The organism is Lunatimonas salinarum, assembly GCF_017811155.1.
Taxonomy (GTDB): Bacteria; Bacteroidota; Bacteroidia; order Cytophagales; family Cyclobacteriaceae; genus Lunatimonas; species Lunatimonas salinarum.
Window position 1 is genome coordinate 288,358 of the sequence record NZ_JACVCV010000005.1, and the last position, 44,096, is coordinate 332,453.

General features: G+C 43.0%; 40 protein-coding genes and 1 tRNA gene (1 of these 41 running past the window's edge). 8 read left to right on the plus strand and 33 right to left on the minus strand.

Features of this window, described 5'->3' with window-relative positions; translation table 11 throughout:
* The 11 genes from IAQ59_RS08195 to IAQ59_RS08245 form a co-directional block, all read right to left on the minus strand.
* On the minus strand, positions 1-483 hold the 5' portion of the coding sequence (locus IAQ59_RS08195) for a glycosyltransferase family 2 protein (RefSeq protein WP_209330308.1). The gene continues 309 nt to the left of window position 1, outside the view; the window shows 483 of its 792 coding nt (coding positions 1-483); its start codon is at positions 481-483; its stop codon lies beyond the left edge, outside the window.
* Complete coding sequence (locus tag IAQ59_RS08200) at positions 480-1,709, minus strand: EpsG family protein (RefSeq protein WP_209330309.1); 1,230 nt, start codon at positions 1,707-1,709, stop codon at positions 480-482. The genes IAQ59_RS08195 and IAQ59_RS08200 overlap by 4 nt, the downstream gene beginning before the upstream one ends.
* Entirely contained in the window at positions 1,706-2,965 is a 1,260-nt protein-coding gene (locus IAQ59_RS22615) for a glycosyltransferase (protein ID WP_209330310.1), read from the minus strand. The genes IAQ59_RS08200 and IAQ59_RS22615 overlap by 4 nt, the downstream gene beginning before the upstream one ends.
* Positions 2,966-3,011: 46 nt before the next feature.
* A complete protein-coding gene (locus IAQ59_RS08210; RefSeq protein ID WP_209330311.1) occupies positions 3,012-3,980 on the minus strand; it encodes a hypothetical protein in 969 nt (322 codons plus the stop codon).
* Positions 3,973-4,935 carry a hypothetical protein gene (locus IAQ59_RS08215; protein WP_209330312.1) on the minus strand — a complete coding sequence of 321 codons (963 nt, stop codon included), beginning with the start codon at positions 4,933-4,935 and terminating at the stop codon, positions 3,973-3,975. The genes IAQ59_RS08210 and IAQ59_RS08215 overlap by 8 nt, the downstream gene beginning before the upstream one ends.
* Positions 4,932-6,299 (minus strand): lipopolysaccharide biosynthesis protein, encoded by a 1,368-nt coding sequence (locus IAQ59_RS08220; protein WP_209330313.1) that lies wholly within the window; start codon positions 6,297-6,299, stop codon positions 4,932-4,934. The genes IAQ59_RS08215 and IAQ59_RS08220 overlap by 4 nt, the downstream gene beginning before the upstream one ends.
* A gap of 69 nt (positions 6,300-6,368) precedes the next feature.
* Positions 6,369-7,484 carry a Wzz/FepE/Etk N-terminal domain-containing protein gene (locus IAQ59_RS08225; protein ID WP_209330314.1) on the minus strand — a complete coding sequence of 372 codons (1,116 nt, stop codon included), beginning with the start codon at positions 7,482-7,484 and terminating at the stop codon, positions 6,369-6,371.
* Positions 7,485-7,509: 25 nt separating this feature from the next.
* The gene (locus IAQ59_RS08230) at positions 7,510-10,080 is read right to left on the minus strand and encodes an SLBB domain-containing protein (RefSeq protein ID WP_245189507.1); all 2,571 of its coding nucleotides are present in this window, start codon (positions 10,078-10,080) and stop codon (positions 7,510-7,512) included.
* A gap of 376 nt (positions 10,081-10,456) precedes the next feature.
* Positions 10,457-11,596: a GDP-mannose 4,6-dehydratase gene (gene gmd, locus IAQ59_RS08235; RefSeq protein ID WP_209330316.1), complete on the minus strand. Its 1,140-nt coding sequence runs from the start codon at positions 11,594-11,596 to the stop codon at positions 10,457-10,459.
* A gap of 38 nt (positions 11,597-11,634) precedes the next feature.
* Entirely contained in the window at positions 11,635-12,588 is a 954-nt protein-coding gene (locus IAQ59_RS08240) for a GDP-L-fucose synthase family protein (protein ID WP_245189496.1), read from the minus strand.
* A gap of 6 nt (positions 12,589-12,594) precedes the next feature.
* Positions 12,595-13,590, minus strand: a complete 996-nt coding sequence (locus IAQ59_RS08245) for a mannose-1-phosphate guanylyltransferase (RefSeq protein ID WP_209330317.1) — start codon at positions 13,588-13,590, stop codon at positions 12,595-12,597.
* 304 nt (positions 13,591-13,894) lie between these two features.
* Here IAQ59_RS08245 and IAQ59_RS08250 point away from each other — a divergent pair, with 304 nt between their 5' ends.
* Complete coding sequence (locus IAQ59_RS08250; protein ID WP_209330318.1) at positions 13,895-14,401, plus strand: UpxY family transcription antiterminator; 507 nt, start codon at positions 13,895-13,897, stop codon at positions 14,399-14,401.
* Between the two features lie 110 nt (positions 14,402-14,511).
* A complete protein-coding gene (locus tag IAQ59_RS08255; RefSeq protein WP_209330319.1) occupies positions 14,512-16,299 on the plus strand; it encodes a glycoside hydrolase family 15 protein in 1,788 nt (595 codons plus the stop codon).
* Positions 16,300-16,378: 79 nt separating this feature from the next.
* Here the strand turns inward: IAQ59_RS08255 and IAQ59_RS08260 are convergent, their stop codons facing one another.
* The 5 genes from IAQ59_RS08260 to IAQ59_RS08280 all read right to left on the minus strand — a co-directional run bounded on the left by IAQ59_RS08260 (position 16,379) and on the right by IAQ59_RS08280 (position 21,650).
* Entirely contained in the window at positions 16,379-17,917 is a 1,539-nt protein-coding gene (locus IAQ59_RS08260; protein ID WP_209330320.1) for a DUF6600 domain-containing protein, read from the minus strand.
* Positions 17,918-18,097: 180 nt separating this feature from the next.
* Positions 18,098-18,262 carry a Lacal_2735 family protein gene (locus IAQ59_RS08265; protein WP_209330321.1) on the minus strand — a complete coding sequence of 55 codons (165 nt, stop codon included), beginning with the start codon at positions 18,260-18,262 and terminating at the stop codon, positions 18,098-18,100.
* A gap of 45 nt (positions 18,263-18,307) precedes the next feature.
* A complete protein-coding gene (locus IAQ59_RS08270) occupies positions 18,308-19,891 on the minus strand; it encodes a toxin-antitoxin system YwqK family antitoxin (protein WP_209330371.1) in 1,584 nt (527 codons plus the stop codon).
* 168 nt (positions 19,892-20,059) lie between these two features.
* Positions 20,060-20,644 (minus strand): hypothetical protein, encoded by a 585-nt coding sequence (locus IAQ59_RS08275; RefSeq protein WP_209330322.1) that lies wholly within the window; start codon positions 20,642-20,644, stop codon positions 20,060-20,062.
* Positions 20,645-20,651: 7 nt separating this feature from the next.
* A complete protein-coding gene (locus IAQ59_RS08280; protein ID WP_209330323.1) occupies positions 20,652-21,650 on the minus strand; it encodes a 3-oxoacyl-ACP synthase III family protein in 999 nt (332 codons plus the stop codon).
* 441 nt (positions 21,651-22,091) lie between these two features.
* Between IAQ59_RS08280 and IAQ59_RS08285 the strand changes: the two genes are divergently transcribed.
* Positions 22,092-22,712 (plus strand): T9SS type A sorting domain-containing protein, encoded by a 621-nt coding sequence (locus IAQ59_RS08285; protein WP_209330324.1) that lies wholly within the window; start codon positions 22,092-22,094, stop codon positions 22,710-22,712.
* A 3-nt stretch (positions 22,713-22,715) separates the two neighbouring features.
* On the opposite strand, the gene IAQ59_RS08290 is transcribed toward IAQ59_RS08285, so the two are convergent.
* Genes IAQ59_RS08290 through IAQ59_RS08300 form a run of 3 tightly spaced genes read right to left on the minus strand, consistent with a single transcriptional unit; the run spans position 22,716 to position 25,311 of the window.
* Complete coding sequence (locus IAQ59_RS08290; RefSeq protein WP_209330325.1) at positions 22,716-23,618, minus strand: MBL fold metallo-hydrolase; 903 nt, start codon at positions 23,616-23,618, stop codon at positions 22,716-22,718.
* A gap of 5 nt (positions 23,619-23,623) precedes the next feature.
* Complete coding sequence (locus IAQ59_RS08295) at positions 23,624-24,322, minus strand: SOS response-associated peptidase (RefSeq protein WP_209330326.1); 699 nt, start codon at positions 24,320-24,322, stop codon at positions 23,624-23,626.
* Positions 24,323-24,354: 32 nt separating this feature from the next.
* A complete protein-coding gene (locus IAQ59_RS08300; protein WP_209330327.1) occupies positions 24,355-25,311 on the minus strand; it encodes a YheT family hydrolase in 957 nt (318 codons plus the stop codon).
* A gap of 122 nt (positions 25,312-25,433) precedes the next feature.
* On the opposite strand from IAQ59_RS08300, the gene IAQ59_RS08305 reads away from it, so the two are divergent.
* Positions 25,434-27,089 carry a pyruvate dehydrogenase complex dihydrolipoamide acetyltransferase gene (locus tag IAQ59_RS08305; protein WP_209330328.1) on the plus strand — a complete coding sequence of 552 codons (1,656 nt, stop codon included), beginning with the start codon at positions 25,434-25,436 and terminating at the stop codon, positions 27,087-27,089.
* Between the two features lie 88 nt (positions 27,090-27,177).
* On the plus strand, positions 27,178-27,726 hold the full coding sequence (gene hslV, locus IAQ59_RS08310; RefSeq protein ID WP_209330329.1) for an ATP-dependent protease subunit HslV: 549 nt from the start codon (positions 27,178-27,180) through the stop codon (positions 27,724-27,726).
* 44 nt (positions 27,727-27,770) lie between these two features.
* Here hslV and IAQ59_RS08315 read toward each other — a convergent pair whose 3' ends face one another.
* The gene (locus IAQ59_RS08315) at positions 27,771-28,067 is read right to left on the minus strand and encodes a Dabb family protein (RefSeq protein ID WP_209330330.1); all 297 of its coding nucleotides are present in this window, start codon (positions 28,065-28,067) and stop codon (positions 27,771-27,773) included.
* 177 nt (positions 28,068-28,244) lie between these two features.
* Between IAQ59_RS08315 and IAQ59_RS08320 the strand changes: the two genes are divergently transcribed.
* Complete coding sequence (locus IAQ59_RS08320; protein ID WP_209330331.1) at positions 28,245-29,231, plus strand: aldo/keto reductase; 987 nt, start codon at positions 28,245-28,247, stop codon at positions 29,229-29,231.
* Positions 29,232-29,353: 122 nt separating this feature from the next.
* Here the strand turns inward: IAQ59_RS08320 and IAQ59_RS08325 are convergent, their stop codons facing one another.
* Positions 29,354-29,704: a single-stranded DNA-binding protein gene (locus IAQ59_RS08325; RefSeq protein WP_209330332.1), complete on the minus strand. Its 351-nt coding sequence runs from the start codon at positions 29,702-29,704 to the stop codon at positions 29,354-29,356.
* 193 nt (positions 29,705-29,897) lie between these two features.
* Here IAQ59_RS08325 and IAQ59_RS08330 point away from each other — a divergent pair, with 193 nt between their 5' ends.
* Positions 29,898-30,269 (plus strand): DUF2116 family Zn-ribbon domain-containing protein, encoded by a 372-nt coding sequence (locus tag IAQ59_RS08330; RefSeq protein ID WP_209330333.1) that lies wholly within the window; start codon positions 29,898-29,900, stop codon positions 30,267-30,269.
* A gap of 57 nt (positions 30,270-30,326) precedes the next feature.
* Here the strand turns inward: IAQ59_RS08330 and IAQ59_RS08335 are convergent, their stop codons facing one another.
* The 4 genes from IAQ59_RS08335 to IAQ59_RS08350 all read right to left on the minus strand — a co-directional run bounded on the left by IAQ59_RS08335 (position 30,327) and on the right by IAQ59_RS08350 (position 33,823).
* The gene (locus tag IAQ59_RS08335; RefSeq protein WP_209330334.1) at positions 30,327-30,686 is read right to left on the minus strand and encodes a response regulator; all 360 of its coding nucleotides are present in this window, start codon (positions 30,684-30,686) and stop codon (positions 30,327-30,329) included.
* 422 nt (positions 30,687-31,108) lie between these two features.
* Positions 31,109-31,181 (minus strand) — tRNA-Thr (locus tag IAQ59_RS08340).
* A 158-nt stretch (positions 31,182-31,339) separates the two neighbouring features.
* Positions 31,340-33,196, minus strand: coding sequence for a DUF349 domain-containing protein (locus tag IAQ59_RS08345; RefSeq protein WP_209330335.1), 1,857 nt, complete (start codon positions 33,194-33,196; stop codon positions 31,340-31,342).
* Between the two features lie 57 nt (positions 33,197-33,253).
* Positions 33,254-33,823: a YqgE/AlgH family protein gene (locus IAQ59_RS08350; RefSeq protein WP_209330336.1), complete on the minus strand. Its 570-nt coding sequence runs from the start codon at positions 33,821-33,823 to the stop codon at positions 33,254-33,256.
* A gap of 101 nt (positions 33,824-33,924) precedes the next feature.
* On the opposite strand from IAQ59_RS08350, the gene pdxH reads away from it, so the two are divergent.
* Positions 33,925-34,557 carry a pyridoxamine 5'-phosphate oxidase gene (gene pdxH, locus IAQ59_RS08355; protein ID WP_209330337.1) on the plus strand — a complete coding sequence of 211 codons (633 nt, stop codon included), beginning with the start codon at positions 33,925-33,927 and terminating at the stop codon, positions 34,555-34,557.
* Positions 34,558-34,613: 56 nt separating this feature from the next.
* Here pdxH and bshB1 read toward each other — a convergent pair whose 3' ends face one another.
* From bshB1 to IAQ59_RS08395, 8 genes are all read right to left on the minus strand, one after another.
* Entirely contained in the window at positions 34,614-35,333 is a 720-nt protein-coding gene (gene bshB1 / locus IAQ59_RS08360; protein WP_209330338.1) for a bacillithiol biosynthesis deacetylase BshB1, read from the minus strand.
* Positions 35,334-35,335: 2 nt separating this feature from the next.
* The gene (locus IAQ59_RS08365) at positions 35,336-36,367 is read right to left on the minus strand and encodes a peptidoglycan DD-metalloendopeptidase family protein (RefSeq protein WP_245189497.1); all 1,032 of its coding nucleotides are present in this window, start codon (positions 36,365-36,367) and stop codon (positions 35,336-35,338) included.
* A gap of 8 nt (positions 36,368-36,375) precedes the next feature.
* The gene (trxB, locus tag IAQ59_RS08370) at positions 36,376-37,320 is read right to left on the minus strand and encodes a thioredoxin-disulfide reductase (RefSeq protein ID WP_209330339.1); all 945 of its coding nucleotides are present in this window, start codon (positions 37,318-37,320) and stop codon (positions 36,376-36,378) included.
* 270 nt (positions 37,321-37,590) lie between these two features.
* Complete coding sequence (locus tag IAQ59_RS08375; RefSeq protein WP_010853621.1) at positions 37,591-38,454, minus strand: sigma-70 family RNA polymerase sigma factor; 864 nt, start codon at positions 38,452-38,454, stop codon at positions 37,591-37,593.
* Between the two features lie 84 nt (positions 38,455-38,538).
* Positions 38,539-40,689 carry a polyribonucleotide nucleotidyltransferase gene (pnp, locus tag IAQ59_RS08380; protein ID WP_209330340.1) on the minus strand — a complete coding sequence of 717 codons (2,151 nt, stop codon included), beginning with the start codon at positions 40,687-40,689 and terminating at the stop codon, positions 38,539-38,541.
* Between the two features lie 101 nt (positions 40,690-40,790).
* Positions 40,791-41,066 (minus strand): 30S ribosomal protein S15, encoded by a 276-nt coding sequence (gene rpsO / locus IAQ59_RS08385; RefSeq protein ID WP_209330341.1) that lies wholly within the window; start codon positions 41,064-41,066, stop codon positions 40,791-40,793.
* A 62-nt stretch (positions 41,067-41,128) separates the two neighbouring features.
* Positions 41,129-42,919 carry an LptF/LptG family permease gene (locus tag IAQ59_RS08390; RefSeq protein ID WP_209330342.1) on the minus strand — a complete coding sequence of 597 codons (1,791 nt, stop codon included), beginning with the start codon at positions 42,917-42,919 and terminating at the stop codon, positions 41,129-41,131.
* 70 nt (positions 42,920-42,989) lie between these two features.
* A complete protein-coding gene (locus IAQ59_RS08395; protein WP_209330343.1) occupies positions 42,990-43,388 on the minus strand; it encodes an START-like domain-containing protein in 399 nt (132 codons plus the stop codon).
* Between the last annotated feature and the right edge of the window lie 708 nt (positions 43,389-44,096).

Consider the following 44,096-nt stretch of genomic DNA (forward strand, 5'->3'; position numbering starts at 1 on the left):
AAAACTCTCCTTATAAAAACATTTTGGAAAAAACATTGCCTGATGATTGGGCACATTATGTTTAAGCCAAGCAGAAATACTATTTTCGTCAACCGATAGAGGCGGAAAATGCCAGGAATCATCATGGGAAGAAACCAAAGCACGACCAAAATAAACCGAATTTCTATCAGCTACAGCAGAAGCAAACGAAGCTAACACTAGATTAGAGGCAAAGTAATCTCCTGCATTCAGAAAGATCACGAAGTCACCAGTAGCAAGTCGAAGTCCTTTGTTCATGGCATCGTAAATTCCTTCGTCAGGTTCGGAAATAAAACAGGAAACAAATTGATCAAATTGACGAACAACATCGACAGTACCATCGGTAGACAGACCGTCTACAATAATCACCTCCGTTTGTCGATAGGTCTGCGAGCTGATGGACGAGAGTGTTGTAAATACACCCTCCCTATCATTGAATACAACAGTAATAATCGAAATTTTCATTTCAAAAGCATCAATTTTAGATACCCGCCTAATGGGTAGAGCAGCTCTCCGAAGGCTAAATACTGGTAAACGCCGGAACCTGAATTGATTGACGCATAGACTCTATAAATGGCTATAACTACAACCAAACCAATGACCCAAGGAAAATATCTTGTGGGGAAACGCTTTGCTGCTACACTGCCAAACGACAAAGCAATCATAGGAAGTGAAAAAATAAACAATCGCTCATAAATAATCTGCGCCTCTGGAAGCATTAAAAAAAATCCAATTACAAAGAAGTTGACCACAAAGGATATTGAAACAAAACGGTCGTAGTTAAAGAATCCAACGTAGCCGATGAACAAGAAAACAATCAATAGCGATTTAAAATAAAACGCCGTTCGCTCCACGCCATCTCTCTCCAAATAACTCAAAATTTTCGAGAATCCCAATCCGTTGGCCAGAAAGTCAACAAGGGGTTTAAATAATACAGGAAAAATAACCAGAATACCTAGACAGAAAACAATAAACTTGACTTTAGAGGTGCCTTTATTAACAAACTCAGCATAAAATATAACCAGAAAAGCAAATGCAAAGGTAACCATCTGAAAAAACGCTGAGATAACCAGCAAAAAGTAGCCTCTATGCTTACTCAATGGTAACTCAGTCAATCCGATACAAAAGACCAAAAACGACACCTGCGCTCGAAAGAGATGTGCATTGGAATAAGACCCATCTGGAAATAAAAATAGATAGCAAAGGACAACCAAGATAAACCGACTCTCATCAATCCTTCTACAAAGGAATATTATTAGAATGGCGGTTAATAAATAATGCGAAAAAATAAAAACTTCATCGCTCCCATTAAAATAGTTTTTCAACACCCACCATGGGAGATACCAAAGTGGTTCGTAGTCTCCAAGCCTGGCAAAAAAACGAGAAAATAGCTCGATAAATGAAACGTTGTCGAGCTCGTTATATCTTACCAAATATTGGATAACATCATCTCCCGAAGACGCGGTCCAGAAAACTCCATAATCCCTGAAATAAAAGACGAAAACAAGAAATACTAAAACGAAAATCTTGCTAAAGAGAGAGAAAAAAGGTAATCCAGAATAGTTATAGAAAAATGCCAGTAAGAATAAAAGGTATAAAGGAGAAAAAAAAAAGCTAACACCGATCAACGCATAAGGGACTACAAAAGCATAGCTATACCAGCGACCAATCGTTGGACTATTTGTTGTCATCTAGCTATAGGGTGATTTTTCAGGAAACGGGTACTAAAATCCAAATACCTTTTAACTACTACCTCCCCGCTGAAATTCTCCAGTACAAAACGACGTGAACCTTTCCCTAATTCAACAGAATGGTGAATACTCCAGCTAATCCCCAGGGCCAAATCAATTCCAGACACTTCAGAAGCAAGATATCCGGTCACTTTATGATTTACCATATCCGAATTACCTCCTATGTCAAAGCAAACGACTCCAGTTCCCGAAGACATACTTTCCATGATGAAATTTGACAGGTTTTCCTGTAGAGAGGGCACTACAGAAATGTCGGCGGCATTGAAAACGAGGTTTATGGCCAAGTCATCCTGAAACTTGCCAAGGTAGATTGTCCTATACCGAAAAACAGGGCTGTTGACCGATTGGCTTGCTCCAAGCACCAAAATTTCAACCTCTTCCTCGTCAAAATCCAGCCTTTTTATCGCCTCCGCCAAATACGTAAAGCCCTTCCGCTTGTCCGACGTAGCAGACATGGCTCCAAATAGTATATGTTTTTTGCTTGGGTCCAAACCCATCAAGGACTTTGCAAATCCTTTGTCAATAGGTTTAAAAACATTAGAATCAATGGTATTTGGAATACTTACGACTTCTTTTCCTTGAAAAACCTTAGATTTTAAAGCTTCATTAGCTATCCATTTACTTAACCCATTAACAATTAAATTGGGATGCCTTTTAACCGCAAACAACTTCCTGTCAAAATTACGATAGGCTAAATCCTTCAATTTTGAGGACCCAAGCACTGGACATTTTCCACAATGGTTAAGAAACTTGCCGCAAAATTGATCGTAGTGACAACCACCGGTAAAAGCCCACATATCATGCAAAGTCCAAATTATCGGCTTCTTTATTTTCGGAATATCTTCAATTCTTAAGAAACCACCCGCAACCCAATGAAGGTTAACTATATCAGCATTAGATTCGTTAATATACCGAAGTAATCGGCCCGTAGGCAAAAAGTTTGATGAAAATAATTCATCCTGCCTTTTCCTGTAAAGCATAAGTGGAATGGAATCTAACGTAGGAACCGTAGCTACAAGACCCTTTTTAAATTTATCTGATCCCGATAGGCAAACAATAGATTCTTCCCCTGATTGCTTAAATTGAACAACCATTTGGGAATCAATACCTTGCTTTAAAAACGCGATATGGAGCCGATATGCAGCTTTAGCAGCTCCGCCTAACACGTCCGCATTATTAACTATTAATACCCTCACTTGAATTCAATTTTTCTATATGACACTGAAACCTAGGCATGTCAAATTAAATCCTAAAACTATTAACAAGCTTTAAACATTTAAATAGAAGATCCCGTCTATAAAACTGAAAAGCAAAAGGAACCACAAAGGGATTATCAATATCCAAAGAATCGAACTTATTCATCAATCTTTTGTACGTAGAAATATAATTACTAACTACCAAATCATTTGAAAATCCATTGTAAAATGATTCAAACAAGCAAAATAATTTTTCATTTAAATATATCGAAATAACCTTACCTTTTACTCTATATCCATTAACATTATTCCTCTTAATAATCTTATTATAACTAACTAAATAGCGACTTTTAAAAACTACTCCACCGATGTTAAAATTATCATAAATATCTAAACAATCTAGCAAAATAGAATAATAATTCGCCACCAGATCCTGAATATCAGCCCCATTCAAAGAACCATTAAAATAATTCTCTCTTGCCTCAGAGCTAACTTTCAAAGCATTATATTTATCAGAAAAATTATCTATCGATTGACAAATATTCTTAAACAATAATAACAAATCTCTATCGGACCTCTTTCCTTTTATGAAAAAAGACGGAGAAATTGAAATAAGAAAGGTTGCCCAAATTAAATTTAAAAAATTTGAATGTTCCTCACTTTGCAATTTTGGTATATAGTTACAAACATTATACTCCAAATTTAAACCATATAGGGTATGCATAAAGGTTAAATCAGGCAAAATAGACTCTGGGATTATCAATGGGTCATGGAAAAACAAATACTTTCTAACTGAATCTTGTTCGATATAATTAAGTATCTGTTTCCTCTCTTTGCTAAATTGACTATCCTTTAAACATATCAAAACATCTAGATCTGAAATAGACGGAAAAGAAGGATTTCCAAACTGTCCATAAAGAACCAAACTTAAATGCTTTTTACAAAACTCTCCGAGATCGTAAAAAGAATCTTGATAATCTTCACTTGTTAAAACTCGCAATCCGTGTTTATACATATCTCTTAGACTCAGAAACAAAACAATCTACATGTTTCCGCTTCAACGAATTAATACTTAAATTAAACAAATTACTAGAATTAACCCTAGGTGAAAATTTCCGAGAGAATAACCGCCATAAAAATGGATCCCGAAAAAAATTTGTCAATCTAGCAAACATCCGGAATTTATAGGATTCAGTGATTAAACCCCAGTTTTTGCGACAGTCTGTAGCCCATTCAATACAAAACAAAGCATCTCTACTAAAAATCAAATCTGCTTTTTGAATTGAACTTTTTTTATCTAGATCATTACCGATAGTCTGAAAAATAAACGCAGGCATTAAAGCAAATGATCCAACCAAACATTTCAAATCATATGTATTAATTTTATTCCTAATCAACAAATCAAAAAGACGTTCAATATTATCACAGGTCACATAAATATTTCTTCTTAAGCCGAGTAGACTTCTAGTTTTATCAATATTACCCACAAACTTGCTATTTCCTAGGATACGAAAGGAATTCCGCACTACGCTTACTGGCATATAGGAATCATCGTAATGAACCAAATCCTCAGAAAAACAACCCCAATGTCCATGGTGCTGCAAAGGATCAATCCGGCAAAACTCCATATCAATTTTAGACAGAATTTTGGATATCGAGGGTAAAACACCATCATTATTCGCTTTCTCGAAATTGATTATTACAAAATCATCAATATCAGAAAACGGGGTGGTCGAATCATCTACCCAGCTTCCATGGAGGAACACAGAAACATAATCCTTGTATTGATCGAGTCCATCAAAAAGAGCGTTAATACTGTCTGCCTTAGAATTCTCTTTGACATCTAATTCAAAAGGGATAAGATTAGTATTATCAGCAAGGACTGCCTCTTTGTTTTTACTTCTCCTTATTAACGACAAAATCGAAAATACAGTACTATGTGATCGAATAAACCTATTTATATCTCTCATTTATCCCAAATACCAGTGGCCGTATTATTGACAATTTTAAAATATTGCATCGGTCTTAAAATCACTGAATATCCTAAACAAAAACAAGTGGCTAGCGTAACTCCAGTAGTACCTAAACCAAGATTTTTAGCAAAAAATATACTAAGAGGAATATTGAGAATAATTGTAATCACACTTGTTACCAATTGAAGCTTAATTTTTCCAACGCCATTGATAAAATTGACATAAACCATATTAAAAGTAGACAACAATACAAAAAGCGCCATCGCTAAAGATAAACTAGTGGGTACGTAGACCTTTTCACCAATCCAAATCAAATAAAACCAATCAGAGATGAATACCATTAAAATTAATATAAAAGGAATTGCAAACCAAATTTTCTGAATGTTATTTACAGATCTCTTTATCCATTCAAAATCATTATTAGTATATGCTTCGGTAAATGATGACCAATACGGTGAAATCATTATCGTGTAAACCATTGTCAATATAGAAAAATACCTATAACTAATATTATAAGGAACAACCTCTTCAGGGGAAAATAGTCTAGCAATTATAAAGTTATCAGTCGAGAAAAGTACTAACGCTGCAATCTGGATTACAAAAAACTTAAAACCCAATCCAGAAATATCCTTAACATCGTCCCAACGCCAAAGAGACAGGCGAGGTCTATAGCGTCTATATCTAGAAGAAAATGCAAATAAATTTACGCCAAATAGAATTAAACTTGGGAGAGCCGAAAAAATTATTCCAAATGTCAACAGTGAACTATTTGAAAATACAGTCAATAACCAAATCACTAACAACGAAATCAACTGAATATAAAATTGAACCTTACCCTGTATCGAATGGTGTTGATCTGCTGTATATATCGTCGTTATTAGCTTTGCTACCAATTGGATGCCAAAAAAACCAAAAAGAATTGGCATCAAGATCTGTAACTGCCCAAGTAGTTGTGGCGAAGTGTTAAATACCTCAGTCCAATCCACAAAATAATTAATCACATAAAAAAGGAAAAAAAGGACTAAACTGATCGTTGCAATCGTAAAATAGGCTGAACTTACTAGTGATTGTGCTCTGTCATCATATCCTAAAGACTTTGCTTCAGCAAATTTATTTCTTAGTCCATTTCCTAATCCGATATCAAAAAATGAAAACCAGGACATGAAAGAACTTAAAATAAGCCATATCCCATAATTTTCATTATCGAGAAAATTAATGGTTAGGGGTACTGTTAAAAAATTAAACAAAATGGTTCCTCCTTTGTAAATAAAGGACCAACCAATGTGCTTAACAATATTTTTAGTTCTAATACTCTGAACTCCAAGTTTATGAAGCAAAAATACTTTGATCTTTTCTATCACCCTATAGCCTAAAAGTCTTCTATATTAGATAACGTTTTGCTTTTATTCATACCCTATATTAAAACACTTTTACTTTTCATCCCATTGCCTCCTTATTTCGCTAATGAATTCAATAGCGAATATATATCCAATACCCAATACACCCCCTAAAAAAGCAAATATAATTATCACAATCGGACGCCTAGGTGCCGATTTTTCAATCGGAATGGTTACCGGCTGAATCACAGAAAAAACAGGGGTATCCTTGGATACCTGTAACTTGGCCTGTTCCAACTGCTTTGCCAGCTCGGTATAGATGGTGAATGCAAAGTTATATTCTGCCTCTAATCGCTGCAGTTGATTTTGCGCTGTAGCAGATACTATGTTTTGGTTCCTATCTCTAAAAGTTGCTAGCTTGGACTGAATCTCTTCAAACTCCGTTTTTTTCTCCCTATAGCGCTCCTCTGTGAATTTCAACTGCTCCTTCGCATTCGTAATCTTATAGGCAATCACTTCTTCCTGCAACAGATTCTGTACATGCGTAGCCATTTGCGCCGCCATTAACGGCTCAGGCAATACAAAGGAAATCGTCACAAAACCTTCCTTTTCATTTGGCGTGATAACCAACTGTGATTCTAATCGCTTAAATAAATCAGATTCTTTTTTTGTTATTACGATCAACCCATTGTTCGACTCAGAAACAGACACTTCTGAATCCCCTGTTACTAACTTTGTAATCATACCAGGCAGCCCGACTATAAAATCCTTTATCGATCCCACTAGGCCTGGAGAATAAATTTCTTCATAGTATTGTCGATAGGTCACTAACTCAGAGCTTCCAGAAACGGAAATTTTGGACTCTAGCAAACTCTTTCGAAAGGTCGCCGAACTCACAATCTTGGGGTAAAGTGACGGCGGTATTTCGCTTCCTGCACCTATGTTCCCCAAACTGATGCCTGCCAATGAGGCAAGTCCACTCAGTGAACCTCCAGCTCGGCCCGACTCAGCGGTTTGAGGCACAAAGGTTGACGAAGCCGTAAATTGCTTCGGCAATACAAAAGCAGCCACCAATCCCAACACCGCAAAAACACCCACAAAATAATACAGCTGCTTTCGATGTTCCCATATTGTCTTTATCAATGCCAAAAGATCCAACTCACTTCTGGGGTTGGTCTTGGAATTATCGTCGGTAGGCTGATCCAACATCTGCTATGAAATATTTCGAAATAAGCTAATTACTAATCCTATCAATCAATATCACCAACGTAGTCAGACTCGTGGCCAACCCAACCCAGCCCTGCACACTCATGGGCTCTCTTTCCGGTTTGGTAGGCACGATAATCTCAGCTCCAGGCTCAATAGGGGGATACGAATTAATGAACAAAAATTTCTTGGTGCGTTGCACGTCTCCATTGGCATATACCACATAGGACCGACCCCGCCTAGACTTTTCGGTAAAGCCTCCCGCACGGGATATGTAGTCCTTAAAGCCTGAGTGGACTCTATACCTCGCAGATGTAGGGTACAACACTTCCCCTCGCATCCTGACCGTTTGCAGTTCGCGCGGAATACTTAGTACATCCCCCTCCCGTAAAATTAGATCTTCGGGGCCATAGGGATTTGCCAAAATGGCCTCTAAGTTAATACCTATCAACTCGGTATCCCTGATTTGAATCTCACCTACACCTTCTTGTGCCTCTCCAAGATCTATAATGGATTGCTGCCGGAAATCCTCGGTATTCATCGCATCCCTAGCGGCCTCCCCACTCCGAATAGACTCCTCTATTTTTTGATCAATACGTGCCGACAAAATCTTCTCTGATTCCGTACGGTCTAAACTATCCCTACTAATATTGGCTTTTACCTTAGTAAGTGTAGCTGCCTTCAGCTCATCTTCGCTCAAATCACTGTAAAACTCATTCCTTCTGATCAAGGTGGCTCCTTTGGGGTAGGCATATGGATTGAGTCCACCCGCTCGATTTACCAAATCGGATATTCGTTCGTCTGCACGGGCGATGGCGTATTCACCCGGAAAAAAAGCCTCTCCATCTACACGTACCAGCTGCTCCCGCTGAAAGCCGGGACTCCTGCGAATGATTACATGGTCAAAGGGCTTCAGCGCCTCTAACGCATCGGTTCCGGTCACTTTTAGGTCTTTATCTATTTCCAAATGAATAATTTCTGCCAGCTTTCCAGATGTATCGTCCTTTACCCTTCTAGCGATCTCTATATTGGCAGCGGTCGCAGACTCCTTGAATCCCCCTGCCTTAAGCACCAAATCCGCAACAGTCATGTTCTCGCCAAATGCAAATGCCCCGGGTCGGTTGACTTCCCCGGAAATCTTGACATAATATTCCTCTCTCAGGTCGTAAATACTCGGTATATGTAACACATCCTCCCTCCTAAGGACGATGTCCTCCTGCGCATCATTTAGAATGGCTTGAATATCTACAGGGAGTATTTCCAACGAAAAGTCGCCCTTAGTTCTATAAAGTGTAGCACGATTAACGAAGGCATCCTCCCTTAACCCCTGTGCTTTCGACACCAGGTCTCTGATTCCCATTCCTTCGATAAGCGCAAAGGTTCCCGGCCGCATCAGGGCACCGGTGACTTGCACTCGATTTTCAAACCGATTGAGGATTTCACCTACCCGATACGTGTCTCCATCCTGCGGAAAAAAGGTATCAAAATGTTCCGCTACTACATCTTCCACCCGCATTTCATCCCCTGTCATCCGAGTAACTGTCATACGATCTGTAAAGGCCTGACTGGTAAATCCACCCGCAAATTGAATCAAATGTTCTACAGTCTCTCCTGCCTTCATTTCAAAAAGTCCTTCCCTTCTTACAGGTCCCTGAATTTCAACCCTAGACCTGATTGGAGGAACGATAATAACGTCGTTATCCTGTAAATACACTGTACTGGTAAACTCCCCTCGCGTCAAAAAATCATAGACATCTATCTCCTTTAAGAGCTTGTTGTCCCGATATACCTGAATATGTCTGAATGAACCGTTTTCGTTTGGACCACCGGCTGCAAAAAGGGCATTGAATGGCGAAGCGAAAGAGGGCAGGGTATAAGTGCCGGGTCGTACCAGCTCTCCAACCATTGAAACGGATACTGTTCGGATATTCCCTAACCGCAGATCCAAAAACGTATTGGGATTACTCCCCTCAAGCCCGGCGTAAATCCTACTTAACGCAGCTTTGATTCTGACAGTGGCCGCCGAAATGCTGGAACCTCCTGCCTGAATAGGGCCTACATTAGGAACAAAAATACTTCCATCCGGATTGATCGTAAGATCATACGATTGCTGGGATGCCCCATACACATCTATCAGCAACTGATCACCGGCTCCCAACACATAACCTTGGGGAGTTGGTATATTCAAACTGGGATTAAACGTGAGCTCTCGACTGTGAAAAAGCTTGTAACCAAATATACTTTTTTGCTTTGGGGTGAGGTCGTAGTAGGGGTCTGATTTACGAAGCGAATCAAACAAATCAACCGGATTTTCGGTACGTTGAAGTTGACGCAACTGATTCCCTCCACCCCTGTTTTGCAGTTGCTGACCGGATATCCCTCCACTTTGTAGCGAATTGATTCGCTGTCGCAATTTGGCCACTTCGGAGCCTGGCATTCCCCTCTCAGCGGCCATATTAATCATCTGCTGCTGGTTCAATCCTTGGGATTCTCCTCGCTTTATCAATTGCTCAATCTGCGCATCGGACAGATTGTCGATTTTCACATGTTGGATCTCCTGCAAAGACTGCCCGAAGACCAATGCACTAAAAAGAGCCATCAATGCAATCGAAAGGACGAAAACCACCCTTATTCCCGGTTTGATCATTCTTTGCAGATTTTTCTGATTACCATTACGACATTACTAATAAAGAAAGCCATTGACACGGCTTCGCCACGTCAGTCCCAAATAAATCCGAAACCATTAATAAAAAACGTAGACTACCGAAAGCGCATAAAGCATGGGATAAACGATGCCTTTGCATAAATCAAGCCACAAAAATACAGATTCTAAATTTAAAAATACAATGTATCCAAATTATCAAACTAAGGAACCGCATTTATTAAGGCACAAAAAAACCACCAACCTAAAATCTGGAAAACCTAAGCTGGATTTCCAGATGTTCGATTGATGGCTTGATATAGCTTAAAACGGCCTATTCTGCCTGATTCAACACCTTGTGACCTCCTTTAATCAAGTGAATGTCCCGTTGAAACAGCCGCACGTCAGAGGAAACCATATCAGCAACAAGCATAGGAAGGTCGTATTTGGGAGTCCATCCCAATTTTTCCTTTGCCTTAGTTGGATCTCCAATCAGGAGGTCTACTTCCGTTGGGCGAAAATACGCAGGATCAATCTTGACCAACACATCTCCCACAGCTACTTTGAAACCTTCCATCTTAAGCACTTCCTTGGCAACCGTATAGTCAATGGAATCGAGAATTCCTACTTCATCTATACCCTGCCCTTCAAAACGGACTTTGAAGCCGATTTCCGCAAAAGCCATTCGGATGAAATCCCTTACGGTGGTAGTCACACCGGTGGCAATGACATAATCTTCCGCTTCATCCTGTTGCAAAATCCTCCACATGGCTTCCACGTAGTCCTTTGCATGTCCCCAGTCCCGTTTGGCATCCAAGTTTCCCATGTATAGATTTTTTTGAAGTCCCAAACCAATTTTGGCTACCGCACGGGTTATCTTACGAGTGACAAAAGTTTCTCCCCTAAGCGGCGACTCGTGATTAAACAGAATGCCATTGCAGGCATACATCCCATAGGCTTCCCGGTAGTTTACGGTGATCCAATATCCGTAGAGTTTAGCCACGGCATACGGTGACCTGGGATAAAATGGGGTGGTTTCAGATTGAGGAACCTGCTGAACCAACCCATATAGTTCAGAGGTGGATGCTTGATACACTTTGGTTTTCTTTTCCATCCCCAATAATCTGACCGCCTCCAAAATCCGCAAAGTGCCTATCCCATCTGCATTTGCCGTATATTCCGGCGTGTCGAAACTGACCTTTACGTGACTCATCGCCGCCAAATTATAAATCTCATCCGGCTTAGTCTCCTGAATAATCCGGGTTAGGTTCATTGAATCGGTAAGATCTCCATAGTGCAAAAAAAGATTCTTGTTCTCCTCATGCGGATCCTGATAAAGATGATCGATGCGGTCTGTATTAAAAAGCGAAGCCCTACGCTTGATACCGTGAACAATATACCCTTTCTCCAAAAGTAATTCAGCTAGGTAAGCACCATCCTGCCCTGTGATCCCCGTAATTAATGCTGTCTTCATGTTAATCGATTAAATGAAATTGCCGAAAATATAGATTATTAAATTTTTACTTCCTTTACCCTGTCTACATTAGCCAAAAACCAATCGTAGGTTTCCTTGATACCTTTATCCAATGAGATTGCATACCTCCACCCCTTTTCCGCCATCTTGGATACATCCATCAGCTTCCTAGGGGTGCCGTCAGGCTTGCTGGAATCCCATACTATCTTCCCCTGGTGCCCTGTCGTTCGCTGTATCAATTCCGCCAACTCCTTGATCGTCAGGTCAACTCCGCTGCCCACGTTGTAAAGGTTATCTTCAAATGTATGCTCCATGGCGAAAATTACCGCATCTGCCATGTCATCTACGTGCAAAAACTCCCTCATCGGCGTACCCGATCCCCATAATACCACATCGGCATGCCCATTTAATTTTGCCTCATGAAATTTGCGGATCATGGCAGGCAGTACATGGCTGGTTTGCAAATCAAAATTATCAAAGGGACCGTACAAATTGGTGGGCATCAGACTGATAAAGTCTTTATCAAACTGCTTCCTAATAGCTTCACAAGCCTTTACACCTGATATCTTGGCCAAGGCATACCACTCGTTGGTAGGTTCCAGCGAAGATGTAAGCAAATACTCCTCCTTCAGCGGCTGCGGAGCAAATTTCGGATAGATACAGGAACTTCCCAAAAAAATAAACTTCCCCACGCCAGCATGCAGCGAAGAGTCTATCAAATTGTTTTGAATTAACATGTTGTCCATCAAGAACTGATAGGGATAACTATTGTTAGCCAAGATTCCACCTACCCTCGCGGCCGCATCAATGACAACCTCCGGCCGCTCAGCATTGAAAAAATCCCGGACGGCCTGCTGATTTCTAAGATCCAGCTCACTGCTGCTTGACCCGATTAAACGCTTGTAACCTTTTTTTTCAAGCGATCGCCAAATCGCCGCACCCACCATTCCATGATGCCCTGCAACGTAAATCTTTGCCTGCTTTTCCACCATATCGAATTATGCTAAAAGTTCTGGACTTTCCTTTTCCAATCGTTCATATATCTTTTTCACATCCTGCGCTTTCGAACGGTCCAAGACCAAAATTGCATCCGCAGTCTCCACGAGAATGACATTTTCAACCCCTAGAAATTCGACCCGCTTATCGGAACCAATCACCAAATTAGATCCTTTGCGGGCTGTGCTATCAGAAGGGGTGAACTCATATAATGCATCAAACGACCCCATATCCGACCAACCGAATTTTGAAGGAACAACTTTGATACGCTTAGAACGTTCCATTACCGCATAATCTACACTAATGGACGGAATTTCCATACTCTCCGGGAGTGGTAAAAAACCCTCCTTAGATTGCTCAAAAGCCCTTTTTGACGTGGCATAAACCGTCGGTTCATACCGGGCGAGTTCATCCAAAAACACACCCGCAGCAAAGCAGAACATGCCGCTGTTCCAGAGAAAATTCCCTCTGGCAATAAACTCTTCCGCTAGCGCAAAAGACGGTTTTTCCCGAAAGGACAACACTTCGTTTCCTGTGTACTCAATATAACCAAAACCCGTTTCAGGCTTGGCGGGTACTAACCCAAAAGTGACTAAATGGTCTTCCTTTGCCAATTCGATTGCCTGATATATCGCATCTGAATACGCCGTACCAGCCTGTATCAGGTGATCTGACGGTGTCACCAACAAAATATCCTTAGGATGTACCGATAAAGCCGCGAAGGCAATCGCTGCCGCTGTATTTCTGGGAGCGGCTTCAATCACCTCTTGGTATTCGCTTGCATCAAGCCCCTTGAGTGAGTCTCTCGACAATAAATAATTATCCTTTCCCCCAACTACCACTACCTTTTCACAGAAAGGCTGATTCCGCTGTACGGTAAGTTCAAACAAAGATCTGCCTTCAAACAGGGGCAGATACTGCTTCGGTCTAGATTTTCTTGATAAGGGCCAAAGCCTACTCCCAACGCCTCCAGATAAAATTACGTTAATCACACTCATTTCAGAAAGTAAAAGTTTTTGGTCAGCAAAATACGATCAGATCAAATGATAAACCGGGTAAAGTTAAGAAAACCCCCGCTATCTCGGCGCAAATCTAATAAAAAATAATGAGTTACATTTATTATTATTCAAAATACATTTATTTAGTGTTTTAATCACCTAAATAGCTACCAAGTATCAGACGGTGAATAGGTGAGGTGAATAATCTAAATGGGCCAAAGGATTTAAATATTTGACTGGAATACGTTCGGAAATCGGTGTTCAATTGAATATTTTTGTCAGAGTCAACTAAATACCCTACCGTATGAGTGAAAACAACCGTTGGTTTGTGATGTATACTGCGCCTCGGGCAGAAAAGAAAGTGGCGGAACGACTTTCCGAAAAAGGAGTCGAGGTATACCTCCCTATGGTAGAACAGGTTAGGCAATGGAGTGATCGAAAAAAAAAGGTAGTTGTGCCACTTTTTAACGGCTATTTATTTGTGAAAATACCCAAAGACCGTCTTTGGGAAGCACTGCAAGTCAACGGTGCCGTGAAGTTTGTTAATTTTTCAGGCGAGCATGCCTCGGTGCCGCAAACAGAAATAGATACGATTCGTAGGATAATAGAAACGGGCGTGTCTGTGGAGGTAAATACAGATCCCATCGAAAAAGGTGAAAAAGTGAGAATCCTAGGTGGACCACTAGAGGGCTTTGAGGGCGAGTGTGTACAGAAATCCAACCAAGACTATTTTATTATACGAATTCCCGGAATAAACCAAAACATGCTGATCAATGTTGCCAGGAAATATTTGGATGTAATCAAAGACTGATTGATCTAATCCCGTTAAGCATTCGGTGAGAGGGTTTTCGATGCAACTTTTTATTTTATATATTGGCTGCTTATCGAAAACCACTTTGTTAAACCAAACGCAAATTTTGCATGGAAAAGCACCTATATGGAACGGGATTGATTGGAAACTGCTCCTACATTGCCCACATCGAGAAAAATTCAAACATCAGTTGGCTATGCCTGCCCCGGTTCGATAGTGATTTTATCTTTGGTTCCATGCTAGATAAAGAAAAAGGGGGCGAATTCACCATCCTTCCCCAAAATGGCGGCTTTGAATCGGAACAAAGCTACCTAGAAAATACCAATGTACTCCAGACAGTAATCACCAATACAGCAGGTGAATCCTACTCGGTCACTGATTTTGCACCACGATTCGAAAATTACGATCGGCATTACAAACCTTTGATGCTCGTCCGTAAAGTAGAACCGATTAAGGGAGAACCAAAAATCAAGATTAAATGCGCACCTGTTAGCAATTATGGTAGTGAATTTCTGATTCCCTCGCAGGGAAGCAACCACATCCGGTTTGCAGGAGCTGCACAACAAATACGACTTACGACGAATTGTTCCATCTCTTACATTTTGGAAGAAAAGGAATTTAGGCTGAACCGCCCTATCTACTTGGTATTTACTTATGGAAGTCCCTTAGAAGCCCCCATAGAGAGTACGATAGATCGGTTTTTGATGGAAACCATCATGTATTGGCGAAAATGGATCAAGTCTACCAGCATTCCAAATTTCCACCAGACCCTTGTGGTACGATCTGCATTGGCGTTAAAGATTCACCAATACGAAGATACCGGAGCAATCATTGCTTCTTCGACTACCAGCTTACCCGAATCTCCCGGATCTACCAGAAATTGGGATTATCGGTATTGTTGGATGAGGGATACTTTTTACACACTGAATGTTTTTAACCATTTAGGCCATTTTGAAGAGCTGGAGCGTTACTTTGAATACATCCAAAACCTACCCACCGATAAGGAAGGGCGGTACCAGCCCCTTTATTCCATCACCGGGTCTGCTCTCTTGGAGGAACGAGTCTGTGACCTTGAGGGCTATTTGGGTAATCAGCCGGTGAGATTTGGAAACCAAGCGTATACCCATATTCAGAACGACCTCTACGGGCAGGTATTGGTCAGTTTACTCCCCCTGTATGCGGACAAACGATTTACTGAATCCGAGAAAAGCCATTCGAGGCCCTTTATAAACAACTTGCTTCACAAAATAGAACAAACCATGGACGAAAAAGACGCCGGACTATGGGAATTTCGAAGGCTTCAACAACAACATTGTTACACATTTTTATTTCACTGGGCTGGGGCTTCCGCTGCTATTAAAATAGCTGACCGGTTAAAGGACGGCAATATGAAAGAAAAGGCTGTCTATCTCAAAAATCTGGCAGCCGAAAAAATCGAGCAATGTTATGTGCCCGACCTAAAAGCCTATGCACAGGCAATCGGTAGTAGAAACATGGACGCAAGCACGCTCCAATTGATCACCATGGGTTACTTCGGCGATGATTGCGAACGGGCAAATAATCATTTGAAAATGCTGGAAAAAGACTTACTTGCCAAAGACTACCTTTTCTACCGCTACAAACATTCAGACGATTTTGGTGAACCAGAGACGACCTTCCTCATATGTGCTTTTTGGTACATCGAAGCCTTGGCCTGTGTCAATCGCTTGGACGAAGCGATCGAAGGCTTTGAAAAATTGACCCAATACTGCAATCACCTCAAGCTTTTCAGCGAGGACGTAGACCATCTCACCGGAAGTCAATGGGGCAATTTCCCTCAAACATACAGTCATGTGGGGCTAATGAACGCAGCCTACAGAATTGGCCAAAAAATCAACAAACCTGATTTTCTGGTCTAATCAGGTAATTCCCTATTCCTAAAAAAACTCAAAGAGGCTGCTTCATTCGTGGAAGCAGCCTCTCTAAACTACCTTTTTTTCAATTACCTCTGCGACCTTGGGAAGTGGAGGTTCTCCCGCTACTACTTGGTGCAGCTGCAGAACCACCTCGGGAGGATCCGCCTGAACTTACCCTTGGTGGCGATGATTGCCTCCTAGGGGCGGAACTCGTTGATACACGGGAATTTTGCGAACCTCTGTTGCTCGGAGGAGCAACCCGGTTTGGCTGCTGAGTCCTTGCTGGAGGTGAAGCCACCCGGTTTTGGCTTGTTCTAGGCGGAGTGGCTACCCGGCTGGTAGATCTCGTGGCTGCCCTTAGCTGCTGCTGTCGCTCACCCTGACGGGGCTGAACGGTAGTAGATTGCCGGTTAGAAGGTGTCATTTGCTGTCCTACTCTCTGCTGTCGTTGTTCGTTGGAGGCTCGGGAACCATCACCTATACGATTTCCCAACGGGGCGTTTCTAGGCTGGGATGCTACCCGTGGTACCGAAGTATTTGACCTCTGCTCCGCGCTCCCCTGCCGAGCTTCTGCACTGCCTGTAGCTTGCGGACGATAGGCAGGCGCTGCCGATCTCGATTCAGTAGTCGGACTTGTGACCGTTGCTCTCGCAGACCTCGCAGATTCTCCTCCCAATTCATTACCTGAAGATAACCGTGGGTTTCTGCCAGACGGAACTGCTGCCGTTGAGGCTTGCCGTTGGTGGACAGAAGACCTGCTATTTTCGACCATCGCCGGTACCGGCACGGTTGACCTCCTACGCTCTTGGAATTCACTGGAAGTATACGCTCTCGATGGCCTTGCATCTGCTGCATTTGCTCGGTTACTCACCGGGGAAACTTCCGGTCTATAAACGGTGATCTGATTGTTTTCCAAATTGGCCCGGCCAGGTCGCCGGCCATCCCGTACATCGTATACAGGCACTCGACTTCTGGTTACTCGCTGCAACTCGGACCTACTCGGGCCGGCTATGTAGGTACGGTTATCATACACGTAGGTATTGTTAATAATGGTCGTTTGATTATAGATGACAGCGACATTTCTAGGTGGAATGTAGTAGTTATATATATTTCTGGCCAGAAAACGCCGTCTTGGAACAAACACCCAATAGTTTACCGGAAAGCCTACCGACACATGTACTCCAACCCGAGGCCACATGGGAGCCCATCCATAATAACCCCTTCCGGTCCTCCATTCGACCCAGGCAGGCCCCCATTCATACCCAGGTACCCAAGCCCACCCATAAAAGTCCGTGTAAAACCACCTTCCGTAGTGAAACGGTGCCCACCCCCAATCATACAAGGATACCCATGTATTACCAAAACGGGAATTGACCCAATAACCATTGGTTCGGTAGGGTTGAAAGCCCGCCTCTACATACGGAATCCAAATATAACCATGCGTGGGATCCTGAACCCAGTCTCCGTAAGGAGCCAGTCCATCATAAAAGACTTGAAACGAAACACCAATGGTATTAATTTTTGCTTCTGCCGGCTGACTAACCGAAAAAACCAAAAGTACCATTGCCATACATACACCTAAGATGGTGTTCGAAAGCCGAATATTCATTGACGTTTTCATAGCTTTTCAGGTTTGGTTACTTGGTTTATTTTACGAAACAACAAACATAATGTTCTAAAAAAATGAATTATTTTATTATTTAAATTGGAAATAAAGTCATATTTAAAAATTTTATAAATAAAAAATGCCTATAATTAAAATTATAGGCATGTGTCACGACGATACATTTATCCGTGTTGCTTAGGTCAATTTTTCGATTTTTTGTGCTACCTGCTCTGCTTCTGCCATTAGCTCATCTGCAGCCTTTCGATTTGTATGCGACATTTTATGTGCTTTCTCCATCAACTGCCTATACTCATCGGCTAACCGTTCCTTTTCTGTCTTTTTCTTAAATAATCCAAACATAGCTTTTTATTGAAGAAACCTGTTGCCTAAGAAGGTTGTTTTCAATTAATTGAAATTCTCAAACATCAGGTCGTCTTGATCTTCATCCTCTTCCACTACCTCATCTCCTTTGAAGTTAATTATGTCCTCAAGCGTGCCTGAACGTGTGTAATATTTCCACGCTCCTTCTTTCTTACCTTCTTCCATTTTACCCTCAGAAGCGGTTCGACCATTGTCGTGAAAATACTTCCACTGTCCTTCAGCCTGCCCATTTTTATAAATGCCCTCCGATTCCTTTACCCCATCGACATAATAGGTTATCCTCGATCCATTTCCATCCTTCAAAGTACCCGGATCAAGCGTCTTTGACCCATCGTAACTGTAATACTCACTGACATTCATGAGGCGTCCAAATCGCCAAGTTTCTTCTTGTGTAAGTTGCTTATTATCATAAAACAGCCCCCACACGCCATCTTCTTGACCTAGGAAGTAACTCCCCACAGATTTCAACTGACCACCGTCGTAATAATAAAACCACTGCCCATCCTCACTGCCTAGCTTGTATTCACCTTCTGCAACAAGTATGCCGATTTTATTGAAATACTTCCAAAGACCGTGTTTTAAATCACTTCGGTACTCGCCAATCGAATATAATGTACCCTCTGGAAAGAAGCTCCGCCAAACTCCTACCTTCATCCCATTCTCGTATTGACCTGTGACAGAGGGATTTCCATTGCTATGATTTTCGACGTATTTTCCTACCGGCACACCAAGTTGGTATTCCATTCGCTTGGAGAGATTTTTATTTGGAAAAAATTCCTCCCATACGCCTATGGGAATATCGTTTTCATATTGTTCCTTGCGGGCAGTACGCCTATTCTCGTAAAAAAACTCCCAGTTTCCAGTTTTATTTCCAGCTGAATCGTATTCCTTTTCCGATTCAACTATATTGGTCTCCGGAAAATACGTAATCCATTTACCCACCCTTCGACCGTTGTCATAGGTACCTTCCTCCATCACACGCTTATTCATGCTATACCTCTTAAATTCGCCATGGGGACGATTATTGCGGTAACTAGCCTCTACTGCTAGCACGCCGTAGGGTGTGTATTCCAAGTAGGTCCCTTCCTTCAGATTCGCCTTAAAAGTCTGCCTAACGGCCAATTGCCCATTTTCGTAGTAGGTAAGCCAATCACCGTCCTTTTTCCCGTCCACAAAACGCCCTTCCTGCTTCACTTGCTTTGGATCAACATAATCCGGACGCCCACTCTTTCCATAATATTCTTTATAGGGCCCTACTAATACACTATCCTGAAACACCGCCTCCTTTACCAACGCCCCGTTTCTATCAAATTCCATATAGGCTCCATTCAAAAGATTATTCTTGTAGCCCGCTACAATATGCCGCTGATTATTACTATGATAGGTAGCCCACTGCCCCTCCTTTATCCCATTCTGAAACGTCCCCTGCTGAATCATTCGATTGGACCTTGGATCGACAAATTTCCAAAGACCGTCCATTCTGTTGTTGACCATCACCCCCGACCCCATCAAGGTAGAGTCGGCATTATAGATGTTTACTGCTTGACTTTGGGCAAAAACGTCGTGCATCAAACACACACCTATCACTAGAGAAAAAAGGAATTTCATCATTTCGCTTTTTGGATTCGGTTAATCTTACGGTCAGTCATCAAACTTGGTTCCAAGTTAAGTCTTAAACCCAAAAAAATGTATAGTTTTTCCATATAATTTATAGTAAATGACCTCAATTCCATCGGGTACAAGAATTTTTTACGCTGTTACTTACCGTTTAAGAAATCAAACTGAAAACAACCCCGTTAGTTCATCAACACAATCAATCAACTGTGCTTCTGCATCGCATTTTTCCCCCTCCAAAACAACCTGACGGAAAACATGAAAAAGCCGCTCTTGGCTACCTACCCTGTCTGACTTAGAACGCTTGGATAAGGCTCGGTGACGACCCTGATCGATGATTAGCTCATATTGCCAGCGTGATTCTGTATCAACCAACCGGTATCCCCTCGCTTTCAACTTCCCAAAAAAATATTTATCCCAGACCAGCGAATACCGCGGATGATCCGATCCGACAAACAAAAACACAAAAGTGCCCCTGCCCCACCAGTGAAGAATACGGATATTCAGACCGCTCTTGGCATCGAAATCCCGACCAATATCCAATACCTGATAGGGGCAATGCACCAATTCATTACCTTTAGAGATTTTACACCCCCTGAATCCCTTCCACCCTTGATTCCTTGCATTTACCATCACCCGGTTGGCGACACCAGATAGGATATCCTCATAAAGCGATTTGAAGCGGTGAATCTCTTCGAAGAGACCCCGCTTACCTGCTACCTCCCAAGCACGCTCCAACTCCCCCATGATCCAATCACCACTTGATCAACGCCGATCCCCAGGCAAAACCGCTGCCGAATGCCGCCAAACACACAATATCACCTTCTTTCATTCGCCCCGCTGCCCACGCCTCGCTGATGGCTATCGGAATCGTAGCCGCGGTCGTATTACCATACTCGGTGATATTGTTGTATACTTTACTGTCCGGTAAACCAAATTTTTGCTGAATATATTGACTAATCCTAAGGTTCGCTTGGTGGGGAATGAGAAGGTCAAGATCGGAAACATCCATTTCGTTTGCTTTAAGCGCCTCCAGAATGACTTCGTAAAAACGGACCACTGCATGCTTGAAGACTGCATTTCCATTCATGTATAAATTAAATCCTCCCGCATCGATCATTTCTTGGGAAATACGAACCTCCCTACTGCTGCCCGGATCCTTCACAAAAAGCTCCTCGGCAAAATCTCCGTCCGCATGCAAATGAGTGGAAAGGATTCCAGAATCGCTCTCTTGATTAGCCTGTACGATGACCGCTCCGGCTCCATCAGCAAAAATCACCGCGCTCGATCTACCCTGATCACTCTTATCCAACGCGGAAGACTGAATTTCAGCACCAACCACCAAGATGGTCCTATACATGCCTGACCTGATATATTGGTCAGCAATAGAAATTGCATAGACAAAACCCGAGCACGCATTACGAATATCTAGGGCACCAATACCCTGCAGTCCCAGCTCACGTTGAAGAAGTACGCCATTGCCCGGAATAAAATAGTCCGGCGTAATGGTGGCAAAAATGATGAAATCTATGTCAGCTGTCTCAATACCTGCGTGCAGGACGGCCCTTTTGGATGCTTCCAATGACATACTCGTGACAGAATCCTTACCGGGTACAAACCACCTTCTCCGCTCTATACCAGTTCTCTCCACAATCCACTCGTGGTTTGTGTTCATCATCTTTGACAGGTCATCATTGGTAACTACACGCTCAGGCAAATAATGCCCTGCGCCTATTATCTTGGATTTATTCATTCCTTGTTACGTCATACGATTGGTAAGACAAAGTTCCGATTTATCATCAGATTTGCAAGTCGGTTCCCTTGGATGGTTTTTTTTTGTAGTCCGAAATAAAAATTTCCATCTTTTTTTAAAAATACTACTGGATTTTTTTTGATTAGCCCGGTCTCATGTTTTTTGTCCCTCAAATTAATAAAAACGAATTTCAATTCGAATTCAGATAAAAGTCAACTATTCCCTGCTAAGTGCAAAATCAAAAAAAACACTCAAATCCTTTTTTGTTAAAATAGTTTGTAATTAATTATCGAAAACATAATCAAATAGCAAATGTTGTTAAAGTTATTCTGTAAAACGTTTACTTATATTCTAAATAACAAAAGGCAATAAAATAGATTTGAGGTTCAAATTTGCACTTATCAAATTAGGCATGTTATCACGAAAAAACCAACCTAAGCTATGATCCAACGCTACAATGTATCGACACTGTTTTTAATTCTGGGACTTTCCCTGGTGGTATTCACCAAAGTTCAGGGAGCTAACACAAAATCCAACGGCCATTTGCAGTCAATCAACGAAACTGACTCGCTCTCCGGGTCACGGCTGCGAGAGACCGCTACATTCCCAAAACCCTCCGTTAAAATCACACCCATCGTCACCGCAAATAGATCGGGAATCCTTTACGGAGACCCAATCCATACGGTTCCCGAAACCTACGCCCCGTCAATCAGTCGCCTTCGTGGATACCGGGAAATGATACGCGGATTCAGAGAGATGGAACAAGACGAACTACTAGCTCAGCCCCAAATCAATCCCGAGGTTGCATTTACGCTTCAAGCGTATCCGAACCCTGCCTCCCATGTGGTCAAACTAAAAGTCGGAAGTGCGTTAGCGATACAAAAAGTGGAGATTTATGATGCCTCAGGCACGTTAAAAAACACCTGGGACGTAGATGCCGGGCCTTGGCAAAAAGAGGTGCTCGAACTCAATACCGGAAACTTGGGCTCCGGAAGCTACACGATACGGGCATACAGCAACGGTATCCCTTTGAAGCCCACCCGAATTATCATCAGCAGATAGATCTTAGAGCCTACCTTGGGCCTTTAATTTCCAATAGCGCATCAACCCAGCCACGGACATCCAACTGGGGTTTGCGTATTCATAGAGAGACTGAACATCCTCGGAAATCCTGAGGATGTTCATTTGGGAACGCGTAAATTCCATAAAACGAGGTGTCGTATCGTCTACAGTTGCCCCCTTGTCAAACTCATTCTTCATCCATTTCGCCCAGGAATCAATCGAAAGCTCCAACTCAGATAGGTGCGAACCTACCTCGTCCACTACGCCAAAATGAGTCAAAAAAAGACGGGAAGGGGCAATTTTCCGAATCAACCCCAAGGATGCGGCCCATGCTTCCAAATGTATATCGGGCGGTGGGCAGGGTGGCACCACAGGCCCTCCGCAAATCTTGACTCCCCCGACGTCGCCGGCAAAAAGCCCCCCTTCAAACTCCCAAGCAATGTGATGTGAAGCATGTCCAGGCGTGTGCCAAGCGGTAAATACCACATCTCCAAAAACGAAGGATTCTCCGTGGGCTGCTTCGGTGATAGCATGTTGGGAGATCGGCTCCATCCTACCCCACAGTTTTTCCATATTCTCCTTCCCATAGATCAGTGAAGCAGAATTCCAAAGTCGCTCAGGCGATGCCAAATGAGGAGACCCCACCGGGTGTACGTATATTTGGGCACCACCTTTTGCCAACTTCCAAGCAGCACCGGCATGGTCAAAGTGAATGTGAGTCAGCAAAACGTGACGTATATCGGAAATCTGATATCCTAATGCTGCAACTTTATGTTTCAGCATAGAAAACGTACTCTCAGGTCCTGTCTCTATCAGAATAAGCCCTTCGCTACTTTCCACCAAAAATGCGCCTATGGTTTCGTTGGCGTCCTGAAATTGAAGATCTAGGATTTCTACCTTTCGCATATACTTTACCCAAATAGGGTATAATTACCAAACTGATCCATTGGCATCGTCTTTCTGATCACTGCGGGAGAATCATTGGAGATATGATTTACCAAAGGAGAGACCGTGTAGGAAAGCATGTTTTCTTCTGCGTATGGTCGTAACAAAGCGACCAACGTTTCCTCGGAAGTACTCGGGTTTAGCCAAGTAGACTCGGCATCTCTATCCAATATCACCGGCATTCGATCGTGAACTTCATTGACCATCCCATTGGGAGCTGTAGTCAATAACAAAAAGGTGTGCTGAACCTCTCCTTCTGTATTTTCATATTCATCCCAGATGCCTGCAAAGGCAAACAAACCCTCATCCAAGAGGGTAAATCGATAAGGGATCTTGGTCCTTTTGCCCATCTTTTTCCACTCAAAAAAACCGTCAGCGGGCACCAGGCAACGCTTTTTCCGAAAGGAATTCTTAAAGGAAGCGGTCTCCCGGATTGTTTCGGCCCTTGCATTGATGAATCGCTGCGCTACCGGCTTGTTTCTGGCAAACTCCGGTGTGATACCCCAATAAAAATGGGAAAAACCCATGGGGCTATCCGAGGTAATCACCGGAGCAAGCTGGGTTGGCGCTATGTTGTATCTGGGTTGGAATGGTTCCAGCATTTCCGCTTTGAACCGCTCTTCCAGTACCGCCTTGCTTTTTGCCAAGGAGTATCTTCCGCACATAGAATTATTTTTTTATCGTTAAAGATACGTGTTTAATCGAAATGGATAAAATCAAAGGCCCTTTTTTCAGACCAATAGGGCATTCCGGCCCTTTCGGGACTGAATCCCACATGCCCACCGGTATCGGTAAATTCCATAAAGACATCATCCAACACCTTTCCCAGTTTTTCAGGAAAACAGCTTTCACTCAAAAAAGGGTCATTACGGGCATTTAGAATCAACACAGGAATGGTGATCCCTTCGAGAAACCCCAGCGCAGAACAAGACTGGTAATAATGATCCGCATTCATAAAACCATGCAACGGACCGGTATATCGATTATCAAAATCCCTTAAGGTTCTTACTCCTTTTAAATCAGCTACAGAAATCCGATCAGGAAAAGCCTTGGCCTTTTCCATGACCTTTTTCTTCAGTGACTTCAAAAACCGGTGCGAATAAAGCCAATTGGAAGGGCGGGAGATTTGGTCAGCCGCCCCAGCAAGGTCCAATGGAACCGAGATAGCGACTGCTTTGCGAATTTTATACCCCGCAGGCTGTCGCTCCCCCAGGTACTTTAAGATTAAATTACCCCCTAGACTGAATCCGACTAAAAACACATGGCAATAGCCAGTATGAGCGTAGCGGATCACAGTATCCAAATCGTGGGTAGCTCCCGAATGATAAAACCCAGGCTGCAGGTTCTGCGAACCACCACAGCCTCTGAAGTTCCAGTTAAGGATATCGTATCCCTGTCCGGAAAAAAAATCAGCCATTCCACGCATATAAGGCCTCCTGCTGTTCCCCTCCAGACCGTGGCTGATAATCACCAAACTATCAGCCCCCTTTTTCAACCAGTCCAAATCCAAAAAATCGCCATCCGGCGTAGTAATCCTTTCTCTCTCAAAGGGTAAGCTAGGAGTCCTTCGGAACACTGACGGAACAATCGTTTGAAGGTGACCACCAATTAAGAACCCAGGATGAACATAATTTTGATTTTTGACTACAGGCATTTCAATTATTCGCAAAGCAGTTAGGCCTTATCCGAGGTGAAAATACTATTATTAAATTTGAATAAACATATTTTAAGAACTATTTTTGGATTGCGGAAATTTAGAATTCGAAAAATTAACTTATGGCCGAGATAATACGAATGCCCAAAATGAGTGACACCATGGAAGAAGGGGTGATCGCACAATGGTTGAAAAAAGTTGGTGATGAAGTTAAACCAGGAGACATACTGGCCGAGGTAGAAACGGACAAGGCTACCATGGAATTGGAATCTTATGAGGAAGGTATCCTGCTCCATATCGGCGTGGAAGAAAAAGACGCTGTTCCGGTGAATGGCGTGATTGCCATTTTGGGAGAAAAAGGTGAAAATATAGACAGTCTGCTGAAGGACGTTGCAGGAGGGAGTGAACCTAATGCAAAATCCTCCCAAGACACACAGGAAGAAAAGAAACAATCCTCCGAACCCAAAAAAGAAGAAGCACCTGCAGAGGAAATCGATATCTCTGATGTTCCTGCTACGATCATTGCCATGCCTAAAATGAGCGATACCATGCAGGAGGGAACCATTGCATCTTGGCTTAAGAAAGTGGGAGACTCCGTTAAAAGTGGTGATATCCTCGCTGAAGTGGAAACCGACAAAGCTACCATGGAACTGGAATCCTATGAGGATGGAACCCTGCTGTACATCGGTGTGGAAGCGGGCGATTCCATCGAAGTGGATGGGGTAATTGCTGTGATCGGCGAAAAAGGAGCTGACTTTGAGAAGCTTCTTAAAGCACACAACCAAAAAACAGCGGGAAGTAGCAGCCCGGCAGAAGAAAAAAAGGCTCCAAAAACGGAAGTTGCTCCAACTGAAACAAATGAAAGCAAGCAACAAACAACCGTCGCTTCGACCTCCTCTTCTGAAAATGGCCGAGTAAAGGCCTCCCCATTAGCCAAAAAAATCGCCAAAGAAAAAGGTGTGGACATCGCCCTGATCAAGGGTAGTGGGGACCACGGCAGAATCATCAAAAAGGACGTAGAAAGTTTTGACCCTGCATCAGCCAAGCCTTCGGTAGCTACGGCAGCTGCCCCAGCAGGAACGGCGGCGATAGGTCAGGAATCCTACAAAGAGGAAAAAGTATCGCAAATGCGTAAGGTCATCGCCAAGAGACTGGCAGAAAGCAAGTTTACCGCTCCGCACTTCTACCTCACCATGGAGATCAACATGGATAAAGCCATCGAAGCTAGAAAAAGTATGAATGAAGTGGCACCTGTTAAGATTTCCTTCAATGATATGGTCATCAAAGCCTGTGCGGTAGCACTGAAACAAAACCCTAAAGCCAATTCTTCGTGGTTGGGTGATAAAATCAGGTACAATGACCACGTGCATATAGGCATGGCGGTGGCCGTAGAAGAAGGTCTTTTGGTTCCGGTAATCCGATTTGCAGATTCCAAATCCCTCTCTCAAATTTCCAATGAGGCCAAGACATTGGCTGGCAAGGCAAAGAATAAAGAGCTACAGCCAAAGGATTGGGAGGGAAATACCTTCACGATATCCAATCTTGGCATGTTTGGCATCGATGAGTTTACGGCAATTATCAACCCTCCAGATGCCTGCATTCTTGCTGTCGGAGGAATCAAGGAAACCGTAGTCGTGAAAAACGGCGAAATGAAGATAGGAAATGTCATGAAAGTAACGCTTTCTTGTGACCACCGCGTGGTGGATGGGGCGGTGGGTTCGGCCTTCCTAATCACGTTGAAAAATCTCTTGGAAGATCCTGTACGGATTTTAATTTAATTTATTCAGATACGCTAAAACCAAAAAGTCCTACCTATTAGGACTTTTTGCGTTAATACAGTCTAAGCAACCTAGCGAAATACAGGCAATGGAGAAAATAAGATCGACCACTGTGGTGGCAATCAAACATAACGGAGAAGTAGTCATTGGTGCGGATGGTCAGGCGACCATGGGCAACACGGTAGCCAAGAGCAGCGTAAATAAAATCCGCAAATTACAACAAGGAAAGATCGTGACGGGATTTGCCGGGTCAACAGCCGATGCATTTACCCTATTGGAAAAATTTGAAGAAAAACTGGGAGCTTTTGGCAACAACATGAAGCGTGCCGCGGTGGAACTGGCCAAGGAGTGGCGGACAGACAGGATGCTAAGCAGGCTGGAGGCCATGATGATAGTAGCAGATGCCGATGACGTTCTGATCATATCCGGTACGGGAGATGTTATCGAGCCGGACCTGAATATTGCGACCATCGGTTCCGGAAGCATGTATGCCCAATCTGCCGCAAGAGCATTAAAAAAATACGCTCCGCAGCTAAGTGCTGAAGAAATGGTGCGGGAAAGCCTTGGCATTGCCGCGGATATTTGCATATACACCAACCACAACATAGTCGTGGAAAAAGTCAGTTCTCAGAAATAAGGGAAAAACAGGGCCATCTTCAAAAACTGGCCCTGCCCCAATTCTTAAATCTCAAAGTCATAAACCTGTACCTTGGCCCACTTGGCTTTGTGATCTTGGATAAACTGAAGGTGATCGGGATGTTCTTGGTAAACATCGTGATCGGATATACTGTCGAAATAAACGGTCAATGCAATATGGTAGCTATCGTCTATTACTTCTCGCTTGGGAGTTTTTGCGGGAATTCCCACTGAAAAATCCTTCGCGGTAGATACCGACCCGATTTTCTTGCAACCTTCCATCACGGCCGTCAAGTCCTTGTCAGGCTGATGCAGCCAAAAAAACACCTGGTGTACAATCATTCGTTAGTTTGTTTATAAAGTGGATATCATTTCGAATCAAATATACGGAATTTCACAACCAACACCGATAAAAACGAACCATAGAGTGAATACTGACAAAAACCGAAGACTATGGAAAAACCTATATACAGTACATAAGGCATTCCCTTACTAGACCACTATAAAACACCTTTTGAAATGAACTATCGAAAACTTGGCAAAACAAACTTTAATGTTTCGGAAGTAGCACTGGGAACCTGGCAGGTAGGCGGCGGATGGGGTAGCACCTTTGATCAACAAACCGCATCCCGGATTATTCACACTGCTTTGGATGCCGGTGTAAACTTTATAGACACCGCAGACGTGTACGACGCGGGCCTGAGCGAGGCAGCAGTGGGGAAAGCCCTCAAAGAGCGTCGTGAACGAATTTATGTGGCAACCAAGTGCGGAAGACAGATTCAGCCACACCGAAACGAGGGCTATACCGTCGAGGTACTGCGAAAGTACGTGGAGGCAAGCTTGAAAAATATGCAGCTTGAAACGATCGATTTAATACAGCTGCATTGTCCGCCCACACCGGTATATTCAAGGCCCGAAATCTTTGGACTATTTGAAAGACTAAAAGAAGAAGGCAAGATTCAACACTTGGGAGTAAGTGTTGAAACCGTTGCGGAAGCTGAGATGGCACTCAACTTTTCGAACGTCGCTACGGTACAAATCATCTTTAACATGTTCCGTTTAAAGCCTGCTGAAAAATTCTTTGCTCTTGCACAAAAAGAGGAATGTGGTATTATCGTCCGAGTCCCCCTTGCCAGCGGAATGCTTACAGGAAAACTTCACTCCAATAGTCAGTTCGCTGAAGGTGATCATCGAACTTTTAACAGACAGGGAGAGGCTTTTGACAAAGGGGAAACGTTCTCGGGAGTACCCTTTGATCTTGGCCTTCAAGCAGTGGAGGCGCTAAAGCAGGTGTTTGGAAACCATGCCCCGCTCGCTGCCTTTGCGCTGCGGTGGATTTTGATGTTCCCCGAAGTGAGCACGGTGATCCCCGGGGCTTCTACACCAAGCCAAGTCCATCAGAATATTTCAGCCGCCGGATTACCCCTTCTTACACCCGATCAAATGGATGCCGTAAAATCCATCTACGAAAAACACATCAAGCCCGTAGTACATAACCTCTGGTAAACGAAAAAAACCAAGCCCTGAGACCTACGTCCCAAGGGCTTGGTTTCCCCGTAGCTGTTGAAAAATAATCCGGCAAGATACTATTTTAAAAGGGGCCGGAAAACCTAGCAATAACCCACAATCTACTGAGGCTTGGAAGTTCTCTCTCCCATCAGCAACACTTCACTGACCTGCACTTCGGTCACATATTTCTTTTCTCCGCTCTTATCCTCATAAGATCGGTTGACCAACTTTCCTTCTATCCCGATTTCAGCGCCCTTGTCGGTATACTTATGGATGATATCGGCCGCTTTTCCAAATGCCACCAAAGAATGCCAGTAGGTCTCTTCCACTCTTTCTCCTTTGGTGTTTTTGTACGATTCATTTGTTGCCAACCTAAACCTCGCCATGGTGGTACCTGTGCTTAATGTCCGATAATCTGCCTTTGCGCCTAAGCGTCCGATCAACTGTACTTTGTTTTTTAGAGCATTCATGTTTGTAAACGTTAAAGGTTTAGTAACTGATTTCGTAAGTCATCCGTCTAAAACGAACGTTGCAAAGTTGCCTACCCAAATTGTCATTTGCCGTATGTTTTTCGTTTCTATCCGTTTACAAACGCTTACAAACGTTTGTTAAATCCGGTTTTTGCCGTATATTCCCTTCAATTTTTAGCTAAAACACACTTTTATGGAAAACGAGATTGAAAGAAAATGCCAAAGTTGTGGTAAACCTATTCAAGGGCGGGTGGATAAAAAATTCTGCGATGACTATTGCCGCAACGCATACAACAATCAGCGGACGGCAGCAAGCACCAAGATCGTTCGCAATATCAACAACGCGCTGAAGAAAAACAGAAATATTCTAGCAGAGCTGATTAAACAACAGGGAGAGATTGCCAAAACAACGAAACAGAAACTGATAGAAGAAGGCTTCCAATTTAAATACATCACGCACACTTACACCAATAAAAAGGGAAATGTATACGTGTATTGCTACGATTACGGATACCTCCCTCTGGAAAACGATTGGTATTTAATCGTCAGGCAAAAGGTCACTTAAACTTCCTGTACTTGGACGTAGATGTGTCAAAGAAAGAATAAATTCAGACAGGCTGACCTAGCAAGAAAAAATTTCCCTTATAGACTTCTGCACATACTGCTTAGGCAAAAATTTCACCACTTTTCCGGATTCGTCCACACGCTCAATATCCCGCTCATCCACTGAACTACTCAATACATAAATCTCCGAATTAAGTGCTACAGAATCCAAGTTTTCAATAAAATCCCATCCCGTCATCTGTGGCATCAACAGGTCTACGAACATGTAATTGGGTTTAATGGCATAAACTTCCTTTAATGCATCAGCCGCACTAGAAAACTTAAATATGCGAAATGGTTGGGTGACATGCCGTTGGATAAATTTCTCCGTCACAAAACTACTCACCACATCATCGTCAATCAGCACAATATTTATCATTGAAATACAGTTTAATTATTTTAAAAAGCATTTTACATACTACAAATGTAAATAAAGAAAACAGAAAACCAAATCTTCGGATAGGTATTTTAGAAATTTCCAGGAAACAGCCCTCCGATTCGTTGAACTAAAAGGCAGAAGAAAAGAAGCCACGACGGCAACTAAAACCAAAAATGAAATCAAGCGATTAGCTCAGACTGGAGGATCAAGGCCATGTTAAGGAAGGATTTGGATTTTTTCTGGTAGCATTTAAAACAGCGAATAAAAAAACAAGAATTTAATGCCTGTATTTCTCCGGTAGCCTATATCTTAAGTCCATTTAGGGTCACAAAGAGGAAACTGATGAAAATGGCTTTGTTGCGGCCAAAGAAAAATGAAAAAAGCGCTTGTAAGAGAACTCTTACAAGCGCTTGATAATCAAGAGCCCCCTGTCGGGATCGAACCAACGACCTACTGATTACAAGTCAGTTGCTCTACCAGCTGAGCTAAGGAGGCGTTTCGGATAAACAGCTAGCCGATTCATCTACCCGATTAACCTACATAAACGAGTAATTCGTTAATGCGAGTGCAAATATAGAAGCTTCACAAATGAAGATCAAGCAAATATTAAGGAAATTTCCACGCAACCAGAAATACCCCTAAAAATGAGCTCATTAAAATTCCCGGATAATCGAAAGCTTCTTCTTCAGACGGTCTACTTCCTGTTCGGCCTTGCCGATCTTCTCCTCAAATTGATCCTTCAATTTGTCTGCGGTTTTGGATGCAGCGAAAAACTCCAAATTATTTTTCCATAAGGTGATGTTATTCTCCAAATCGGCAATTTGCTTTCTGATACCATGTTCTTTTTTATTCAGTACCCTCGCGCTATTGGGGTCGGCTTGGATCTTGTTTAGGTTTAGCCTGAACAGAAAATCATCCTTATCAGCCCCTTCAACCCCTAATTTAGCTATGTACAGATCCACCACATCGGAAAAGGCTGCCGCTATTTCCTTAATATTTTTCCTTGGAACGAAACCAATAGAATTGAATTCCTGGATATAAGCCTCAAGTTTTTCTTCACTGAGGTCAGCACTGGCCTTCGCCTCCTCGGCTATCTGCACACACAATGCCTTTTTCTTATTTAGATTATCCTCATATTCCTTGTTTGCCTCCTTATTGGAATTTCTTCTGCTTTGAAAAAAAGTGTCACAGGCAGCCTTGAACCGACCATACAAGTCATCCCGGCTTTTCTCCGGCATCGGTCCGAGCTCCTTCCACTCCCTTTGCAACCGTATTAGTTCATCGGATGACTCCTTCCAATCCGTGCTATCCTTATGCTTTTCTGCCTCAAGTATTAATAGCTCTGCCTTTTCCTTATTCCGCTTTCGAACCTCATCCAATTCTTTAAAAAACTGGTTCTTATGATTGAAGAACTGCTTGAAAAGCCCCCAAAACGCCTTATTCACTTCCCTGCCGTTTTCTTTGGGGACTGGTCCGATCGCCTCCCAATCTTTTTGGATAGCAAGCAGCTCCTTTGTTTTGTTATTCCATTCCTTTATTCGATCGGCTTTAAAATCTCTAAAAGGCTCTAACTTTTCGATCAGCTTTAATTTCAGCTCCAGATTACCTTTATAAACAGACTTTTGCTCTTCATAGAATTCCTTCCGTCGAGAGTAAACGGCATCAGAGGCAGCCTTAAACCGTTGCCAAACCTGCTCCTGATCCTCTCTAGGTACCGGGCCTACATGCTTAAACTCTTCATGTAGCTCGTTGAGATTTTTGATTGCTTCCTTCAAATCGGATTCTGAACCGAGGGCCTCTGCCTTTTCGCAAAGCTCTAGTTTACTTTCCAAGTTCTTCTTTCGATCCAGCTCCTTTAGTTCAAAATAGATGCTGCGATTATCATAAAATCGATCCATCAGGGCATTGTAGGACGCCCATAGGTTTTTATTCTGGTTAGCAGGAACAGGACCTATAGATTTCCACTCCTGCTGAATTCCCTTAATTACTTCTATACTTGACGTGGTCTCCTCACTGTCCACAAGCTCTCGAAGCCTGTCCAATACAGCCGTTTTAGCTGTTGCATTGCGCTCCTTCGCTCGTTCGTTTTCCTTAATCTGCTTAGACCTGCGCGACTTAAACTCATGATAGACTGCAAAAAACTCCCTATCTTCCTCTGCGTCCCGATATTCAAAGTCATCTTCAGCACCTCCATCTGCGAGAAAAAGCTCCAAAGCAGCGTCTTTCTCCTTTTGGTAAATTTCATCGTAATGACTTTTAATATCGTTTACCTGAGGGTCACATTTAATATACTGATCACTTTTTAAAATTTCTTTGATGGCAAGGAGCAGTTTTTGCTTCGAATAACCACTAAAATCAACCACCTCCTCATCTTGTGATTCTTCGCTTTGATCTTCTTCTGCTTCCAAACTGGCATTTTCTACTTCCTGCCCTTTACCCAATTCCGGATTTTCACTTACTTCTTGGGTCGCCTTGTTGTCTTCTTCAGACATTTCTTTATCATTCTCCATAATATACTAAACGTGCTGACTACTTAAGGGTGTCTAAACAAAAGTAGTGATTTTGGTTTAATTTAATCTTGGGTCTATCGGATAATTTGCTAAGACTTGATAGTCTCCGCCCATATTCTTTAGAATCACACGCCATAACTCGTCCGGATCGGAAAAGAAAATATGATCGGTAAACTCATTTTTGCATACGATCCAGGTCTTTTCTTCCAATTCCTCATTCAATTGGCCACCGTTCCATCCAGAATACCCGATAAAAAACCGAAAAGTATCCAGGTCCAAAACTCCCCTTTTGTATTTTTGGATGAGTTCATTGAAATCACCACCCCACCAAAGGTCTCCCTGAAGAGACACACTATCTTCGAGTTGCTTCTCGCCAAAATAGATAAAATGGAGCGTGTTTTGCTCGACTGGACCACCTACGTACACATCACTGTCAAATCCTTCCAAACCATCCAACAGGTCTCCAAGTTTAAACAAAGAAAGTTTGTTCAAAACAAGGCCAAAGGAACCTTTATCGTTATTTTCGCACAGTAGTACCACTGACCTCACAAAATTCTCATCTTGCAAAAAAGGCTCGGAAATAAGCAAGCATCCGGAATGTGGCGGTATCGTAGAATGCAAATGCATCAAAAATCATTTTGATATGAAGCGGTCAATATAAAGCAAAAAAAATTAAATACAACGATCTAGCGCATCTAAATTTAGTTTTCCCCTTATAAAACTATAAAATGAAAATATCAGACATCAGAAAGGAGTATTCTTCAAAAATATTAGAAATAAACAAGGTTGAAAAAAGTCCCATAGAACAATTCAAACGGTGGATGACGGAGGCACTAGAAGCCCAGGTAATGGAGCCAAATGCCATGAATCTGGCTACAATCGGGTTGGATAACCGCCCCTCCTCACGAATCGTACTTTTAAAGGGCATCGATCAGGGGTTCGTTTTCTTTACAAATTACGAAAGCAAAAAAGGTCAAGAACTCATAGAAACTCCCTTTGCTTCTCTCACATTTTTCTGGCCAGAAATGGAAAGGCAAGTACGTATAGAGGGCCGTACAGAAAAAATAAGTGAATCAGAATCCGACGAATACTTTCTTTCCCGACCGACCGAAAGTCAAATCGGTGCATGGACATCTCCCCAAAGCCAAGAAATACCAAGCAGGCTGTTTTTAGAGGAAAGGCGGAAACATTTTGAAGATAAATTCAATGAAAAACCACTCCAAAGGCCTCCTCACTGGGGAGGATTTAGGCTTTTGGCAGATCGATTGGAGTTTTGGCAAGGCAGACCTGGGAGGCTTCACGACAGAATTAAGTACCAACTTAGGGATGGCCAATGGAATATCGCACGCCTTGCGCCATAACCCTTCTGCAAACTAGAGAATCAAACCGGAGGTACCTATCATCGCATATAGATTGTTTAGATCAGGTGAAAAAGGTTTTCTATGCCAGGAACCCGCTCTACCGTAAAGCCCTCGCCATAGGTCACCGAAATCTTATGCCCCATCTCACGGGCACGTGCTTCGATGAAGTCCAGAAATCCGGGACGTGAAATAAAACTTTCCGGCTCCCGGCTCTCCGGATCAAAGAATTGGGACTTGAAAGCTAAGATACTGTTTTTTTTAACCTCCCAATAGTCAGAGATATCTACTACCAAATCGGGTTCAATATAATTATTTTGAATATAATGGTAAACGGCTTTGGGCCTCCAAGCGTCCTGAGGAACGCCATCGATCTCAGTCTCTAGACGACGGAGTCCGCTAAGAAAGCAAGCCTTTGTGGCTAAACTCCCTCCTTTTCCGTGATCCGGATGCCGGTCGGTGATGGCATTGGCCAAAACGATCTCTGGACGGTATTTGCGCAAGATCTTTGCGATTTCTACTTGATATTTCTTTTCCTCGGAAAAAAAGACATCTTCAAATGCGAGGTTTTCACGAGCACTCAATCCCAAAACCCTTGCCGCCGCATTCGACTCTTCCAGACGAATCGCAGGCGTGCCTCTAGTTCCCATTTCACCTTGGGTCAGATCCAGTATTCCTACACGATAGCCTTTGGCTACATGAGAGGCAATGGTACCAGAACAAGAAAGTTCCGCATCATCCGGATGGGCGGCTATCGCCAAAATATCTAGTTTTACCATATTCATCTTATTTTCAACCTCATCCCCACCCGGAGAATCGTCCTGGTAGAAATATTGTTCATTCGTGTAATATGAGAGACGGACACACCGTATTTCCTGGCTATCACCGAAAGATTCTCACCACTACGAACCCGGTGTACCACCGCCTCCTGCATCTTGATTACGTGGTCAAAACTAGCCGATGTTATCGTATACAAGGGACTTCGGATTTTGTGGTTTTCAAAATCATACAAGTTCTTTGGATCAATCGAGAGCCCTTTATACCGCACTTCAAAATGAAGGTGTGGACCGGTACTCCTCCCGGTATTTCCCCCGAATCCAAGCACAGAACCCGCAACCAATTCCTCCCCTACCTTCACCAAAATCTTGGATAAATGCCCGTAAAGAGTCTCCAACCCATTGCGGTGACGTACCAATACAAAGTGTCCATACCCGTACCGATCATAACTTGCCATTCGAACTATCCCGTCAAATGCCGAAAAGACCGAATCCCCCACACTTAAGCGGAGATCGATCCCGTGATGCCAACGATATCTCCGGAATCCAAATTCGGAACTTACTCTACTATCCTTTAAAGGCATGCTCCAAAGCGACCCATAATACGGATCAAAAAGCCTAACAGGAATAGTATCTTTGAAATCCTTGGGATTAAAATCATAGATATCAATTTTTTTACTATCCCAAGAGGCAAAATACTCGTAAGCAGTCACCCAAATGCTATCGATCAGCGTCTTTTCAGATACTTGAACCAACTGATTAGTCGGTGCCCAAACAATTGACAAGGTATCCTCATTGACAATCGAAAGCCTCTTTTTGAGGTCTATACCGCCACTGAAAATCAGGGAGTCTGTCCCTCGCTGCAGGTTAGACAAATATTCCTGCACATCAAAAGGCTGAATTTTCTTTTGATCGGGAATCAACGAATCCTTCGATGGAGACCTTTTGACTAGTCGGGGATTAACTTGTGCCTCTGCTAATTGGGAAACCAGAAAGCAAATCATTCCCATCAAGCAGCCAATCCGCAATATCGCCATCAAAGAGACTAAGCTAGTTCCTGTTCTGCCAAAAACCGCTCGGCATCCAACGCAGCCATACAGCCCGTACCGGCCGCGGTTACTGCTTGCCGGTATACATTATCTTGGGCATCTCCGCAGGCAAAAACACCCGGGATATTGGTTTTTGTGGACCCCGGCTTAGTCTGAATATACCCATTTTCATCCATATCAATGAACTGCTTAAACACCTCCGTATTTGGCTCATGGCCTATGGCAACAAAAAAAGCTCCAACCGACAATTCTTTGTGTTCACCCGTCAGATTATTTTTAAGCGCTACTCCGGTGACTTCATCATCTCCAAGCACCTGAACGGTTTCGTGGTTCCACAGCACCTCAATTTTCGGATTGGAAAGCACCCGCTTTTGCATGATCTGAGAGGCACGTAACTCATCCCTTCGAACGATCATATACACCTTTTTGCATATATTGGACAAATAAGAAGCTTCTTCGCATGCCGTATCTCCACCTCCAACGATCGCTACCTCTTGCCCTCTGAAAAAGAACCCGTCGCAGACGGCACAAGCAGAAACACCCCTGCCGTTCAGCCTCGATTCACTCTCAAGACCAAGCCATTTAGCCGAGGCACCGGTAGAAATAATGACGGTGTCCGCTATGAGTTCAACGGAATCGTCTACAGTCACCTTGTGCGGCATTTGGCTGAAATCCACTTGGGTTATCAGGCCGTACCGAACCTCCGTACCGAACCGCTCCGCTTGCTTTCTGAAATCTTCCATCATCTCCGGACCCATCACACCATCGGGGTAGCCCGGGTAATTTTCCACATCCGTGGTTATGGTGAGCTGCCCCCCAGGTTGAGCACCTGTATATAGAACGGGATTCAACCCCGCACGAGCCGCATAAATAGCGGCAGTATATCCTGCCGGTCCCGAACCAATGATCAAAACCTTTACGTGTTCAATGTCCTTATTCATATCATTATTGTAGTCTAATACCGGTCAAATAGGTTATATATGATTGGATTATAAACCATCTTGGATAAACCAACGCCGAAGCGGGGGCCCGATGATAGTTGAATTCCGATGATTTCGCTATTTAAGAGGGCAAATTTTGGCAATTTTACCTAATAAACAAAGGAACAAAGTCACAGAAGAAAACACCTTTTAACCTAAATTAACAAATCCAGCGTAAAAAAAAAGGGGAACTACCCCCTTTCTTTTTCATTATTCCTAGAGACCGCCCCCCTAACCCAAATAAGGCTTGAGCGTTTTGCTCCTTGATGTATGGCGCAATCTGCGTATCGCCTTTTCTTTGATTTGCCTTACTCGCTCACGAGTAAGATTAAACTTCTCTCCGATCTCCTCAAGGGTCATGGCATGCTCGCCATTTAACCCAAAATACAGCGTAATCACATCTGCCTCACGTTGGGTAAGGGTAGAGAGGGCACGCTGAACCTCCTTTCGGAGGGAATCGTTCATAAGTCCATCGTCCGGCTTCGTCTCACCGTCGTTTTCCAACACGTCCAAAAGGCTATTTTCTTCTCCTTGAACGAACGGAGCATCCATAGACACGTGTCGTCCTGAAATTTTCATGGTATCCACTACTTCCCCCGCGGTAACTTCCAAGACTTCTGCAAGTTCCTCTGGAGATGGTTCACGCTCAAATTTCTGCTCCAACTCGGAAAAGGTCTTACTGATCTTGTTCAAAGAACCCACTCGGTTTAGAGGAAGTCTAACAATCCTAGACTGCTCGGCAAGTGCCTGAAGAATCGACTGACGAATCCACCAGACCGCATAAGAGATAAACTTAAAACCCCTGGTTTCGTCAAAACGCTGAGCTGCCTTGATAAGACCAAGGTTTCCCTCATTGATCAAATCACCCAAGGACAATCCTTGGTTTTGATACTGTTTGGCCACAGACACCACAAACCTTAGGTTGGCTTTGGTAAGCTTTTCTAGAGCAAGTTGGTCTCCCTCCCTGATCCGTTTCGCCAAGACGACCTCTTCATCCGCAGTAAGAAGGTCTACCTTGCCTATTTCCTGTAGGTATTTGTCTAGAGACTGACTTTCTCTGTTGGTAATCTGTTTGCTGATTTTAAGCTGCCTCATTCAAGTATCTGATTTTTTAAACGCCTTATATAACAGAACTATCTTTAAAATAAGTTCATTCAACCGTGATTGTTTAAACCTATGTTACGATTTTTGGGCCGATTTATCAGACTTATCCGCCTTTGGTAGCAACACCTTCCGCGAAAGTTTGTATTTACCGGTTTTCTTGTCCACGTCGATCAATTTAACGGTAATTTCCTCACCGGTCTCCAGCACGCCATCCATGGATTCAAGTCTTTCCCACTTGATTTCAGAGATATGGAGTAATCCATCCTTACCCGGCATAAACTCCACAAATGCACCGAAAGGCATGATGTTTTTCACCTTTCCAGTGTACACTTCTCCAATCTCAGGCTGTGCAACGATGGCTTTTATTCGCTGTATGGCGCCATCCATCGAGGTTTGATTATTGGCAAAAATATTGATCTTGCCCATATTATCCACTTCCTCTATGATGATCGTTGCTCCCGTATCTTTCTGGATCTCCTGAATCACCTTTCCGCCAGGCCCGATCACCGCTCCGATCAACTCCTTCGGAATCTCCATATTTTGGGACCTAGGTGCATGTGGCTTATAATCCTCTCTAGGCGCAGCCAAGGTTTTGCTAATCTCATTCAATATATGTAGCCTACCGTCCTTTGCTTGATACAATGCTTCCTTCAGCACGGCATAATCCAAGCCCTCTACCTTTAGGTCCATCTGACAGGCGGTAATACCCTTTTCTGTACCTGTCACTTTAAAATCCATGTCACCAAGGTGATCTTCGTCTCCGAGGATATCGGAGAGGATCGTATACTTACCAGTAGAAGCATCGGAGATCATCCCCATCGCAATACCCGTTACCGGCGCCTTTATGGGTACCCCCGCATCCATCAGCGCCAAAGAACCCGCACATACGGTGGCCATAGAGGATGAGCCGTTTGACTCCAAAATATCCGAAACTACGCGGATGGTATACGGATTTTTCGCATCCGGCGGCAACACCCTCCGCAAAGCCCTCATAGCTAAATTACCATGCCCAATCTCACGACGGCCAGGTCCTCTATTTATCTTTACCTCCCCAGTGGAAAAACCAGGAAAGTTATAATGCAGGTAAAACTTATTGTATCCGGAATGCACGGCTCCGTCCACCATCTGTTCATCCAACTTGGTTCCCAACGTACAGGTGGTGATAGACTGTGTCTCTCCTCTAGTAAACACCGCTGAACCGTGCGCCGAGGGCAGGTAGTCTACCACAGACCAAATAGGTCTGATTTCGCTTGGATTCCTGCCATCCAGTCTCTTCTTCTCATGAAGCGTAAAATTGCGGGCCGCTTCCTTATGTATTTTGGCGAAATACTTACCAATCAAAAAGCTATCATACCCGTGATCCTCGCCTAAGCCATCCACAAAGCCCTGTTTGATCGCCTTTATCAACTCAGATCGCTCGTTTTTGTTGGGAATCTGACGGCTTACCACTTCATAGCAGGCATCGTAAAGTTCATCCTTCATACGGGCAAGCAAGGCCTCGTCATGGTTTTCATGCGAATACTCCCGCTTCACTTCCTTTCCCAGCTCCCTGGTAAGCGCCTTCTGAACGGCACAATGCCTCTTGATCTCCTGATGTGCCAGCTCTAAAGCCTCCACCATTTCGTCCTCGGAAATTTCATCGGCTTCGCCTTCCACCATCAAAATGAATTCCTCAGAACCCGCAACCATAAATTCCAACGTAGCTATTTTTAGCTCCTGAGGTTTTGGGTTAATAATCAGCTTTCCATCCACTTTGGCCACGCGAACCTCAGAAATGGGGCCGTTGAAAGGAATATCTGATACCGCAATGGCAGCTGATGCAGCCAAACCTGCCAGTGCATCCGGCAATACCTCTTCGTCAGAAGACATCAACGTGATGGTAATATTCGTATCTGCATGATAATCGTCCGGAAACAAGGGACGGACCGCGCGGTCTACCAAGCGGCTTATCAACACTTCGTAATCCGACAATCTGCCTTCTCTCTTTAAAAATCCTCCGGGAATCTTCCCGGAAGCAGCAAATTTCTCCTGATAATCGACTGATAATGGAAGAAAGTCGACACCATCTCCTGCCTCTTTCTTGGTAACAATCGTAGCCAATAGAATGGCTTTTCCCATTTTTACAACGGCCGAACCGTCTGCCTGCTTGGCTAGCGCTCCGGTTTCAATGATAATCTCTCTACCATCTTCTAATATGATAGATTTACTGATAACGTTTGGTAACATAAAATGTAATGATTCTGAAAGGTGAATAGTTTTAAAAGTAAGGTTTACTAAAGGATAAGTAAAAAAGTAAGGTCCTTCATGAGAAGAACCTTACAGTAATCTTATTTACGGATTCCCAGCTCGGCGATAATTGACCGATATCTCTCGATGTCATTTTTGACAAGGTAGTTCAACAGGCTTCTTCTTTTACCTACCAGCTTTAACAAGCCCAAGCGGGATGAATGGTCTTTTTTATTCGTCCTAAGGTGTTCTGTCAAGTGTTGGATTCTGTAAGTAAACAACGCAATCTGCGCTTCTGGAGAACCCGTATCCTTTTCAGACTTCAACCGACCATGATTCTTAAACAACTCTGATTTTTTTTCTTTACTTAAATACATGCTTAGTCAAGTTAATACGGCTATTTTAATAAAACAGACACAAAGGTACAAACATTTTTTTGTTATGAAAACTCTTCCTTCAACTTTTCTCGTTTTGGGATTCTGGCGAAGCTATTTTTTATCCTTTGGAGGAATCCATAATAAAAATCTGCTTCAAATATCCGCGCATCCTTTCTAGCTTGTCTTAAAAAAAACAACCCAAAAGGTATCAATGAAGCGATTGAAAATGAGGTACCGAAGAGTGTTCCTGTCACTCCTTCCTTAGCCCACTTTTCACCGGTGATGGTGAGCATATAGTAAATGATAAAGAAAATGATCGACACCAACACCGGCATACCCAGCCCCCCCTTCTTTATGATGGCCCCCAAAGGAGCCCCGATCATAAACATCACAAAACAGGCTAATGCCTGCGTATATTTTTGAAACCACGAGATCTGAAACCTCCTAAACTCCCTTTCCAGCGCGTCTATTTGGTTCTTATTGGTTGTGAAATTGTTCTTCAAGTTTCTCGCGCTCGTTAGTGCACTTGCGGCTGCAGAGATCATCTGACGCTGTGTATCCCGAAGAGAATCCAATTTTGCCCTTTGTGCATCAGTCAATAACAAGATTTCCTTCTCCTGCCGAGGTAAAACAACCGAAGCTATTTGATTGCCTCCCTCGGAAGAAACCGGGTTATCAACTACCGCATTCGTTATCGTATCATTTGAATATGCCGACGCTAAGGAATCAACAGAGGAAGTTCCACCCCCTACTGAACCTGCAACCGTATCCCTAGTCTCGGCACGTTGATCAGCTGCCAATAAACGGGCGGCCTCACTCTGTTCATTGAGGTCGGCACCTTGCAGGCTAACACCATGGGTCAATTCATACTCTTCCTGGTATTTTAGGTTACGAATAGAGTCTGCCAAAAGCTTCTTTCTGACGAGGTCTTCGGGCGGCGTAATTTTACGTTCCCTTCCAAAGTAAGCGTAGGATGCCTCGGTCGTGGCATAGTTGAAAAACAACTTTTGACTGATCTCTCTATCCATGGAATCTAGATCAATACGGATCTCCCCGATATTTTTGATGGACCGGTTATTCGACCAAAGATTTTCGGGTGTTCGGTTCATCTCAAAGGCTTCCAAATCAAAAACCATTTCATTGGTACTGAACCGAGTACGGTTGAAGGTTGGAGGCTTATCCTGAATACCTCGTTGACTCTGCCCCTCCTGATAGCTACTACCATTGTACAGGGTGAGCATCATATACCGATCATTGAAAAATGGCTCCATCCTTCCAGAATCGGCAGTGATTACGTGAATATTCCCCTGACCTGACGTATGGTCATAAATAAGCACATCTCTCAGGCGTATTTCATCCAGCTTTTGGTTAACCTTGATACTGTAATTAGGTATTCCATTATAAAAAACACCTTCTTTAATATCCAGTGCCGGTGATTTCATACGTATATCATAGAGCAAGCTAAAAGTCTTTAGATTCACCCTTGGAACCAAGTAATTATTGGATAGGTAAGCAAACACAGTAAGAAACACCACAAACACACCAATGGGCCGTAAAGCCCTAAGCAAGGATATCCCGCTACTTTTAATGGCTGTCAACTCAAAATGCTCGCCCAGGTTACCAAAAGTCATCAGTGAAGATAATAGCACCGCCAGCGGCAATGCCATAGGAGAAATGCTGATCACAAAATAACTTATCAGCTCCATATAGACCATGAAAGGCAGGTCCTTACCAAAAATCTCATCAAAATATTTTAACATATTCACTGTCAAAAGGATAAAATCCACGACAATAAATGTGAGCAAAAACGGCCCAATAAAAGACCCTAAAATCAGCTTATCGAGTTTTTTCATAAACAACTAGACAACACAGCGGCTGCCTTTACTGAAACTTGATTGGGACAAATTTAGGAATAATCCGATGCTATCCCCCTATTATCTCCTTGAGATTAGTGATCAAACCCTCCCAAATCCCCACTTGTTCCTGATTATCATAAGCGTCACCGTAATCGATCACCCGCAGATAAAATGTCTGTGTGAGTTCATTTTCATCGAGCTTAAATTCTATAAACGAGGGATCCTCGTCCACATCCTCATCAGTGGGATCAAAAAACTCAAACTTGACGTGGTGGTTAATCCTCATGATGGTAGGCCGGGCGAAATGATCCTCTCCGTCGAAGATGAAATTATAAACCTTGTCTTCATTGATGATCACATCGTCTGCAAACCATTGAGATAGCCCACTGGCTGTGCTTAAATAAGGATAAATCACCTTCTTGGAAGTATTTATCTGATAGTCAGATACAAATTTATTTTTTACCATGGCACAAAGTTTTTAATAGGCAAAAAGTAACTATTTTTTTTAGGATTCCCACTTGGAATTCAATATTTATACCCACATATTTGCATTCCCAAAAGCGGGGCATCTACTCGACCAAGTTGCATAATAAGAAAACAAGCCCAATCCAGGCAATTTCGTCGCTTATGCAGGAGCAAGGTAGATGTGTGAAGGTACGAATATTTTAACTAAAACAATTGGTTGAACACATCCGATTCCTTTCGGTTGATCATCAATGGGTAGTTCTGCTTTTCGGAATATAGGAGACAGCTTCAACACCTGGCGCATTGTTGATAGTGAAATAAGCTTGACAATTTGGCGAGGTAGCTCAGTAGGTTAGAGCGCAGGATTCATATCCGCCTAGGCGGACACGGGTTCAACTCCTGAAAATAGTTGGTGTTAAAATATATTAGTCAATTTGGCGAGGTAGCTCAGTCGGTTAGAGCGCAGGATTCATATCCGCCTAGGCGGACACAGGTTCAACTCCTGAAAATAGTTGGTGTTAAAATATATTAGTCAATTTGGCGAGGTAGCTCAGTCGGTTAGAGCGCAGGATTCATATCCGCCTAGGCGGACACAGGTTCAACTCCTGAAAATAGTTGGTGTTAAAATATATTAGTCAATTTGGCGAGGTAGCTCAGTCGGTTAGAGCGCAGGATTCATATCCGCCTAGGCGGACACGGGTTCAACTCC

What these genes read in the sequence shown, in the direction of transcription:
- hslV (WP_209330329.1), top strand. Translation starts at nt 27,178, where the DNA reads ATGGAGAAAATAAGATCGACCACTGTGGTGGCAATCAAACATAACGGA.
- IAQ59_RS08275 (WP_209330322.1), bottom strand. Translation starts at nt 20,644, where the DNA reads ATGGGGGAGTTGGAGCGTGCTTGGGAGGTAGCAGGTAAGCGGGGTCTC.
- IAQ59_RS08280 (WP_209330323.1), bottom strand. Translation starts at nt 21,650, where the DNA reads ATGAATAAATCCAAGATAATAGGCGCAGGGCATTATTTGCCTGAGCGT.
- gmd (WP_209330316.1), bottom strand. Translation starts at nt 11,596, where the DNA reads ATGAAGACAGCATTAATTACGGGGATCACAGGGCAGGATGGTGCTTAC.
- IAQ59_RS08255 (WP_209330319.1), top strand. Translation starts at nt 14,512, where the DNA reads ATGGAAAAGCACCTATATGGAACGGGATTGATTGGAAACTGCTCCTAC.
- bshB1 (WP_209330338.1), bottom strand. Translation starts at nt 35,333, where the DNA reads ATGGTAAAACTAGATATTTTGGCGATAGCCGCCCATCCGGATGATGCG.
- IAQ59_RS08365 (WP_245189497.1), bottom strand. Translation starts at nt 36,367, where the DNA reads ATGGCGATATTGCGGATTGGCTGCTTGATGGGAATGATTTGCTTTCTG.
- IAQ59_RS08330 (WP_209330333.1), top strand. Translation starts at nt 29,898, where the DNA reads ATGGAAAACGAGATTGAAAGAAAATGCCAAAGTTGTGGTAAACCTATT.
- pnp (WP_209330340.1), bottom strand. Translation starts at nt 40,689, where the DNA reads ATGTTACCAAACGTTATCAGTAAATCTATCATATTAGAAGATGGTAGA.
- IAQ59_RS08295 (WP_209330326.1), bottom strand. Translation starts at nt 24,322, where the DNA reads ATGTGCGGAAGATACTCCTTGGCAAAAAGCAAGGCGGTACTGGAAGAG.
- trxB (WP_209330339.1), bottom strand. Translation starts at nt 37,320, where the DNA reads ATGAATAAGGACATTGAACACGTAAAGGTTTTGATCATTGGTTCGGGA.
- IAQ59_RS08210 (WP_209330311.1), bottom strand. Translation starts at nt 3,980, where the DNA reads ATGTATAAACACGGATTGCGAGTTTTAACAAGTGAAGATTATCAAGAT.
- IAQ59_RS08375 (WP_010853621.1), bottom strand. Translation starts at nt 38,454, where the DNA reads ATGAGGCAGCTTAAAATCAGCAAACAGATTACCAACAGAGAAAGTCAG.
- IAQ59_RS08265 (WP_209330321.1), bottom strand. Translation starts at nt 18,262, where the DNA reads ATGTTTGGATTATTTAAGAAAAAGACAGAAAAGGAACGGTTAGCCGAT.
- IAQ59_RS08290 (WP_209330325.1), bottom strand. Translation starts at nt 23,618, where the DNA reads ATGCGAAAGGTAGAAATCCTAGATCTTCAATTTCAGGACGCCAACGAA.
- pdxH (WP_209330337.1), top strand. Translation starts at nt 33,925, where the DNA reads ATGAAAATATCAGACATCAGAAAGGAGTATTCTTCAAAAATATTAGAA.
- rpsO (WP_209330341.1), bottom strand. Translation starts at nt 41,066, where the DNA reads ATGTATTTAAGTAAAGAAAAAAAATCAGAGTTGTTTAAGAATCATGGT.
- IAQ59_RS08315 (WP_209330330.1), bottom strand. Translation starts at nt 28,067, where the DNA reads ATGATTGTACACCAGGTGTTTTTTTGGCTGCATCAGCCTGACAAGGAC.
- IAQ59_RS08215 (WP_209330312.1), bottom strand. Translation starts at nt 4,935, where the DNA reads ATGAGAGATATAAATAGGTTTATTCGATCACATAGTACTGTATTTTCG.
- IAQ59_RS08350 (WP_209330336.1), bottom strand. Translation starts at nt 33,823, where the DNA reads ATGCATTTGCATTCTACGATACCGCCACATTCCGGATGCTTGCTTATT.
- IAQ59_RS08230 (WP_245189507.1), bottom strand. Translation starts at nt 10,080, where the DNA reads ATGGCTCTTTTTAGTGCATTGGTCTTCGGGCAGTCTTTGCAGGAGATC.
- IAQ59_RS08285 (WP_209330324.1), top strand. Translation starts at nt 22,092, where the DNA reads ATGATCCAACGCTACAATGTATCGACACTGTTTTTAATTCTGGGACTT.
- IAQ59_RS08250 (WP_209330318.1), top strand. Translation starts at nt 13,895, where the DNA reads ATGAGTGAAAACAACCGTTGGTTTGTGATGTATACTGCGCCTCGGGCA.
- IAQ59_RS08335 (WP_209330334.1), bottom strand. Translation starts at nt 30,686, where the DNA reads ATGATAAATATTGTGCTGATTGACGATGATGTGGTGAGTAGTTTTGTG.
- IAQ59_RS08395 (WP_209330343.1), bottom strand. Translation starts at nt 43,388, where the DNA reads ATGGTAAAAAATAAATTTGTATCTGACTATCAGATAAATACTTCCAAG.
- IAQ59_RS08200 (WP_209330309.1), bottom strand. Translation starts at nt 1,709, where the DNA reads ATGACAACAAATAGTCCAACGATTGGTCGCTGGTATAGCTATGCTTTT.
- IAQ59_RS08320 (WP_209330331.1), top strand. Translation starts at nt 28,245, where the DNA reads ATGAACTATCGAAAACTTGGCAAAACAAACTTTAATGTTTCGGAAGTA.
- IAQ59_RS08390 (WP_209330342.1), bottom strand. Translation starts at nt 42,919, where the DNA reads ATGAAAAAACTCGATAAGCTGATTTTAGGGTCTTTTATTGGGCCGTTT.
- IAQ59_RS08240 (WP_245189496.1), bottom strand. Translation starts at nt 12,588, where the DNA reads ATGGTGGAAAAGCAGGCAAAGATTTACGTTGCAGGGCATCATGGAATG.
- IAQ59_RS08225 (WP_209330314.1), bottom strand. Translation starts at nt 7,484, where the DNA reads ATGTTGGATCAGCCTACCGACGATAATTCCAAGACCAACCCCAGAAGT.
- IAQ59_RS08270 (WP_209330371.1), bottom strand. Translation starts at nt 19,891, where the DNA reads ATGAAATTCCTTTTTTCTCTAGTGATAGGTGTGTGTTTGATGCACGAC.
- IAQ59_RS08245 (WP_209330317.1), bottom strand. Translation starts at nt 13,590, where the DNA reads ATGAGTGTGATTAACGTAATTTTATCTGGAGGCGTTGGGAGTAGGCTT.
- IAQ59_RS08305 (WP_209330328.1), top strand. Translation starts at nt 25,434, where the DNA reads ATGGCCGAGATAATACGAATGCCCAAAATGAGTGACACCATGGAAGAA.
- IAQ59_RS08325 (WP_209330332.1), bottom strand. Translation starts at nt 29,704, where the DNA reads ATGAATGCTCTAAAAAACAAAGTACAGTTGATCGGACGCTTAGGCGCA.
- IAQ59_RS08345 (WP_209330335.1), bottom strand. Translation starts at nt 33,196, where the DNA reads ATGGAGAATGATAAAGAAATGTCTGAAGAAGACAACAAGGCGACCCAA.
- IAQ59_RS08260 (WP_209330320.1), bottom strand. Translation starts at nt 17,917, where the DNA reads ATGAAAACGTCAATGAATATTCGGCTTTCGAACACCATCTTAGGTGTA.
- IAQ59_RS08300 (WP_209330327.1), bottom strand. Translation starts at nt 25,311, where the DNA reads ATGCCTGTAGTCAAAAATCAAAATTATGTTCATCCTGGGTTCTTAATT.